Annotated in this window: 53 protein-coding genes (2 of these 53 only partly in view); 23 read left to right on the forward strand and 30 right to left on the reverse strand. The window is 52.9% G+C overall.

Annotation, left to right across the window (positions count from 1 at the left end; all coding sequences use genetic code 11):
* Positions 1 to 708: the 5' end (the start) of an acyltransferase family protein gene (locus LKH74_RS05930; protein WP_287788627.1), read on the reverse strand. It extends 1,236 nt beyond the left edge of the window; 708 of the gene's 1,944 nt are visible here — the first part of the coding sequence; its start codon is at positions 706 to 708; its stop codon lies off the left edge, out of view.
* 778 nt (positions 709 to 1,486) lie between these two features.
* Between LKH74_RS05930 and add the strand changes: the two genes are divergently transcribed.
* The 6 genes from add (at position 1,487) to LKH74_RS05960 (ending at position 10,678) form a co-directional block, all read left to right on the forward strand.
* Positions 1,487 to 2,524, forward strand: a complete 1,038-nt coding sequence (gene add, locus LKH74_RS05935; protein WP_135368812.1) for an adenosine deaminase — start codon at positions 1,487 to 1,489, stop codon at positions 2,522 to 2,524.
* A 632-nt stretch (positions 2,525 to 3,156) separates the two neighbouring features.
* Entirely contained in the window at positions 3,157 to 3,981 is an 825-nt protein-coding gene (locus tag LKH74_RS05940; RefSeq protein ID WP_287788629.1) for a site-specific integrase, read from the forward strand.
* Positions 3,982 to 4,045: 64 nt separating this feature from the next.
* The gene (locus LKH74_RS05945; RefSeq protein ID WP_287788630.1) at positions 4,046 to 4,891 is read left to right on the forward strand and encodes a polysaccharide deacetylase family protein; all 846 of its coding nucleotides are present in this window, start codon (positions 4,046 to 4,048) and stop codon (positions 4,889 to 4,891) included.
* A gap of 1,039 nt (positions 4,892 to 5,930) precedes the next feature.
* Complete coding sequence (locus tag LKH74_RS05950; protein WP_287788632.1) at positions 5,931 to 6,467, forward strand: L,D-transpeptidase; 537 nt, start codon at positions 5,931 to 5,933, stop codon at positions 6,465 to 6,467.
* 131 nt (positions 6,468 to 6,598) lie between these two features.
* Complete coding sequence (locus tag LKH74_RS05955) at positions 6,599 to 8,329, forward strand: hypothetical protein (protein ID WP_287788633.1); 1,731 nt, start codon at positions 6,599 to 6,601, stop codon at positions 8,327 to 8,329.
* Between the two features lie 765 nt (positions 8,330 to 9,094).
* On the forward strand, positions 9,095 to 10,678 hold the full coding sequence (locus LKH74_RS05960; protein ID WP_287788635.1) for a hypothetical protein: 1,584 nt from the start codon (positions 9,095 to 9,097) through the stop codon (positions 10,676 to 10,678).
* A gap of 611 nt (positions 10,679 to 11,289) precedes the next feature.
* On the opposite strand, the gene LKH74_RS05965 is transcribed toward LKH74_RS05960, so the two are convergent.
* The 6 genes from LKH74_RS05965 to LKH74_RS05990 all read right to left on the reverse strand — a co-directional run bounded on the left by LKH74_RS05965 (position 11,290) and on the right by LKH74_RS05990 (position 16,450).
* A complete protein-coding gene (locus LKH74_RS05965) occupies positions 11,290 to 12,225 on the reverse strand; it encodes an aldo/keto reductase (RefSeq protein ID WP_287788636.1) in 936 nt (311 codons plus the stop codon).
* 489 nt (positions 12,226 to 12,714) lie between these two features.
* A complete protein-coding gene (locus tag LKH74_RS05970) occupies positions 12,715 to 13,722 on the reverse strand; it encodes an aldo/keto reductase (protein ID WP_287788838.1) in 1,008 nt (335 codons plus the stop codon).
* Positions 13,723 to 13,724: 2 nt separating this feature from the next.
* Positions 13,725 to 14,645, reverse strand: coding sequence for an amidohydrolase family protein (locus tag LKH74_RS05975; protein WP_287788637.1), 921 nt, complete (start codon positions 14,643 to 14,645; stop codon positions 13,725 to 13,727).
* Positions 14,646 to 14,656: 11 nt separating this feature from the next.
* Positions 14,657 to 15,298, reverse strand: coding sequence for an NAD(P)H-binding protein (locus tag LKH74_RS05980; RefSeq protein WP_287788638.1), 642 nt, complete (start codon positions 15,296 to 15,298; stop codon positions 14,657 to 14,659).
* Positions 15,299 to 15,702: 404 nt separating this feature from the next.
* Positions 15,703 to 16,056 (reverse strand): MerR family transcriptional regulator, encoded by a 354-nt coding sequence (locus LKH74_RS05985; protein WP_287788639.1) that lies wholly within the window; start codon positions 16,054 to 16,056, stop codon positions 15,703 to 15,705.
* Between the two features lie 25 nt (positions 16,057 to 16,081).
* The gene (locus LKH74_RS05990; RefSeq protein ID WP_287788640.1) at positions 16,082 to 16,450 is read right to left on the reverse strand and encodes a DUF2255 family protein; all 369 of its coding nucleotides are present in this window, start codon (positions 16,448 to 16,450) and stop codon (positions 16,082 to 16,084) included.
* A 110-nt stretch (positions 16,451 to 16,560) separates the two neighbouring features.
* Between LKH74_RS05990 and LKH74_RS05995 the strand changes: the two genes are divergently transcribed.
* On the forward strand, positions 16,561 to 17,442 hold the full coding sequence (locus LKH74_RS05995) for a LysR family transcriptional regulator (RefSeq protein ID WP_287788641.1): 882 nt from the start codon (positions 16,561 to 16,563) through the stop codon (positions 17,440 to 17,442).
* 228 nt (positions 17,443 to 17,670) lie between these two features.
* On the opposite strand, the gene LKH74_RS06000 is transcribed toward LKH74_RS05995, so the two are convergent.
* Together LKH74_RS06000 and LKH74_RS06005 are read right to left on the reverse strand one after the other, a co-directional pair.
* Positions 17,671 to 18,252: a DapH/DapD/GlmU-related protein gene (locus LKH74_RS06000; protein WP_287788642.1), complete on the reverse strand. Its 582-nt coding sequence runs from the start codon at positions 18,250 to 18,252 to the stop codon at positions 17,671 to 17,673.
* 368 nt (positions 18,253 to 18,620) lie between these two features.
* Positions 18,621 to 19,466: an aldo/keto reductase gene (locus LKH74_RS06005; RefSeq protein ID WP_287788643.1), complete on the reverse strand. Its 846-nt coding sequence runs from the start codon at positions 19,464 to 19,466 to the stop codon at positions 18,621 to 18,623.
* Positions 19,467 to 19,844: 378 nt separating this feature from the next.
* Here LKH74_RS06005 and LKH74_RS06010 point away from each other — a divergent pair, with 378 nt between their 5' ends.
* The 3 genes from LKH74_RS06010 to LKH74_RS06020 all read left to right on the forward strand — a co-directional run bounded on the left by LKH74_RS06010 (position 19,845) and on the right by LKH74_RS06020 (position 23,813).
* Positions 19,845 to 20,234, forward strand: coding sequence for a DUF2255 family protein (locus LKH74_RS06010; RefSeq protein ID WP_287788644.1), 390 nt, complete (start codon positions 19,845 to 19,847; stop codon positions 20,232 to 20,234).
* Between the two features lie 294 nt (positions 20,235 to 20,528).
* Positions 20,529 to 21,230, forward strand: coding sequence for an ABC transporter ATP-binding protein (locus LKH74_RS06015; RefSeq protein WP_135368935.1), 702 nt, complete (start codon positions 20,529 to 20,531; stop codon positions 21,228 to 21,230).
* Positions 21,231 to 21,239: 9 nt separating this feature from the next.
* A complete protein-coding gene (locus LKH74_RS06020; protein ID WP_287788645.1) occupies positions 21,240 to 23,813 on the forward strand; it encodes an ABC transporter permease in 2,574 nt (857 codons plus the stop codon).
* 159 nt (positions 23,814 to 23,972) lie between these two features.
* On the opposite strand, the gene LKH74_RS06025 is transcribed toward LKH74_RS06020, so the two are convergent.
* The gene (locus tag LKH74_RS06025) at positions 23,973 to 25,238 is read right to left on the reverse strand and encodes a D-alanyl-D-alanine carboxypeptidase family protein (protein ID WP_287788646.1); all 1,266 of its coding nucleotides are present in this window, start codon (positions 25,236 to 25,238) and stop codon (positions 23,973 to 23,975) included.
* Between the two features lie 162 nt (positions 25,239 to 25,400).
* Positions 25,401 to 25,802 carry a hypothetical protein gene (locus LKH74_RS06030; protein WP_287788647.1) on the reverse strand — a complete coding sequence of 134 codons (402 nt, stop codon included), beginning with the start codon at positions 25,800 to 25,802 and terminating at the stop codon, positions 25,401 to 25,403.
* A gap of 313 nt (positions 25,803 to 26,115) precedes the next feature.
* On the opposite strand from LKH74_RS06030, the gene LKH74_RS06035 reads away from it, so the two are divergent.
* Together LKH74_RS06035 and LKH74_RS06040 are read left to right on the forward strand one after the other, a co-directional pair.
* The gene (locus LKH74_RS06035) at positions 26,116 to 26,559 is read left to right on the forward strand and encodes a CopY/TcrY family copper transport repressor (RefSeq protein WP_135368930.1); all 444 of its coding nucleotides are present in this window, start codon (positions 26,116 to 26,118) and stop codon (positions 26,557 to 26,559) included.
* Between the two features lie 56 nt (positions 26,560 to 26,615).
* Complete coding sequence (locus LKH74_RS06040) at positions 26,616 to 28,685, forward strand: heavy metal translocating P-type ATPase (protein ID WP_434737651.1); 2,070 nt, start codon at positions 26,616 to 26,618, stop codon at positions 28,683 to 28,685.
* Positions 28,686 to 29,289: 604 nt separating this feature from the next.
* On the opposite strand, the gene LKH74_RS06045 is transcribed toward LKH74_RS06040, so the two are convergent.
* Positions 29,290 to 30,225, reverse strand: coding sequence for a DMT family transporter (locus LKH74_RS06045; RefSeq protein WP_287788648.1), 936 nt, complete (start codon positions 30,223 to 30,225; stop codon positions 29,290 to 29,292).
* Positions 30,226 to 30,439: 214 nt separating this feature from the next.
* Complete coding sequence (locus LKH74_RS06050; protein WP_287788649.1) at positions 30,440 to 31,087, reverse strand: FusB/FusC family EF-G-binding protein; 648 nt, start codon at positions 31,085 to 31,087, stop codon at positions 30,440 to 30,442.
* Positions 31,088 to 31,627: 540 nt separating this feature from the next.
* On the opposite strand from LKH74_RS06050, the gene LKH74_RS06055 reads away from it, so the two are divergent.
* From LKH74_RS06055 to LKH74_RS06070, 4 genes are all read left to right on the forward strand, one after another.
* On the forward strand, positions 31,628 to 32,197 hold the full coding sequence (locus LKH74_RS06055; RefSeq protein ID WP_287788650.1) for a sugar O-acetyltransferase: 570 nt from the start codon (positions 31,628 to 31,630) through the stop codon (positions 32,195 to 32,197).
* A 707-nt stretch (positions 32,198 to 32,904) separates the two neighbouring features.
* Positions 32,905 to 33,606, forward strand: a complete 702-nt coding sequence (locus LKH74_RS06060; RefSeq protein ID WP_287788651.1) for an ABC transporter permease — start codon at positions 32,905 to 32,907, stop codon at positions 33,604 to 33,606.
* Positions 33,603 to 34,607, forward strand: a complete 1,005-nt coding sequence (locus LKH74_RS06065; RefSeq protein WP_287788653.1) for an ABC transporter substrate-binding protein — start codon at positions 33,603 to 33,605, stop codon at positions 34,605 to 34,607. Before LKH74_RS06060 ends, LKH74_RS06065 begins: the two co-directional genes overlap by 4 nt.
* 2 nt (positions 34,608 to 34,609) lie before the next feature.
* On the forward strand, positions 34,610 to 35,353 hold the full coding sequence (locus tag LKH74_RS06070) for an ABC transporter ATP-binding protein (RefSeq protein ID WP_287788655.1): 744 nt from the start codon (positions 34,610 to 34,612) through the stop codon (positions 35,351 to 35,353).
* 48 nt (positions 35,354 to 35,401) lie between these two features.
* On the opposite strand, the gene LKH74_RS06075 is transcribed toward LKH74_RS06070, so the two are convergent.
* The 5 genes from LKH74_RS06075 to LKH74_RS06095 all read right to left on the reverse strand — a co-directional run bounded on the left by LKH74_RS06075 (position 35,402) and on the right by LKH74_RS06095 (position 39,938).
* Positions 35,402 to 35,968 (reverse strand): sugar O-acetyltransferase, encoded by a 567-nt coding sequence (locus LKH74_RS06075; RefSeq protein WP_287788657.1) that lies wholly within the window; start codon positions 35,966 to 35,968, stop codon positions 35,402 to 35,404.
* A 119-nt stretch (positions 35,969 to 36,087) separates the two neighbouring features.
* Complete coding sequence (locus LKH74_RS06080) at positions 36,088 to 37,086, reverse strand: GW dipeptide domain-containing protein (protein WP_287788659.1); 999 nt, start codon at positions 37,084 to 37,086, stop codon at positions 36,088 to 36,090.
* Between the two features lie 43 nt (positions 37,087 to 37,129).
* The gene (locus LKH74_RS06085) at positions 37,130 to 38,548 is read right to left on the reverse strand and encodes a C69 family dipeptidase (protein WP_287788841.1); all 1,419 of its coding nucleotides are present in this window, start codon (positions 38,546 to 38,548) and stop codon (positions 37,130 to 37,132) included.
* A 380-nt stretch (positions 38,549 to 38,928) separates the two neighbouring features.
* Positions 38,929 to 39,273 carry a hypothetical protein gene (locus LKH74_RS06090; protein ID WP_287788661.1) on the reverse strand — a complete coding sequence of 115 codons (345 nt, stop codon included), beginning with the start codon at positions 39,271 to 39,273 and terminating at the stop codon, positions 38,929 to 38,931.
* A gap of 11 nt (positions 39,274 to 39,284) precedes the next feature.
* Complete coding sequence (locus tag LKH74_RS06095; protein WP_287788663.1) at positions 39,285 to 39,938, reverse strand: hypothetical protein; 654 nt, start codon at positions 39,936 to 39,938, stop codon at positions 39,285 to 39,287.
* A 283-nt stretch (positions 39,939 to 40,221) separates the two neighbouring features.
* On the opposite strand from LKH74_RS06095, the gene LKH74_RS11935 reads away from it, so the two are divergent.
* Complete coding sequence (locus LKH74_RS11935; protein ID WP_434737652.1) at positions 40,222 to 40,674, forward strand: helix-turn-helix domain-containing protein; 453 nt, start codon at positions 40,222 to 40,224, stop codon at positions 40,672 to 40,674.
* On the opposite strand, the gene LKH74_RS06100 is transcribed toward LKH74_RS11935, so the two are convergent.
* Positions 40,667 to 40,996: a DUF5626 family protein gene (locus tag LKH74_RS06100; RefSeq protein ID WP_287788664.1), complete on the reverse strand. Its 330-nt coding sequence runs from the start codon at positions 40,994 to 40,996 to the stop codon at positions 40,667 to 40,669. The genes LKH74_RS11935 and LKH74_RS06100 overlap by 8 nt on opposite strands.
* A 195-nt stretch (positions 40,997 to 41,191) precedes the next feature.
* Between LKH74_RS06100 and LKH74_RS11940 the strand changes: the two genes are divergently transcribed.
* Positions 41,192 to 41,383, forward strand: coding sequence for an IS66 family transposase (locus LKH74_RS11940; RefSeq protein WP_353845639.1), 192 nt, complete (start codon positions 41,192 to 41,194; stop codon positions 41,381 to 41,383).
* Positions 41,370 to 41,591, forward strand: coding sequence for an IS66 family transposase (locus tag LKH74_RS11945; RefSeq protein WP_135368919.1), 222 nt, complete (start codon positions 41,370 to 41,372; stop codon positions 41,589 to 41,591). The genes LKH74_RS11940 and LKH74_RS11945 overlap by 14 nt, the downstream gene beginning before the upstream one ends.
* 1 nt (position 41,592) lies before the next feature.
* Here LKH74_RS11945 and LKH74_RS06105 read toward each other — a convergent pair whose 3' ends face one another.
* Together LKH74_RS06105 and LKH74_RS06110 are read right to left on the reverse strand one after the other, a co-directional pair.
* Positions 41,593 to 41,763: a hypothetical protein gene (locus LKH74_RS06105; protein WP_287788666.1), complete on the reverse strand. Its 171-nt coding sequence runs from the start codon at positions 41,761 to 41,763 to the stop codon at positions 41,593 to 41,595.
* 71 nt (positions 41,764 to 41,834) lie between these two features.
* A complete protein-coding gene (locus LKH74_RS06110; protein WP_287788667.1) occupies positions 41,835 to 44,582 on the reverse strand; it encodes an HAD-IC family P-type ATPase in 2,748 nt (915 codons plus the stop codon).
* A gap of 308 nt (positions 44,583 to 44,890) precedes the next feature.
* Between LKH74_RS06110 and LKH74_RS06115 the strand changes: the two genes are divergently transcribed.
* Positions 44,891 to 45,868 carry an alcohol dehydrogenase catalytic domain-containing protein gene (locus LKH74_RS06115; RefSeq protein ID WP_287788668.1) on the forward strand — a complete coding sequence of 326 codons (978 nt, stop codon included), beginning with the start codon at positions 44,891 to 44,893 and terminating at the stop codon, positions 45,866 to 45,868.
* A gap of 459 nt (positions 45,869 to 46,327) precedes the next feature.
* Here LKH74_RS06115 and LKH74_RS06120 read toward each other — a convergent pair whose 3' ends face one another.
* From LKH74_RS06120 to LKH74_RS06155, 8 genes are all read right to left on the reverse strand, one after another.
* Positions 46,328 to 46,969: a methyltransferase family protein gene (locus LKH74_RS06120; protein ID WP_287788669.1), complete on the reverse strand. Its 642-nt coding sequence runs from the start codon at positions 46,967 to 46,969 to the stop codon at positions 46,328 to 46,330.
* Positions 46,970 to 47,007: 38 nt separating this feature from the next.
* Positions 47,008 to 48,561, reverse strand: coding sequence for a bifunctional metallophosphatase/5'-nucleotidase (locus tag LKH74_RS06125; protein WP_287788670.1), 1,554 nt, complete (start codon positions 48,559 to 48,561; stop codon positions 47,008 to 47,010).
* 1 nt (position 48,562) lies between these two features.
* Positions 48,563 to 49,375, reverse strand: a complete 813-nt coding sequence (phnE, locus tag LKH74_RS06130) for a phosphonate ABC transporter, permease protein PhnE (RefSeq protein ID WP_287788671.1) — start codon at positions 49,373 to 49,375, stop codon at positions 48,563 to 48,565.
* The gene (phnE, locus tag LKH74_RS06135) at positions 49,375 to 50,169 is read right to left on the reverse strand and encodes a phosphonate ABC transporter, permease protein PhnE (RefSeq protein WP_135368586.1); all 795 of its coding nucleotides are present in this window, start codon (positions 50,167 to 50,169) and stop codon (positions 49,375 to 49,377) included. Before phnE (LKH74_RS06135) ends, phnE (LKH74_RS06130) begins: the two co-directional genes overlap by 1 nt.
* Complete coding sequence (phnC, locus tag LKH74_RS06140; protein ID WP_135368587.1) at positions 50,166 to 50,927, reverse strand: phosphonate ABC transporter ATP-binding protein; 762 nt, start codon at positions 50,925 to 50,927, stop codon at positions 50,166 to 50,168. The genes phnE (LKH74_RS06135) and phnC overlap by 4 nt, the downstream gene beginning before the upstream one ends.
* A gap of 97 nt (positions 50,928 to 51,024) precedes the next feature.
* Positions 51,025 to 51,978, reverse strand: a complete 954-nt coding sequence (locus LKH74_RS06145) for a phosphate/phosphite/phosphonate ABC transporter substrate-binding protein (RefSeq protein ID WP_287788672.1) — start codon at positions 51,976 to 51,978, stop codon at positions 51,025 to 51,027.
* Positions 51,979 to 52,617: 639 nt separating this feature from the next.
* Positions 52,618 to 53,217, reverse strand: coding sequence for a PepSY domain-containing protein (locus tag LKH74_RS06150; protein ID WP_287788673.1), 600 nt, complete (start codon positions 53,215 to 53,217; stop codon positions 52,618 to 52,620).
* A gap of 80 nt (positions 53,218 to 53,297) precedes the next feature.
* Positions 53,298 to 53,741 carry a MarR family winged helix-turn-helix transcriptional regulator gene (locus LKH74_RS06155; protein WP_225428716.1) on the reverse strand — a complete coding sequence of 148 codons (444 nt, stop codon included), beginning with the start codon at positions 53,739 to 53,741 and terminating at the stop codon, positions 53,298 to 53,300.
* 68 nt (positions 53,742 to 53,809) lie between these two features.
* Here LKH74_RS06155 and LKH74_RS06160 point away from each other — a divergent pair, with 68 nt between their 5' ends.
* Entirely contained in the window at positions 53,810 to 54,361 is a 552-nt protein-coding gene (locus tag LKH74_RS06160; protein WP_287788674.1) for an NADPH-dependent FMN reductase, read from the forward strand.
* A gap of 163 nt (positions 54,362 to 54,524) precedes the next feature.
* Here the strand turns inward: LKH74_RS06160 and LKH74_RS06165 are convergent, their stop codons facing one another.
* Positions 54,525 to 56,867, reverse strand: a complete 2,343-nt coding sequence (locus LKH74_RS06165; protein ID WP_287788675.1) for a lanthionine synthetase LanC family protein — start codon at positions 56,865 to 56,867, stop codon at positions 54,525 to 54,527.
* Between the two features lie 265 nt (positions 56,868 to 57,132).
* On the opposite strand from LKH74_RS06165, the gene LKH74_RS06170 reads away from it, so the two are divergent.
* Positions 57,133 to 57,267: a hypothetical protein gene (locus tag LKH74_RS06170; protein WP_287788676.1), complete on the forward strand. Its 135-nt coding sequence runs from the start codon at positions 57,133 to 57,135 to the stop codon at positions 57,265 to 57,267.
* A 135-nt stretch (positions 57,268 to 57,402) separates the two neighbouring features.
* Positions 57,403 to 57,671 carry the start of an MFS transporter gene (locus LKH74_RS06175; RefSeq protein ID WP_287788678.1) on the forward strand. It continues 991 nt past the right edge of the window, so 269 of the gene's 1,260 nt are visible here — the first part of the coding sequence; it begins with the start codon at positions 57,403 to 57,405; the stop codon falls past the right edge of the window.

Here is a 57,671-nt window from a genome sequence, read left to right on the forward strand (position 1 = left end):
ATGTGCCGGCCAGAGAAAGGCCATGGCGGTCCCCACCAGAATCGCAAACATCCGCGTATCCGTCCCGTAGTAGACCCGGTTGGTATTGGCCGGGTCATACAGCACGGCCATCAGAATGGCGGAGAAAATGGCGACCCCCATGAGGATGGCCGCGGCCCGGGCGCGTTTACGCAAGAACCACAACAGCGCCAGCACCACTAGTGGCCAGACCAGGTAGAACTGCCCTTCGATGGACAGCGACCAGAGGTGGGTAAACGGCGACTCGCCGCTGAACCGGTCGAAGTACGACTGGCCGTGTTTGATTTCAAACCAATTGTAGCCGTAGATCATGTTGGTCAAAACGGTCCCGCGAATGTTGGCCAACAGATTTCGCTGAAAGAGCGTGATGTAGGCGGTCGTACCCAATAACATCGTGACCAGCGCCGGGTACAGTCGTTTCAAGCGGCGACCATAAAAGCCCAAAATATTGATACTGTGGGTGCTATCCCACTCCTGAATCAGCAGGTAGGTGATCAGATACCCCGAGACCACGAAGAAAATCGGGACCCCGAGATAGCCCCCCTGCAACGTCGAAGGCGCCAAATGGTAAATAATGACCCCCAAAACGGCCAAAGTCCGAATTCCATCGAATCCGGTTATGTATCGCCGTTTGCCCGCGCGCTGGGCGCGAATAAATTCTCGCGAGACCCGCGTGTAAGATTGATCCATGTTCATTGCTCCTTCTCTTAAAAAAACCAGTAACTGTCAGACTGGCTATACTCCCCCAACTGGTGGTACGCCAAGTGATTCGGTTGCCTTAATTATCTAGACTATTGATATGTGAAACGGTAATTCACTTGTGAATCGTCACATGTTGACGGCGAACACCGGTCCAATGCCCGGTCCGCCCGTTGTTTTGATTAAACTAATCATATAATGTTTACCCGGCCGAAACAATGATTTTAAGCGAATTTCACAAAATGTAAAATTTGACATCTGGGCCACTCCGCCGCGCGAGTCAGTTGCGGGCAACTTAGTCCGCAATCCCCCACTAAAAGCGGCAAACTTGAGGCGCGTTAACGACCGGCTAAGCCTACATGTTAGCACGATTTTGGCAAAAACGCACCCCCTAATTGTTCCACGGGGGCTCGTTTTTTTCGCTGAACCATTGAGCCTGGGACAAAACTTCCCAGCCCCGTCGCTTTCACCTTTACATAGCTGAAACGTGCGCCAAAAGGCAGCCGGTTCCGCTTAAGGCTGATCACCAAACAATCCAAGACCAGGATTATTTGGTGATCAGCCTTAATGCTCGCCGGCTAATCGCCTTTTGTCCCACTCTCGGTTTTTCCAGTGGGAACGGCCCACTTGGTTAGGTCAGCGACCCAACTCACCTTTTCCCGGCTCAAGACAGCAGAAAATTCTCCAGCCACGGTCAAATTTCTCCTGAGAATTAAGCGCTTACATGTTATACTGAAAGGAACTTAACCATTGAAGGAGGAGTTCCGTGATGTCCCACGTTAAACCTTTTACTCAAGAAAATGTGCAACACTATCCCAAGGTCGAGCTCCACTGCCACTTGGATGGCTCGCTGTCCCGCGATGCGCTGCGGCAAATGGCGGCGGTCACGGGGGCTGAGCTTCCCGCCAGTGACGCTGAGCTACACGACCTGACCAGCGCACCGCTGGAAACCGAAAGTCTGATCCAATACCTCAAACGGTTCCAAGTCGTGACCGACCTGATGCAAACGCCCGAACAGCTCCGCATCGCCGGCCGTGACATGGTGGCCACCGCGGCCAAAGACGGCCTGATCTATTTGGAAGCCCGCTTTGCGCCCCAGATCTCGACCGCGCAGGGGCTGTCGGTCAAGGAAGTCATTGCCGCGTTGCTCGACGGCTTGCACGCTGGGACTCGGGAATTCGGCGTCCCCGTCAACGCCATTGTCTGCGCCATGCGGGACCGCCCGTTAGACGAATGCATTAACGTCTTCCAAACGGCGGCCGAATTTGCCGACCAAGGCGTCGTGGGCCTGGACTTTGCTGGTGACGAATACAATCACCCGGCCATCGACCTGGCCCCCGCGGTCAAGGCCGGCCTGGCAACCGGTCTGCCCTTTACCCTGCACGCTGGCGAGGCCGGCCCCGTCGACAACGTGGCGGTCTCCTTGACGATGGGAGCTAAACGCATCGGCCACGGCGTACACATGAGCGGCTTCCCGGCCACCATCGCCCAGGCCAAACGCGCCGGCGCCACGATTGAAATGTGCCCGACCAGCAACGTCCAGACCAAGGCCGTGGACGGCTACGCGAACTTCCCACTGGCTGAATTTCTGAGCGCCGGGTTGAAGGTCACCTTGAACACCGACGACCGCACCGTGTCCGACGTGACGCTGACTAGCGAGATCATGAAGATGCATGATCAATTCGGACTGGATTGGTCGCTGTTGAAGAAGCTGACGCTCAACGCCATTGACGGCGCCTTTATTCCGGAGGCGCAAAAGGCCCAGCTCCGCGCCAAAGTCCAAGCGGCGGAAACCGTGACGGCTTAGGATTGACTAAACCCATTGCCTCCGCCAGTGTCCCGGACATTCCGCCTGCTATGGGGAACACCTCCAGCCTGAGAAACGGTCTTCCGGTTCGCTTGAGAGCCTGGCACAACCCGCCAGTCTCCCAAGTCGTCCCACGCAGTAACCTGGCCCAAAACGCCAGCTAACTGCGTCGACACAGCTGGCTCCATGCCCGGGCCACTGCCTCCGGCGCATGTGGCTTTCGTCAATCACAAAGCGTCGACCCGCTTCCCACCGTAGAATTGACTATCTCACACATTATTTTACCTTTAAAGTAATTGTGTCCGGAAGCACAACACCTCTAGATGCTCGCCTCTAGCGAACTCTCGGCTTCGATGGTGGAGGCCAGCGACTGTTGGGTTAGTCGTCAGTTTCCACTGGCTTCTGATTTTCAGCCCAATCACTGATACTAATATGTTATCAGGGAATAGGCACTAGACAGCCGAACCAAACAAAATTCCAAAACCAAGCGGATCTGGGAAGTTTATCCAGGTCCGTTTTTGTTGTCCGTTCATCCCATTTCATCCCCCACTTGACGAACGGCAGACCAACAACTACCGAATCCCCCGTGCTATACTATGGTTAAAGTAATTTTTAGAAAGCGAGGTGCTTCGATGTCGTTAGACTATCCCTACCAAGACGCGTTCAACCGACAGTTGGCCGAACGGGCCATGGCCGATGCTACGCGCGCTGAGTACACTGCGACGCTGAAGGATTTCTTCCATTATCTGGAGAACTTCAACCCGACCTACCAGCGCGAACACCGGGTCAATCAGCTGCAGACGCAAGACGTTGAGCAGTATCTGGCCATGTTGGTCGATTCCCGGCAGATTCAAAACCAGACCTACAACAAGGTCCTGTCGCATTTGAACGTCTATTTCAAATTCTTGTTCTCCCACAACTGGACGCCCTACCTGCCGACGCTGGACCTGAAAAGCAAACCCAAGGAAGCGGCACAATCGGTAAACTATCGCTGGGTGGACCGCCTCGATGACCTGCTGGCCGACCGGCGGCTACACGTTTACACGCGGCTGACCCTGTTGCTGGTGGCCCAGGGCTATCCAGTCCAAAGCTTTCTCAAACCGGGGGTCACGGCGCAACTCGACCCGTCCGCTTGGCCCGCCAGCGCGCAGACCTTTTTGCAGGAGTTCCACGCCTTCATTTTGCCGCTGCAGCAGCGGTTCCAATGTGACGACTGGTTTCTGAAGCAGCGAGCCGCCGCGGATCCCCATTTGACACTGCCGGGGCTGCACAAGTATTTGCGCCCCGATGAGGCCATCACCGGCTTTGCGCTCAGCCCGACCGTCCTCTACCAAGGTTACTTAGTTAACTATCTGCGGCGCCACCCCCAAGAAACCGATCGGGAAGTGGTTTCCGCGCTGCACCTGCCCCCGGATTCCATCGACTATTACCGCCGTTTAAGCCAGCGGGCTGACTAATTTATGGCTTTTTCGTTTAACCCCCTTATACTATAAGTAAGACTAGTCTTTTGGGGGAATCATCATGAAACGAAAATGGGGATTATTGGCGGGCTGCCTCGCCTTGGTCGCACTGATCATCGGGGCTGTCGTCTGGACACAATCGCGCCATACCAACGTGCGCACGGCACCGGCGACGCACAATCGCCTGACCAAACAGGACGTCACGGCCACCGAAGTCAAGGTCAAGCCATGGGTCAAACTCAAGCACCCACTCCAGCTGCCCATCTTGATGTACCACAGCATCTCGACCGGCAACCAGCTGCGCGTGCCCCAGCAACAGGCCGTCGCCGAACTGAATTATTTGAAACGCCACCACTACCAAACGTTGACCACCACCCAGGCCATCCGCGCGCTGACCACCAACACGGTCCCGCAAAAGAAGGTCGTCTGGGTCACCTTGGACGACGCCTACACCGACAACCAGAAGCTCTTGCCGACGCTCAAGCGCAACCACCAGCACGTCACCATCAATGTCATCACAGGCTTCACACACAAGTCTGACCACCTGTCATTGGCCCAAATGCAGGCCCTTAAGGCCACGGGCCGCGTCGACTTTGCCAGCCACACGGTCCAGCATTTGGACTTAAACGCCCTGACCGCCGCCCAGCAAAAACAGGAACTGGTCGCCTCCAAGCAATGGCTGGACCAGCACCTGCATCAGAACACGCTACTATTGTGCTACCCGGCCGGCCGCGCCAATCGCACGACACACCGGCTGGCCAAGCAGGCGGGCTACCGAGTCGCGCTGACCACCACAGAAGGCGTCGCCCAGCTGTCCCAGGGGCGCTACAACCTCTCGCGGCTGCGCATCACCCCGGGCATGAACCTGACGACCTTCGCTGACTTGATTCGGGTGACGAATTCGTGAATTGAGAGCGGAGTCCGGCTATCAGTTGAAGGTTGACCCTAAAATTAACGCGCTGATTGCTGCGATGACGGTATTCTGAAGATTGGTGAAACCAGGCGCCTGCGTCAGGCTAGGGTGGGGCCTGCTCTGGGGAACGACTCCAGCCTGAGGGGCGGTCTTCCGCCTCGCTTGAAAGCCTGGCAAAACCGGCCAGTCTCTCAAGTCGTCCCGCGCTGTAACCTGGCAAACAACGCCAGGTAACACCGCCGACACAGCTGGCTCCACCCTGGCTGCCTCCGGCAAGGTAACGATTATCAGTAACACTGCGTTAATGAAAGGCCTTGTCGTCAATGCAGCTATTATCTGAGGTTAAGACGACTGTTACTGACAAGCACACCGTAGCCGAGAGTTCGCCAAATATGGGGTCAGCCACTGAAAAGAGTGTGCCAACAGGCGGTTAACTGCCTAGCAGTGTTAAGTGGAACCAGTTGCCTGTTGGCGCACGTTTCGGCTACTTAACCGGGAACCCACCTCCATTATTAATGTAAGCGTACCCATTGCGATAAGACTGGCTTCGGCGTACAATGAAGGTAAAGTTAAAGCATTCACAAGGAGGTCAGCCTTATGGGGAGCGTCGCAACATTAATTACCTGGTCAGCGATGATTGTTTTGATTGGTGCGGAAATTGTACGGGGAATCTTTATGTTTAAAGGCTAATTTAGATCATTAACGATTGCGAGAGTGGGCCAAAAGGCGATTAGCCGGCGAGCATTAAGGCTGCTAACCGAATAATCCCGGACTTGGATTATTTGGTTAGCAGTTTTAAGCGGAACTGGCTGCCTTTTGGCGCACGTTTCAGCTATATAGAAGTGACGCGAACGAGCCTGGGAGGTTTTATCCCAGGCTCGCCTTTTTGCTGCAGCATTTTCCAGTGGCCGCGGTGCGCATCCCCGACGTGCCAAGTTGCCCGTGAATTTCATCACCACAATAGTTTCGCCTGTTGACAGGCTTATCGCCAACTTATAGAATAATGAGTGTATTCTACAAGGAGGAATTCACTGTGAAACGTCTAAAACTAATCTTAACCACGCTACTCGCCGTCGTCAGCCTGGTGGGTGGGGCCGTGGTTGCTACGACGACCGCCAATGCCAAGGCGAAAACGCCAACTTGGAAACAGCCATCGGAGACCAAGGCTTACCCGAATTTAAAGAAACATAAGCACGCTTACATCAAGGTGTCCATCGCCAAACAACGCGTCTACATCAGAACCAGCAAGCACAAGACGCTCTACACCATGGTCTGCTCGACCGGGAAGAAGTCATCCCCTACACCGACCGGGACTTACCACATCCAAAACCGGGGGACGCATTTTTACAACGCCGGCTCTAAGGAAGGCGCCAACTACTGGACGTCCTTCAAGTACTGGGGCACCTACCTGTTCCACTCCGTGCCCGTCAATGCCCACGGCAAGTACATCGTCAGCGAGGCCCACAAGTTGGGCAAACGCGCCAGTCACGGCTGCGTGCGCTTATCCGTCGCCGATGCTCACTGGATCTACAGCCACGTGCCGGCGGGAATGAAAGTTGTGATTCACTAAGATTAGCTATAGCGCGTTTCCATCGAGTGGTGGGGACGCGTTTTTTAGTCAGCCGGTTTCCCTCACCCGCCAACTACGGTAAACTAAGGATAGCGCTTCATTTCACAGTCCATTCAAGAAGGAGTTATTCTATGCTTTTAGTTGCACTATTCGGCACTCTGACCGCGCTGGGTATGACCACTTTGGCCTGCATTCAGCGGCCCGAGCGCTGGCGGTTATTGGTTGGTACCTACGTCCTCTTTTACTTGGTGGCGCTGGGCATCGTTTTCAGCTCACTGCCCAGCAAGACGCCCGCCAGCCTGATCGGGATGAACCTGGTCTACGGTATTTTCTACCTGCCACTGCTGGCCTTCAACAGTCCCCAGGCCAAAGTCGAGGTCGAACGGCGGGGAAATTCACCGTTTAATTTCCACTTGCCCCGTATTAACTTCGGCACGAAAATCGCCGCGGGCGTCCTGGCCGTGCTGGTGGTCTTGGGCCTATTTGGGTCGCTCCAAACGCGCTTTGGCGTCAAGGCCGTCTACAATTCCTTGCGTATCAAGACGGTCAAGACGGCGCCGCTGCTGGACAAGAACAGCACACCCATCGCCATTTCGCCCAAGACCGTGCGCAACAAGATGAACAAGGCCATGAGCACCGTGCCCAACACGTCGTACTACCGGTTAGGCGACCTACAGACGCAGGTGGTCAAGGGCAAGACCGTCTACATCGCTCCGGTCGAGTTCGACGGCTTTTGGCGCTGGCAACGCGCACGAGTGACGCCGGGGTATTTCATCATCGACGCCACCAACGTCAACGCCGAACCACATTTCGTCAAGCAAGCCATGAAATACACGCCGAGCGCCTACCTCTTTGACGACGCCCAGCGGGTCATTTACAACCGCTTCCCCAGCTGGGTTCAGGAAGGCCAGCCGCAACTGGAAGTCAACGACCAGGGCGAACCCTTCTTCATCCAAACCGTCTACAAGGCCCGCGGGGTGTCGAAACGCATCAACTACCGCAGCCTGCACGTGGTCGTGTTAAACGCCAAGACCGGCGCGACCAAGCTGTACACCGCCGCTGGTGCGCCCGCATTTATCAACGAATCCATCGCCTCGTCGACCGCCGCGGAAATGAATGAGATCTTCGGTCGTTACGGCAACGGCTTCTTCAACGCCTACTTCAACAAGACCGGCGTCAAGCTACCCAACAGCAATGGTACCGAGGATGGCGTCACCCCGGTTGCGGACAAGCACGGCAACATTTCGTACTTTAACGACTTCACCTCGCCCAAGACCAGCGCCGACTCGACCATGGGATACTCCATGATCAACGCGCGGACCGGGACACTGACGTATTACACCGGTAAAAATATCGGGGTCATGGACAGTGATGGCGCCAAGAAGATTGCCGAAAAGGAATATGTCGCGCAGAAATGGTCGGCGACGATGCCCATCATGTACAACATCGACGGCACGCCGACCTGGGTGGTTTCGCTGCTCGACTCCACCGGAGCCTTCCGGAGCTACGCCTACATCAAGGCTGCCGACCAGAGTGTCAAGGCGTACGCCACCACGGCCGCCCAGGCACTCGATCAGTACCGCGTCCAGTTAGCGGCCGCCGGCTCCACGGCCAGTTCGACGGCCACCAAATTGACCAAGGTCCACGGCACCGTGGCCCGGGTCGCCATCGTCCCGAATGGCAGTAGTCAAAGCGTGCTGTTCGCCATCAAGGGCAACGATTACCTCTGGTCGGTCGGCACCGGCGATTACCCCAAGGCCGCACTACTGCAGGCCGGCGACCAGGTCAAGCTGACCGCCAACGTCAATCGGCAGGCCAAGACCGGGACCGTCCAGTCGTTTACCAACGAGACGTTCAAATAGACCCTTACTGTTACTAACGAAATTGACCGCGGATTCGTCACCCCCGCGTGGCTATCACAGTCAGTTTTCGTTGGCTGGCGTTCGAGAGTTGATTTTTACCAAACGAAAAGACTCAGTGGCATCCTTAATTGGCTGTCGCTGAGTCTTTTTATCCCTGACTGAAGGTTGAAAGTGGAATTAACGCACTGATTGCCGTAATGACGGTGTTCTGACAATTAAAATTGGTAAAACCAGGCGCCTACGTCAGCCAGGGTTCCAACCCATATTTGGCGAATGGTAGGCGGTCAGTTCATATGTGAGGCTACAAACGATTATTTTTAACGTCAGAAGTCGCATGATAACAATAGTTCTAGCTGATTTCCGTCTTTCAACTTTCATCCCTTCACTTTCTTCAACTGAATTGGCGCAATAATACACCAGACTTTTTCATAAGTCTAAAGTTATTCTGGTAGCGATCGCAGATTATTAATTTGACTGATTTTACTCGTAAAACCATTGTCCTACTATGTTCTAATGGTCCGTCGCCTGTGGCTTCGTTTGGGAAACCAACCGTCTCCCCTTGCGCACCAATGGCCAAAATCGGTATGCCTGACAACCGCGAGAACCCGTATTTAGCTTGAGCACCACAACGATGTATCGTCAAAATGGTTCCCCCTTTCGTTAAATAACACGGTTGATTATTTCTGAAAAGAGAACTACTATAGAAGGTGGCAGGTAGGCATTTCACCAGCATCTCAAAGCTGTCAAAAAATGAGGAGAGCGACCATGATGAGACATCATTCAAAAGTAGTAACATTAATTCTTGCACTTGCATTGGGTGGCACGTTACCGGCAATGACTGCGCACGCCCAAGAGTTGACCCACACGTATGCCAATGGTGAAGCCTTGCAGATGACTTCACCAGGAGATTATAAGCTAGACGATTTTACGGGCAATAACGATCTCTCCAGTACCTCGGCGTGGGTCTTAAAACAACCGATCAGAATGTTTGTCAATGATACCCTGAGTGGCCTTGGCGTCTCTAACACGAAAGTAATCCACTCCATCCATCACCCCAGCGACGAGAAACTCCAAACGACTATCGATCCCTGGGGTCAGTCTTACGACAAGGATACCTTCACCTTAACAGGCAATCATTTGTCCGAACCCTATTCGGTGAAAATTTTCTACAATTTTGGGAGTTATGAACTCCTACAGGCCCAGTTGCCCATTTTGGTTTACCCGCAGCCGCAGATCAACGCGACCGGACCGTTTACCATTTACCAGGGCGGCAAATTCGTTGGCGATGACCGGACCATTATTCAGGACCCTTGGATCAATCAATCTTGGACAGGCAACAATTGGTTAAATCAAACGACCTTTGCCAATGACGGCGGCACAATCACGAATGACGCCACTCAGATTCTGGGTGACCAGGACCAGCACACTACCGCCGCACCGGGGGCATACCAAGTCACCTATCACGAAAACACGGCCAACAACCTGACCGATTCGTTGGCGCTGAAGTCTTCCGTTCAGGCCACCGAAAAATGGCAGGTGCTCGCCACCCCAACGCTCAACGCGGCCACTACGGCTAAGGCTAACACCAATACCGCCGTTGATTTAACCCAGGGCGTGACGGTAGCAGATGCCAACCACAGCGACGCCAAGCTGACTTTCGGCCAAGATGACGCTGTGACCAAGCCTAAAGATAGCGACATGACTGTCCAGGTCAAGGTTTTAGACAGTCACCAAAACCCGGTTTCCTTAACCAATCTGTCCGCCCAGAAATTCAAGGCGGCCGGACAATACACCATCCAATACAGTTACCACTACACCGACCAATTTGGCACAGACTATGCGCCGATCACAGCGGAAACGAAGCTGACCGTCAGCGGCAGTAGTGCAAGTACGGACCAGCCGCGCGTTCCCAGCAATGCCGGCAGCTCGAGCAGTTCGAGTGCCACGGCCAACAGTGACAGTACGTCGAGTAGCTCATCTTCAGCGGCCGCAAGCAACGCCCCGTCTGAACCCAGCTACCACCACGGTGCCGACGCCGATACCATTGCTCCCGCAAAATCCAGTCAAACCGCAACCTCTCAGGCCAATCGCACAACCAAGCAGTCAGCGACACCTAATCAGCAGACCGGCGCAGCGGCGGACCAAGTCACAACGACGCCTAGCCAAGCGACCCACGCCGCGACGCCTTCATCGGCTTCGCAACAAACTGCCGCACGGCAATCCCACAGTCAAAGTACCGCCAGAATTCCGCAATTGAACGAAACCAGTAGTCTATCGATTCTAGTTGGCGGACTGGTTTTGTTACTGGGGACCCTGTTGATTCGCAAATTAGGCAAACGTGAAAAGTAACCCTCTACTGATACTAACGAAATCAAGCAGACAGTTGTCACCCCCAGCCGCTGACCTCGGTCAGTTTGCGTTGGCTGGCGTTCGAGAGTTGATTTTTACCAAACGAAAAGACTCAGCAAGCAGCCCTCATTGGCTGTCGCTGAGTCTTTTTGAGTTCATCTAAAGGCTGAAGGACAAAAATCAGCTGAAACTATCGTTATCATGCGACTCATGGCATCAAAAATAGTCGTTTATAGCCTCACAGGGCGAGCTTGCCAGTAACAGTCGTTTTAACCCTAGATAGCAGCTGTATTGACGACCAGTCTTTTATTAACACAGTGTTACTGACAGCCGTCAAACTTGCCGGAGGCAGCCAGGGTGGAGCCAGCTGTGTCGGCGGTGTTGGCTGAGGTTCTTTCTCAGCCTACAGCGCGGGACGACTTGAGAGACTGGCGGGTTTTGCCAGGCTTTCAAGCGAGGCGAAAGACCGCCCCTCAGGCTGGAGCCGTTCCCCAGAGCAGGTCCCACCCTAGCCTGACACAGGCGCCTGGTTTCATCAATTTTAGGTGTCAGAACACCGTCACTTCGGCAATCAGCGCGCTATTTTTCCCTTTCAACTTTCAGGCGTTCATCTAAACCATTGGCGCTTCCCAAAATCCCTTGGTATCCACCTGCGTTTGGGCGGCCAAGTTCTCCAGCTGGCTGATTTCGGCGGGCGTCAAGCTGACCTTTTCCGCACGTAATTCACTGGCGATGTACTTTTCCTTGGTGACACCGATGATGGGCGTCGTTCCCTTGGCCAGGGCGTAAGCGGTCGCGACCTCGGCAATCGAGGCGTTTTGCCGCTCGCCGATGGCCTTCATGGCTGCGGTCAACTTGGTCAACTGGGGTAAAGCGGCGTTGTACACCTTGGCCCGCTCACTGCCGGCCGGCAACGGATGGTCCACGTCATAGTGCCCCGTCAGCGCGCCCTGCTCCAGCACCATGTACGCGTAAAACGTGATGTGGTGTTCTTGGCAATAATCGATGATCCCCGCCCGTTCTGAAGACCGGTATAGCAGGCTGAAATGATTTTGCACGGCAGAAATTTGGATCCCCGCCTTGCCTAAAATTTCGTTGGCCCGCTTGATTTGCGCCAGGTTGTGGTTGGACACACCCACGCGCTTGACCTTGCCGCTTTGAACGAGAGGAATCAATTCCGGCGTCCATTTCTCCACGTCATCCGGGTTGTGGATCCAGTAAAGGTCCACGTAGTCCGTGCGCAGCCGGCGCAGACTGCCCGCCAGCATGTCGGCCATCTCGTGGTCACCCGTGCCGGCCATCCGCGGCGTGAATTTCGTCGACAACTGATAGCTCTCCCGCGGATAAGGCGCCAGCAATTCGCCGACTAAATTCTCCGCGGTCCCTTGACCGTACGCATAAGCCGTGTCCCACAAGGTAAAGCCATGGGCCATCCCTGCCGTCACCACGGGCTTCAAGCTCGCTGCGGACAACGTGTCACCAAAATAGCGATTGGACGCGGTGTCGCCCCACGCCCAAGTGCCTAAAGCAATTTTCGGTTCTGTCATTCTGTGAAAACCCCTTTCTACCTTTCAGCCTAGCATACCGCTGTGGGAGGAGACAACTCAGGCGTCCAGGTTGTCTTAGTGAGCCATCATACCGGGCTAAAAAGAGTGTGCCAACAGGCGGTTAACTGGCGAGCATTAACGGTGCTAGGCGGATAATCCTGGTTCTGGATTATTTGCCTAGCAGTGTTAAGCGGAACCAGTTGCCTGTTGGCGCACGTTTCGGCTGTGAGGCCATTTTGAGACGCAACTTTCGGCTCAAAGAAAGGCGTCGAGACCGTTCTTTGGCTCGACCCGCCGCAGCGTTCCAACCCATATTTGGCGAACGGTAGGCGGCCAGTTCGTGTTGCGAGGCTGTAACCGACTACTTTTAACGCCATGAGTCGCATGCTAACAGTAGCTCCAGCTGACTTTCGTCTTTCAAACCTTCAGTTACCTCTACAGTGCTGAAATGTGTGTTAAAAGGCAGCCTGTTGGCCCACTCTTTTTTCGTTACCGCTGATAATTCATTTGATCACGCGTCAGTGGTCCCACCAGTTCATGTGGCAGATACGGTTCTTCCAGGTACTGGACGTCCGCCGAGGTCAGCTTGAGGTCTAAGGCCTTGACCGCGCCCGTCAGGTGACTGGCCTTGGTGGCACCGATGATGGGCGCCGTGACGGTTGGTTTTTGCAGCAACCAGGCCAAGGCGACCTGCACGCGGTCCACGCCGTATTTAGCGGCAATCTCGCCGACGCGCTGGATGATGGGCAGGTCTAGTTGCTTACTGTCGTCGTACTTGGAGCGGGCGACGGCATCGGTGGCGTAGCGCTTGGTCTCGCCGGCCCAGTCCCGGGTCAGTCGACCGGACGCCAACGGACTGTAAGGGGTCACGGCAATGTCTTGGTCCGCACACAGTGGCAACATTTCCCGTTCTTCTTCACGGTACAACAGGTTCAAGTGGTTTTGCATCGAGACGAATTTGGTCCAGCCGTGTTGTTCCGCGACGGCCTGAGCCTTTTCAAATTGCCAAGCAAACATCGCCGACGCCCCGATATAGCGGGCCTTACCAGACTTCACCACGTCGTGTAACGCTTCCATGGTTTCTTCGATTGGCGTGTGGTAATCCCACCGGTGGATGATGTACAAGTCCACGTAATCCGTTTGCAGGCGTTCCAAGCTCTGATCAATCTGTGACATGATGGCCTTGCGCGACAATCCGGCCACATTCGGCGCCTGTTCCGGCGTGAAGAAGACCTTGGTCGCTAGTACGATCTGGTCCCGGTGCGCCAAGCGTTTCAGCGCCTGTCCCACGAACCGTTCGCTGTCACCGTGCGAGTAAATGTTGGCGGTGTCAAAGAAGTTGATGCCCAGATCTAAGGCTTGCTTGATGACCGCCGTACTCTGCGTCTCGTCGACCGCCCACGGGAACATCCCCGTCGACGCGTTGCCAAAGCCCATCGTGCCCAGGCACAATCGCGAAACGTCTAAACCTGTGTGTCCTAATTTGGTATATTCCATCATTACGCTTCCTTCTGGCCACTGAGCCGCAGCCAATTACCACTAAAGATTTGTTGTTGAACAGCCGGCGAGACCGCCATGGCCTTGACCGCGGTTTCGATCACCGCAGTCGGGCCAACGGGGGGAATGCCAAATGGCGAATCCGTGCCAAACAAGACGTGGTCGGCGCCAAAGAACGCGGCGGCCAAATCCAGCGCCTGCGGATTGCCCAGGATGGCGGTGTCCACGTAGAATTTCTGAAAGTCTGCGTAGTTTGTTGCCGACTGAATGTACTTGATGCGCTGACTGAAGTACGGAATCATCGCCCCAGCGTGATGGACGATGATCTTGAGCTGAGGGTGTTGCTGGAAAATACCGGCCGCCACGATGTCGTTCATCGCCTGGGTCAACTCGTACTCCCAACTGAAGCTGAGATTGTTGTCGGGCTTGCGGTCATCAAAGACGGGATGCAGCCAAATGGGGGCACCGATCTCGGCTAATTTGGTAAAAATCGGCTGGTAGACCGGTGCGGCAATCGATTCTCCCAGCGCGCGGGTAAAGAGCTGCACGCCGACCAACGCCTCACTGCCGGCCACCTGCTCATCGATGATCTGCAGGGCGGCGGGCACGTTGTTCATCGGCAACATCGCCACGCCCGCGGGAAAGACGTCCCGATTAGCCCGCACGATGGCCGCCAATTCGGCGTTGGCCTGACGACACAGGTCCGCGGCCTGTTCTGGTGCAAAGAAATCTTCCGGATTCAGATTGACCGCCGATAAGACCTGTTGGTGGTCAGCTGGCAGACTGGCTTTGTGCTGAGTCAGGTCCGTCAGTAAGGGATTTTTCATATAAGGAAATTGATCCAAGATCTGGGGCTTCAACGCCTGCATTTGCACCAAAAACTTCGGTGGCAAAATATGAGCGAACACATCGATCACTGTCATGGCTGCGCTCCTTAATACCAGCTGGGCTGGTCGCCATCCGTGCCAGCCTTGTCCAAGCCAACGCTACTGTTTTGATACGTGCTGGGGTCGTTGAGGACCTTCAGGGCAAAGTCGGCCACGCTTTGGCGTGAGACCTCGGTGCCCTTGAAGCCGTCCGCCAACGTGGTGACCTCGTAGTCGACCTCATCGTTGTCCGTCAACCAGGCCGGCCGAATCTCCGTATAGGTCAATCCGGACTTCTCGACCAAGTCACTGGTCTTGCGGAAAGCCGGTAAATAAGCCCCAATCATCCGCTCGTTCCACTCGCCAAATTTGCCCGGGACCTCGTGGTGGGCGCCCAGGGAGCTGATGTAGATCAACCGGGTCTGGTGAGTTTGGTGCATGGCATCAACTACGCTTTGGGTCTGCGCATCGAGGTCGGCTCCGCCTAAATTAGAGTAAACCAGGTCCACGCCAGCCATGGCTCGAGCGACCGCCGCCGTGTCGTGGACATCGCCATCGACCAACGTGACCCGCGGATTATCCGCGTACTGGTTGAGCCGCGCCGCATTGCGCAGGAATAAGACCAGCGTATCCGTCGTTTCGTTCAATACCCGTTGCGTGAGTAATTGGGCCATGGCGCCGTGAGCACCGAGAATTAAAATTTTTGTCATGTTAGTTTCCTCCTAATTTGTACTTTGCATCGTTCCCCTGTGTGGGGGGCTCATCAGCTGAAGATTGAAAGACGAAGATCAACTAGAACCATTGTGATCATGAGACTCATGGCGTTAAAAATAGCCGTTTTCAGCCTCACAATGTGAACTGTCCGCCTACCGTTCGTCAAATATAGGTTGTGAGGGCGCGAGGATCGGTCCCAAAGTAGCCTCATGGCCGAAACGTGCACCGGTTCCGCTTAACTCCCAGACCCTTCGCGTCACCTTTACATAGCTGAAACGTGCGTCAAAAGGCAGCCGGTTCCGCTTAAAACTGCTAGCCAAACAATCCAAACTCGGGATTATTCGGCTAGCAGCCTTAATGCTCGCCGGCTAATCGCCTTTTGGCCCACTCTCACTCTTTTTTAGTCGGCCCCATTGGCGACCAACCGGCGTTCTGGCAACGTCGCGATTTTGGTTTCCAACCGGCCCAGCGTTGCCGTCAATTCGGTGATCTGGTCGCGTAAGTCAGCGGCTTGCGTGGCCAATAGTTGGCGCTGATCAGCAGATGAGTCTAGGCGTAAGAACCGTTTGATCTCATCCAAGGTCACGCCACACGCCCGTAAGTCTAGGATCTCGCGAATCCGGGCCAGGTCGGCGGGCTGATAGTCGCGCATGCCACTGACGCGAGCCACTGGCGCCAAGACGCCGATCTCTTCGTAATACCGCAGCGTCCAGGCGCTGGTGTGTAATTGTGTTGCTGCTGCATTGATTTTCACGGGACACCCTCCTTATTTCTGACCGTTATCGGGGCAAAATTTCAATCGTGGCGGCTTGCGGGCCGGCCTGAATCATCGGCAATAGGTAGGCACTCTGCCCATATTTTTGTCGATAAGCCGCGTCGACTAGCGCCGTCTGGTCCGTGACCGGGGCAAAATTGACCGGGTAATTTTGTCCGGCCAAGTAAATGCGCCCGGCACGCTGCTGCACCGCGGATTGGTACCACGATGAACGCTGACCGTGCCACGCCCGCACATACAGGTGCTGGTCCACGACCACCGACCAGATCCACGTCGGCGTGCCGTAAGTCCGACCATCACTGTAAAATGGTGAGATCCGCAGATCATCGGCGACCGCGAATCGTTGTAACTGTGCTGGCGTCCATCTCTTCATGCGTCGCCCTCCTCTTCGTTTACAAGCCCTATCTTACGGCTTGACTTTTCATCTGTCTAATGCTTATATTAAATTAAAACGTATACGTCAAAGCTATAGGAGGCAAGACGATGGAATTACGGGTATTACGGTACTTCTTAATGGTCGTGCAAGAGCAAAATATCAGTCAGGCGGCCACGCGGCTTCACGTGTCACAACCCACGATTTCGCGGCAACTCAAGGATCTGGAAGCAGAGTTGGACACGACCCTGTTCGTTCGTGGTAACCGCACGATTCAGTTGACCCCGGACGGCGAATATTTCGCGCACCAGGCTCAACAGATATTATCGTTGACGGACAAGACGCTGGCCAACATCCACCAGGAAGCCGACCTCAGCGGCGCCGTCTATATCGGCAGTGCCGAGGCCCGCAGCATGTTGACAGTCGCCCAAGCCATCGGTCACCTCAATGCGCAACACCCTCACGTCCGCGTCAACATTGTCAGCATGGATGCCGCCGAGATTCATCGCCAATTGGTGGCCGGCGTCTTTGATTTCGGCGTGGTCATGGAGCCCATCGACAAGTCCGATTACGACTTCTGCCGGCTCCCCGGAGAAAGTCGCTGGGGCCTGCTGGTCCAAAACAGTTCGCCACTGGCTCAGCAAGCCACGGTCAGTCTGGACGACGTGGCGCAGTCGCGCTTGATTATCCCGCAACAGGGCGGTGACCAACGCCTCCACGATCTCTTCGGCTTCACCAGCGATGACCTGACCGTCGTGGCCACCTACAACCTGCTCTACAACGCGTCACTGTTGGTGTCTGCCGGGGTCGGTAACGCGCTAGGCCTCGACGGTATCATCAACACCAACCAGTCCGACCTGGCTTTCGTACCATTAGAACCGCGGATCTCGTCCGGCTCCAGCCTGGTCTGGCTCAAGGGGCAACGGTTGTCTGCCGCGGCTCAGGCCCTGCTGGACCAAGTCCGCTTGGAACTGGCCCCAACTGCGGAGTGACGGCCTTACATGGGTGGTACTGGCCGCCTGCCGTTACGTGAAATTCTAGGCTACGGTAGTGGTTGTCAGCGGCCGTTCTCCGGTGTCGTGGCACGGTTTTCTGATCAATATCCCTTTTAATTTCTTAGGCAAAAAAGCAGGCAGTCGATTTCTCATGCGAGAATCTACTGCTTGTTTTAGTCTGATGAACCGTTCGCACCGTCACCCTGTCTGACACCGATGTCGGCCCTAATCCGTTGACATCCCTTTGATTCGCCGTAACACGCGGGCTGGCGAACCGACGACCACCGTGTTGGCCGGGACGTCCTTGGTGACGATGGCGCCGGCACCCACGATGGCATTTTCGCCCACGGTGACGCCGGGCAGGATTACCGACCCGGCCCCAATCCAGGCGTTGGCTTCAACGTGAATGGCCTTGGCCTGGACGTCGCGTCGATGGGTTGGGTCTTCCAAATGATTGACCGTTATCAGCATCGCCCGCGGCCCAATCAAAGCTCCGCGCTCCAGGTAAATGCCGCCCAGGTCCGTGAACATGACGTCTTGATTCACGTAGACGTCTTCGCCAATGAAAATGTGGGGCCCAAAGTCACTGTGAACGGGCGCGTTGACTTCCGCCGAGGCCGGGACCTCGTAGCCGACAACCTGACTAAGTGTAGCCCGCCGCTGTTCTGGCGTTTGGTCCTGATTGTTAAATCGTTTTAAGAGTGACTGTGTGCGTTGGACGGTACGCTGGATTTCCTGAAAGTCGGCACCATTAAAATCTAAAGGGAGCCCCGCCAAGGCCCGTTGAAAAATTGTTGGTTCTGTCATCGTTGGTGATTACCTCCGTTATGTGTTTACGCATTAGTATAGGAGCTGAATACTGCCATAGCAAATACTTAAATCAAATATTCAGCTATACATTTTAAACATGTTAGCGGAAGCTGGATATCAAAAAAACAGATTCGCGACGGGGGAGTGGCGAATCTGCTTTTTGATTAGTTAAGTTGTTTGTCTGTCTGTATGTTAGTGGTTTAACTGTTGCGATGATGCTGGGTTGGGCGCGGCATTCTGAAACGTGTTCCGCAGGGCAGCTGGTTCCGCTTAACACCATTAAGAAAACGACCCAAATTCGGGGTCATTTCCTTAATGCCGTTAATGCTCGCCAGCTAAGCGCCCTGCTCCACACTCTTTTTTTCTTAATCGCCAACCGGGTGCCAGCCGTTTTCGTCCGTTAACCGGTTCAAGAAGGCCATGTCCTTGTCGCTGATTTCGAAGTCTAATTGGGCGTTGGCTTCGACGTGGCTCATGGCGCGGGCCTTTGGTAGTGGCGCGACGCCATTTTGGATGACGAAGCGCAGGGCCAGTTGGGGAATCGAGACGCCGTAGTTGCCGGCGACGCGTTCCAGTTCTGGACTGTCGACCAAGCCACCGGTTGCCAGTGGTGAGTAAGCCTGAACCACGATTTGACTGTCTGTCGCCGTCTTGACGATGGAATCCTGCGTGTGGCCCACGTAGTACTGAATCTGGTCGACGGCTGGCTTGACCGTTAAGCCATCCCAAGTTAACAAGTTTTCCAGGTCGTGGGAATTAAAGTTGGAAACCCCAATCGCCTTGGCCCGGCCACTGTTGTAAATATCTTGCATGGCGCGCCAAACGTCGCGGTTTTCGGCATCATGGTTCGACCCCATTTGGGCCCATGGCCACGGCGCATGGATAATATAAGAATCAACATAATCCAGGTTCAAGGCTGCCAGACTACTGTCAAAGTCTGCCATGGCCGCATCGTAGGTCTTGGATTCAGCGGGCAGCTTGGTTTGAACGAAAATATCCTCGCGAGCCACGTCGCTAGCGGCAATGGCCTCGCCAACACTCTGTTCATTTTGGTAAGCCTTGGCCGTATCGATGAACCGGTACCCGGCCTTTAAGGCATTGCTGACGGCGTCGAAAGTTTCCTTACCGGGACGCGTCTGCCAGGTCCCAAAGCCGACCTTAGGCATCTTGAGGCCGTTGTTTAACGTAAACGTATCTGTAATTGTAGGCATGTGATTTCCTCCTTCATTGCTTATGGAATTGAGTATAGACCCTTCGTGTAGGACTAAGGCAAGGGAAAATTTAAACTTTTTTAGCGACTTATCACCCAATCAGCTAATTAATTTTAAAAATTTTTCTGCTTATTCACTAATCACCTGTTCAATCATCGTAAGTGCTGTGCTTAAAGGGATTCTCGCCGGTAGCCATTCGCAATCAGCCATTAAATTCCGTTAGAATTTGACCAAATAATCCCAAATGGCATTTGCATTTATATCAAAACGGCATATACTTACTAATCGTAAGTGACAAACCAAAACATTTCCCGCGTTCTCGCAGGCGCGGATGATGACCGATGACATGAATACAGCATTTAACGGAGGTATTTCACAATGGATACGACAACGACACAATGGACTAAAGACCAATTAGATTTATTCTTAAACAACAAGACGCTGACGATGAAGCCTTACAACCCCGACATGACCACCTTTGAAGAGGAATCTCCCGTCTGGGAAGTCGTCGTGGACGGCAACGTTTACTCTCGCGGCTGGAACGGCGACCAAACCAAGTGGTACATGGCCGCAACCGCCCAAAGCGCCGGTGCCATCAGCGTGGGCGACCAGGACTTTGCGGCGCGCTTTGAAGCCGTGACCCATTCAGCCGAACTCGACGCCAAGATCACCGCCGCCTACAAGGCCAAGTACGACGGACAACGCTCACTGCCCAAGATGATCTCTGACGGACCAACCTACGCTACCCTTCACGTGCTGCCTCGCTAGGCGAGACGGCACGGCACGCAATGACTAAGCACGTCCCCACGCCGCTTAGTGGTTGCGTGTTTTTTTGCGCTCATCTTGGAAAAACAGCCGTTCACCACAACAGCCATATGCGCCGGCCGCCCCGTTCGTCTCGCCTTTAATAGCCTCAATGTAACCGGTTCCCATTGTGCTAGCGCAAATTTCCATCTACAATTAGAGTATGTCTATTGGCAGACACGGACCGCCGGCGTCATGCGGTCGGTTCCACACGCCTGTCAACTTCAGTCACAATCTATCAGAACAGGAGTCCCCAACATGGCCTACATCGAAGTCAAACACGAAACCCGTAAATTCACGCAAGGCGACCAGGAAACCATCGCTAACCACGACATTTCATTTAACGTGGACCGCGGTCAGATCATCACGATCCTGGGTCCCAGCGGCGCCGGCAAATCCACGCTGCTCAACATCTTAGGCGGCATGGACAATCCCACCAGCGGCCAGGTCCTGATCGACGGCACCGACATTGCGCAATTTGATGCCAAACAACTCACGACCTACCGGCGCCAAGACGTCGGCTTTATCTTTCAATTTTATAACCTGGTCCCAAATCTGACGGCCAGAGAAAACGTCGAACTGGCCTCGCAAATCACCCACGATGCCCGCGACGTGGACGAAACGCTGCGGCTGGTCGGGCTGGCGGACCGCGCCAAAAACTTCCCCGCACAACTCTCCGGCGGCGAACAACAACGCGTGGCCATTGCCCGCGCCATCGCCAAGAACCCGAAGCTGTTGCTATGCGACGAACCGACCGGCGCGCTGGATTACCAGACCGGTAAACAGGTCCTGCAGGTCATCCAAGACGGCGCCCGGCAAACGGACATGACCGTCATCATCGTCACCCACAACGGCGCGATCGCCAAGATGGGCGACCAAATCATCCACATCAATGACGCGCAGGTCCAGTCCATCCAGCAAAATCCCGAGCCGACGCCCATCGCCGACATTGAATGGTAGGTGATGACCATGACAAAAGCATTTTGGAAAGTTCTTTGGCGTGAAATTGGCCACTCGAAGGCCCGTTTCATCTCCATCATTTTAATTATTTTTCTCGGCGTGGCCTTCTATACCGGGATTCGAGCCACGGGGCCAGACATGTTACAGGCCGCCACGGACTATTACGCCGACCAAAATCTGGCGACCAACAGCGTCCAATCCACGGCCGGCCTGACTCACCATGACCTGACCGTCTTGCAACACCACCGCGACCAGATCACCTATCAAGCCGTTAAATACTTAGACATTAATCAGTTAAACAATAATCAAACCGTCCGGGTCGCGGAACTGCCGACGGGGTCGTTGAACCGTCTGACCGTGGTCAGTGGCCACCTGCCCCGGCGCGCCAACGAAATCGTGTTGGACCAACAGGCGCGGACCCTGCAGCCGAAGTTGACCTTGGACAGCACCTACCGCATCGCCACCACGAGTAAGCTAAACCGCCAATTTCACCGGCGGACCTTTAAAATCGTCGGCTTTGTTAATTCGCCGCGCTACATCGAAAAGACGACCCGCGGTGTCACCAACGTTGGCAAGGGCACGCTCGACTACTTTGCATTGGTCAAGCCGCACACGCTCAAGACCAGTGTCATCAGTCGCATCGATGTCAGTTTCAAGAACCTGCGCGGCGTAACGCCCTACACGGCCCGCTACAACCGCTTGAACCGGGCTAACACGAAGCGCCTCAAGACCTGGCTCAAACCTCAGGCGAAAAAACGGCAGGCCGCGCTCCAACGCCAGGCTCAAGCCCAACTCGCACCGACCGTCGCCAAGGTCCACGCGCTCGCCCAACAGGTGCCGGCCAACACACCCGCGTTGGTGCGCGCCCAAGCCCAGGTCAAGCGAGCCCAGGCGCAAATCGCCGGTATCGCCACGCCGACCTACCTCTTTAGTGGGCGGGCCGCCAACCCCGGCTACAGCGAATACCACGAGAACACGCAACGGGTCGTGGCCCTCTCCACGGTCTTCCCGCTCTTCTTTATTGCGATTGCGGCGCTGATTTGTTTGACCACGATGACGCGAATGGTCGCCGAACTCCGGGTCCAAATGGGCACGCTCAAGGCGTTGGGTTACAGCAATGCCGCCATCGGCAGTGAATTTATTCTCTACGGGGGGCTGGCCAGTCTGCTGGGCACGCTGCTCGGGGTCGGCTTCGGCGTTAATTTCTTCCCCCGCTTCATCGCTCAGGCTTACGGCAGTATGTACAACCTACCCGCCATCAACGTCAAATACATTTGGCTCGACATCGTGGTCGCCCTCGTGATTGCGCTGATCTGCACGATTGGTAGCGCTGTGGCCGTGTCGCGGGTAGACCTGCACAGCTTGCCGGCCACCTTGATGCAACCTAAGGCCCCAAAAGCCGGTAAAACGCTGTGGCTGGAGCACTGGCACTGGTTCTGGCGCCGGCTGAACTTCAATCACAAGGTCACACTACGCAACCTCTTTCGTTACAAACAGCGTCTGTTGATGACGGTCCTGGGCATTGCCGGCTGTATGGCGATGATGATCACCGGCTTTGGCCTGAAGGATTCCATCGGCGACATCAGTGTGAAACAATTTAACCAACTCTGGCACTACGACGCCATCGTGGTCCGCAACGGTTCACAGACCGCTAAGCAGCGCCGGGCCTTACACCGGCAGTCGCTCTACCAAGATGACCTGGTCGTGAAACAATCCCAAGCCACCGTCGAACGGTCCGACGTCGCCAACCAGACGGCCACCTTGAGCGTGCCGCAGCATCCCCGGCAACTCAACCGGTTCGTGGTCTTGCGCAACCGCCAAAGTCACGCCGCCTATCACCTGAACAATCGCGGCGCCATCATCGACGAAAAGCTGGCCAAGCTCTACGACGTTCACGTCGGCGACACCCTACCGGTCAAGCTTGGTAACCGCACCACCCGCAAGGTTCGCATCGCGGCCATCGCGGAAAATTACGTCAATCATTTCATCTACTTGTCACCCAGCTACTACCACCAGGTCTTTGGCGAAAAACCCGTTTACAACGGCAATCTGGTCCAGTTTACCCACCACGGTCAGCGCCAGCAAAACGCCTTTGCCAACGACCTTTTGAAGACGCCAGGCATGCTGAACGTGACGCTGCTGAGTACGGAAAAGAAGAACAATTTCCAAATGCTAGACACCATGGACCTGGTCGTCGTCATCTTCGTGGTCGCCGCCGGGGCGCTGGCGCTGGTCGTGCTCTACAACCTGACCAACATCAACGTGTCCGAACGGATTCGCGAGCTGTCGACCATCAAGGTGCTGGGCTTTTACGATGGCGAGGTCACCATGTACATCTTCCGGGAAAACCTGATTCTCACGGCGTTGGGCATCTTCTTCGGCTGTTTCTTAGGCAACTGGCTGCACGCCTACATCTTGAACACGGCCGAAACGGACAGCCTGATGTTCTCGCCGGGCATCCATTGGATCAGCTACGTGTACGCGGCCCTGTTGACGCTGGCCTTTAGCCTGCTGGTCATGGTCATCATGCACCGCAAGCTCAAGCGCATCAATATGTTGGACGCGCTGTCTTCGGTGGATTGATGAAAATCAGCTAAGATTTATAGCACTACGATTGGTTGTTGACCGCGTTGTAACGGCCAATATCCGTAGCTGAATCGGCTTACCGAAAAGTCAAAAGTAAAAAACAGGCTTCAACTCACGCACAATTGAGTTGAAGCCTGTTTACTTATCGTTAAAAGCCTATTGAAATGCCGTCGCCATCGGTTGAACCAAGGTCTGTAACAGTGGATCCGGCTGCGTCTGCTCGTTGAAGATCACGCGGTCCGCAAATAACGTGACGGACTGTTGTGACCGGTACGTGATGGCTTGTTGCTTCCCGGTCTTGGTGTCGGTGACCGTCGCCTGAGCCACGGGGTCACCAGCATTGACGGTGCCCGAACTCATTTGTGCCGGGGACAGCTTGGTTTCCACCGTGGTCGTCAACCCGGCCGCTTGGTCTTGGTACCAAACACCGGCCTGGCTGCTGGTCGGCTGGGCCCAAACGGTCGTGGATAGCCCGTTGGCCAGTGTGATGCGGCGGTCGTTAAGCGTGGTTGTGGCCAATTGATACTGTTTCTTCAATTGTTTGATCAACTTATTCATCGCGGAGAACGTGGTGTCGCCCCCCAGGATGGTCGCAATCATCCGTTGGCCGTTGACCGTGTACGTCGCGGTAAAGCACAGCTTGGCGTTCTCCGTGAACCCGGTCTTGAGCCCGTCGATGTTGGTGGCCTTGTCGTAGTGGGACTGGCCTTTCAGGCACATGTTTTCATTGTAAATTTGGGTGCCGTTGATCTTGTCTTCTTTCTTCCCGGAAATCTGGACGATGCTGGGGTCGGCTTGGATCAGGTGTTGGGCCACCGTGGTGATGGCCTTGGCCGAGACCAGATTTTCTTCCTTCTTACCGGTGCCCGGCAAGACCAGGTTGTAGTCCTTCAGGTCGGTGTTGTCCAGGCCAGAGGAACTGATAAAATGGGCCTCGAGCCCCCAGTCTTTACTCTGCTGGTTCATGAGCGCGATGAACTTGGCATTGCTGCCGGCCACGTACTCACCCAACGCCGTCGCCGCACTGTTGGACGAAGCAATCATGGCCGCCGCCACCATTTGCTTGACGGTGAACGTCTCCCCCTTCTTCATCCGCAATGAGGAGTAGGCGTAACTGTGACTCAACTTTAACAGGTCACGACTGATGGGGACTTGATCCGTCCACTTGATTTTGCCGTCATTGATGGCCTTGACCGTCAAATACACGGTCAGTAGCTTCGACAATGACGCGATGGGATAACGTTTGTCGGCATTTTGCTGGTACAGCACCTGGCCGCTTTGCGCATCCATGACATAGGCAGCCCGGGCAGGCACCTTCGTGACGGTCTTGCTGGCCGCTTGAGCCACCGGACCGCCACCGAGTATGATGGCCACTAACCCGAGTAACACCCCGCGCCGTAACCAACGTTTCAATAAAACCACGAGCGTCAACGCTCCTTTCGATTTAACAGGTGCCTTCTATTATACAAAATCTACGGCGGAATCGGCCCTTGTTAGCCAAACTTGCTAAAATTTTAACTTCTTATAAATGTATTTGTCATATTATGACGAAATTTTTAATAGACTGCAACAATTGCCTACCCGTCAGCGTTTGTTCAGCAACTTAATCCCACGAACAAATTCTTGTTGAATTGGTGTCAACTGCTTATTGGGTAGTTGGATAATGCCGTATTTAAAATCAGTTATCTGTGGCGTCCCCAAATCCCCCAAGGAATGGGCCACTAGGTTCTGCTGCTCAAAATCATATAGCCGATTTTGAATTTGCGTGTCCCGGATGATGGAGACCGCCTGAAATTTTTTCATTGTCTCCAAGACCACCCGAAAAGACGTTGACTGCAGCAACACGTTCAGCGGCCCGACTTGCTTGGTCACGTCGGCCACAAAACTTTCAATATAATCGTCAATGAACAACGCGTATTCCTGCTCCTTTAGTAATTCCAGCGGAATGGGATCCGGATAATTAGCCAGATAATGGTTCGCCGTCATATAGAGCTTGAAGGTACCTTGACCAATTTCATGAAATGTCGAACAATTTTAAGACGCTGACTAGCCAAATGGCCATCAGAATTCCGTAGTCCCCACGCTGTGTAAATTTTCGACAGCTGCCTTAGACTAGCCAAAAACGAGACCGCACCTCGTCCACCCCAGAACGTCTTATCAATTCCTCACGAGAATCAGATTTCGACTCTCCCCAATCAGGTCTTCCCCCAAGACCTTCCTCTTGACACCGACCGATTACAATTGTAAACTGTAACTAATCAATCGAACAGAGACCTGTTCATCAAAGGAGTTGTTTGCTATGGCAACAGCAGTCGCCGTGACCATTTCCGATGCGGAATGGCGCGTCATGCGGATCGTTTGGACCTTAAAACAAACGGATAGCCGCACCATTATTAACTTACTCGCGCAACAGCACGATTGGAAACCCGCCACGATCAAGACCTTGATTGGCCGCCTGGTCAAGAAAGGCGCGCTGGCCACTACCAAGCAGGGCCGGCAGTTCATTTACACGCCCCTGATTCCGGAACAAAATGCCATGGACACGGCGTTAACCAATGAGCTCGACCAGATGTGTGCGATGCACCGTGGCACCGCGATTGCTCACGTGCTGGAACAGACCGAGATGAGCAAGGCCGACGTGCAACAGTTGATCGACGTGTTAGCGAAAAAATTACCAACCGCCCCGGACACGGTCCACTGTGACTGCCTGCCCGGCGATTGCGAAGGGAGTTGTGAATCATGAAAGATGACCGCCACTTAGGAATGAGTCACATGAATATGCAACACGATATGAAGGGCATGGACCACGCCAAAATGGCGATGGACCAGCCCGCAGAACACCAAGACATGAGTAATATGGACATGACCCACATGGATATGGACATGGGCGATGGCCACATGATGCACATGGGCAATCTGAAACGCAAGTTCTGGGTCTCCTTGATCTTAATGATTCCCGTAATTTTGATGTCACCTATGATGGGCATGACGCTACCCTTCCAGCTGATTTTTCCCGGCAGCGACTGGGTCGTCGCCATCTTAGGCTCCGTCCTCTTCTTCTACGGCGGTGCCCCCTTCTTCAGCGGCGCCAAGGCCGAGCTACAAATGAAGCGTCCGGCCATGATGACACTGATTGCCATGGGCATTGGCGTGGCCTACGTTTACAGTATTTACGCCGTGATTGCTAACGACCTGTTCCACGTGACCCCCGTCGTCAACAACTTCTTCTGGGAGCTGTCGACGCTGATCGTCATCATGTTACTGGGTCACTGGATCGAAATGAACACCGTGATGAACGCGGGGTCCGCCGTGGATGCACTTGGCAAATTGTTACCGCAGACCGCCCACGTGGTCGATGACCAAGGAAACGTGACTGACGTTAATTTGTCTGACTTACAAGTCGGCCAAACGGTGGTCATCCGTGCCGGCGAACAAATTCCCGCTGATGCGACCATCGTGACCGGGACCTCCGCCGTCAACGAATCCCTGGTCACCGGGGAATCCAAGGCCGTCAAGAAAGCCAGCGGCGATTCCCTGATTGGTGGGGCTGTCAACGGGACCGGGACGTTGACCGCTACCGTGACGGGGACCGGGGATTCCGGTTACCTGGCACAGGTCATGAAGCTGATCAGCGACGCCAAGAATGCCAAGTCCAAGTCCGAAAACCTGGCTGACAAGGTGGCCGGCTGGCTGTTCTACGCCGCGCTATTTGCCGGGATCCTCGCCTTCATCGTTTGGCTGACGGTCGCCGATTTGACCGTGGCCTTACCAGTGGCCGTGGCGGTCTTCGTCATCGCCTGCCCCCACGCTTTGGGCTTGGCCGTACCGCTGGTCGTTTCGCGGAGCACCGCTTTAGCTGCCCAAAACGGCCTGTTGATTCGGAACCGTAACGCCATGGAACAAGTTAACAAATTAAAGTTTGCCTTAATGGATAAAACCGGGACGTTAACCATGGGTGAGTTCAAGGTCAACCACCTGGTTAGTTTAACCCCTGATTTAGACGAGACCGCCGTCCTGCAGCATTTAGCCGCATTGGAAAGTGGCTCTAGTCACCCACTGGCGACCGGGATTTTGACCGCCGCACAAGCTCGCAACCTCACCATCACCCCAGCCACTGATACGCATCAAGAGACCGGCTTGGGGCAGTTCGGGACGATTGGGGACACCACGTACGGCGTCGTTTCCGTCAACTATTTGGACCAACACCACCTGGACTACGACCACGACCAGTTCACCAAGTTCGCCGCTGAAGGCAACTCCATCAGCTACCTGGTCGCCGGCGAACAAGTCTTGGGGTTAGTTGCCCAAGGGGATCAAATTAAGCCCGCGGCCAAAACGCTGGTCGCTTCTCTGAAACGCCAGGGAATCACGCCCGTCATGTTGACCGGGGATAACCAAGAAACGGCCAACAAGGTGGCGGCGAGTGTGGGCATCACCGAGGTCAAGGCGCGCCTGTTGCCGGAAGACAAAGAACGTTTGGTCAAGGCCTACCAGCAAAAGGGGAAGGTCCTCTTCATCGGCGACGGCGTGAACGATGCGCCGAGCCTGGCCCGTGCTGACGTCGGCATGGCCATTGGGTCTGGGACCGATGTGGCGATTGAATCTGCCGACATCATCCTGGTCTCCAGTGACCCCGCGGACGTCATCCAGTTCTTGGATCTGGCTCGCGCCACGCAACGCAAGATGACTGAAAACCTCTGGTGGGGTGCTGGGTACAACCTGATTGCCATCCCCTTGGCCGCCGGGGTCTTGGCCCCCATCGGCTTCATGCTCGATCCCATGGTCGGCGCAGTCATCATGTCACTGAGCACCATCATCGTGGCCATCAACGCCATGACGCTGAAAGTCAAGGATGTGGCGGTAGACTAAAGCTTTCCGCCTACCGTTGTACAAACCAGTGCCTGCGGCTGTCAGGGGTTCCGCCTGCTATGGGGGACGCCTCCAGCCAAAGAGCGGGCTTCCGGCTCGCTTGAAAGCCTGGCACAAAACCGCCAGTCTCTCAAGTCGCCCCACGCTGTAGGCCGAGAAAGAACCTCGGCCAACACCGTCGACACAGCTGGCTCCACCCCTGACCTCCTCCGGCAAGATTTGCGTACTACCGACAACAGCGACGTGACGCCATGACTCATGTTCCACATCGTCCATCCGTAGAGTAACCATTACGTCAGTGCTGACGTTTAACCGTCCACACCGACCGAGTGAAATCTAAGCTCATCCGCTTAGAACGACAAGCGGAAACAGTTAACTGTTGATGCACGTTTTGGCTATAAGGCCACTTTGAGACGTGGTCTTCGACTCAAAGCAAGCGCCGCGACCGGGCTTTGGCTTGGGGCATCCTCCCCACGTACTAGCCCCCTTAGAGTTTCACGTAATGGAGGGCGCCACCTTCCCGATTACATCTATGTACGCTAAGAAGGCGTCGCCAATTAACCACTTAACTGGTTAGTTGGCGACGCCTTTCATTTATACTGAATTAATCGGTTTTCACGCGGAAACGGCGAATCAGTCGTAACATTTGATGACCATTTAACGACAGCGCCATGACGGCCAAGATGACCAGCGCACCGCCGACCAGGTCGTACTTGGTCAGTTGCACGCTCAGAAACATCACGGAAAAGACCGTTGCCGACAACGGCTCGAAGGCGTCCAGTAGACTGGCCGTCGTGGGGAGGATGTAGCCCAGCGCGTGGGCGAACATCAGAAACGGAATCACGGTCCCGAAGACGATGATGATGCCAATCATGGACCAGCCGGCCCAACTCAGCGTCACGTGGTCTTGCCAGACTGGGCCGAAGATGTTTAAGCAGATTCCAGCGACCAGCAGCCCCCAACCGGTAACGGACACGGCGCCAAATTTCGGCAACAACGGCCGCGGAATCAGTGTGTTCGTGGCAACCCCAATCGCCGACAATCCTCCCCAGAAGAGGACGACCGGCGAAATGGCCAGGCTGTTCAAATGGCCGTGGGTCACGATCAACAACGTGCCGACAAAGGCTAGCAGCATGCCGCCCATTTCCGGTCGCGTGGGAATCACGTGTTTAAATAACAAGAAGTAAATACTAATGATGAACGGCCCCAAGAACTGAATGATGGTCGCAATCGGGGCATTGCCGAACTTAACGGCCTCAAAGTAGCAAAGTTGAACGGGCACTAATCCCAATAGCCCGTAGCTGATGACCCGCAGACCCGTGGCCTTTTGTCGCCAGATTTCAAACGGTTTGACCCCAATGAGTTGGCCCAGCACCAACAAAATGATGCCGGCCGTGATCATCCGCACCTGCGTGAGCCACAGGGCCGTCACGTGGGGGTTCAACTTAAATAACGTGCTCGCGGCGACCCCCGAAATGCCCCACAAAATGCAGGCGATGCTGGCCAATAAGACCCCGCGTAAATGATGTTGTGGCGTCATGACCGCGCCACCTTGCTTGCTGCTAATGCACTCGACATAGTCATTTCCCTCTCACTCTTAAATTTCACAAAGCAAGATTCATTATAACAAATCTCGTGTGAAAACCCGGAAGATTCAGGGAAATTTCACCAAGTTTTTAGGGTGAAGCGCTTTCCCACAGCCGCCAAAAAGGCCTCCGCCACGACAATCGTCGCTTAGGAGGCCTCATTAAAGGTTATTTTTTGGGCCGCACGACCGTGATAAAGTCGGCGAGGCCTTGTGGATCGGTCAACTGGCGGTTACACTGATCGCTGTCTCGGCAAATGTAATTGCCGTTACGCGTGTAGCTGCCCAGCCCCGAGCGTTTGGTCGTCGAGACAAACAGCGAGACGTTGCCAATCGTGTGGCAAATGCTGCAGACGCCCTTGACCACTTGGGGCGCGAGATCGCCTTGAATGCCGATCAAGCGATCCTGATACGGGGCCACCAGGTATTTCTTCTGGTTACCGCCGTCGTTCCAACCCAGATACGTGAGTTGGTGCAAGTTCAGCGTGGCCCATTCAGGCTGCTTGAGCTTCTTCACCTTACGAAATAGCTTGCTTAATTGCTTGGTCGTTAGCTCCGGAAACGGAATCACGAGGGGTTCCAGCAACGGCACGATTTCAGCGGCAGCTTTGCGGGTCAACCGGTCGGGCTGCAGACGCGTCAAGAAGTCTTGCACGAGCGGTTCGTCCAGTGGCAACAGTGGCTTGATGCGTTCCAGCGTCGTATCCCGCACGACGCGGCGCATGTGCTTGTCATTGACCGAGAGATAGGCGCTCACTAAGGCGTCGAGCTGCTGGCTGATATAACTATATTCGTAGGCGGTGATTGTTGGTTTCATGTTTATTTTTTCCTTTCAGATACAAACCTGACACTTCTCTGAAAGGTCTTGCAGAAAAGTGTCGCTAACTAGCAGCACTTTTCCGTACAAATAACGATGCCATCATCGTCGATCATCTCCTTGCATTCAGCCGTTTTAGCTGAAGTGTTAGTAGTATACCGCATCCCCCTAGTTGGGTGCAAGTCAAAAAGAGACCCCGTTTGCACGAAGTCCCCCCACTCTCAGCTTCCGAGCCTCCTATCGTCCGAATTTGATGGTAGTCGTCCGACATGGTCCGTTAATTTTTCTCAAAGCTGAGATGCCCAAGCCACGTTTACCCCGTGACTTTGTGTCTATTCTACGATAACTCCCGCCGACCACGCCGCTCGAGGGGTCGGTTTGCTTGGCGAGTAAATTAAGTGGCACGACCGGTATTGCCATGAACTGTCTGCTGGGGTTCTTATTTCATTATCGAATGAATGTAAATTTTCAAAATTAGTCCGGATAAATAACCGTGATCTGTGCTAAACTGGGATCAATCAAATCTAGGAGACGATACCCATGAAGACTGAAAAAGAAAAATTCTTAGCCGGTGAACCCTACAATATCATGGACCCGGAGCTGGCCGCGGACGAGACCCACGCCCGACGCTTGTGTAAGCAACTCAACGAACTCGATGACACGGCCACCGCCGAAAAGGACCACGTGATTCGCCAACTCTTCGGCTCGGTAGGCCAACACCCGTGGATTCAGCCGAATTTTCGCTGCGACTTTGGCTACAACATTCACGTGGGTGACGCCTTCATGTGCAACTATGATAACGTCATTTTGGACATCGCCCCGGTCACGATTGGCGACCACTGCATGCTGGCGCCCCACGTCCAAATCTACGCCGCCTACCATCCCCTGGACCCGGCCGGCCGCGACGCCTTCGTGGGTCTGGGTAAGCCGGTCACGCTGGGCGATCACGTCTGGGTCGGTGGCGGTTCGGTGATCTTACCGGGCGTCACGCTGGGCAATAATGTGGTCGTGGGCGCCAATTCCACGGTCACCAAGTCCTTCGGCGACAACGTGGTCATTGCTGGCAGTCCAGCGCGGGTGATCCGCGAAAACGTGCCCGTTGCTGATTAACTGAAGGTTGAAAGACGGAAATCAACTGGAACTATTGTTACCATGCGACTCGTGACGTCAAAAGTAGTCGTTTTCAGCCTCACAATCCGAACTGGCCGCCTGGTTTCGCCAGCTTTAGGTGCCAGAACACCGTCATTACGGTAATCCGTGTGTTAACTTTAGGCTCAGCCTTCAGCTGATTAAACAATTGCACCCAATTTACCAGGCCATGAGCGATACTCACGGCCTTTTTTGATGGGCATCTTTTTTGAAATAATATAATAGCATATTAACTAGTTTAGATAAGCTGTAATTTTTATAAAAATATTGATATTGAGGCGTTTATAACAATTTTAATAAAAGGCCCACCAGGCAACATCTCTAAAAGTCTAGGCTCGAAATCCCTTTAGCATCAGCGTCTATCGTCATTTACCGAAGAATTCCCATCCATTTTCGAAAATTAAGTTGTACCCCATCTTTTACCATGCTATACTAAATCCAACTTAAAAGTTTCTGGGGATACCGTTAGACGGCACGAGAGGAAGTTGTAAACTTTGACCCATCGAACCTGTCAGCTCACACTGGCGTAGGGAGGAACGCACGGATGCTTCATCTGGCGGTAGATTCCCCGATGAAGCTTTTTTTGACCTAGAAAGGGGGAACTCACCGTCGCTACCCGTAAACTTTACCCACTCGGCAGCCTGGTCATTTTACTGGCGACCTGGCAGGTGGCCGTCACGCTGCTCCAGACGCCCAGCTTCATCCTCCCCAGTCCCGTCAGTGTCGCCCAAGCGCTGGCGGCCGAGGCCGGGGGGTTACTCGTCAACTCCTGGGTCACCCTGTACGAATCGTTGATTGGCCTGGGCATCGCCTGTATGCTGGCCTTTGGCACCGCGCTGGTCATGGATCGCTGGCAGCTGTTGTACCAGTCATTTTACCCACTGCTCGTCATTTCGCAGACCCTGCCCGTCATGGTGCTAGGTCCGCTGCTTAGCCTCTGGTTTGGCTTTGGCATGGCGCCCAAGATTATTCTGGTCATCTTGATGAGTTACTTCCCCATTATCGTGGCGTTTTCGGAGGCGCTGGGGAAGGTCTCGACCGACCAGATTCGCTTTTTGCAAACGATGGGGGCCAAGAACTGGCAGGTGTATCGCATCTTGAAGATTCCGCAAGGCATGCAGGGATTTTTTGCCGGCCTGCGTATCGCCGCTACCTATTGCGTGAGCGGCGCCATCATCGGGGAATGGCTCAGCGCCGAAGCCGGCCTGGGGTACTACATGATCCGGGTGAAAAATGGCTACCAGATCGACAAGGTCTTCGCTGCCATTTTCTGCGTCATCATTTTAAGCCTGGCCCTGAACCTGGGGACCTGGGCACTACAAAAGGGCTACTATCGCCTATTAATCCAAGGGAGAAAACCAACATCATGAAATTAACCAAACTCTGGCTACTCGTCCCACTCGTCGTGACGCTCACCGCTTGTGGCAACAGTAAAAACCAGGCGGCCAATTCAACTTCAACCAAAAAATTGACCGACGTGTCCATCGTCCTCGATTACGTCCCCAATACCAATCACACCGGGCTGTACGTCGCCAAGGACAAGGGCTATTTCAAGGACGCCGGCTTAAACGTCAAGATCATCGAACCCGGCGACAACGCTACCAGCATCGGCATGGTCGGCGCCAACAAGGCCCAATTCGGCGTGAGCTATCAAGAAGACGTGACGTACGCCCATGCGGATGGCAAAAACATCCCCGTGAAGGCCATCGCCACCGTCTTAAAGCACAACACATCCGGCTTCGTTTCTAAGGCCAACAGCGGCATCACCTCGCCTAAGGACTTTGCGGGCAAGACCTACGCCGGCTGGCAAACGCCGAGTGAAGAAGCCGTGCTCAAGGCCGTCATGCGTAACGCGGGCGTCAATCCCAAATCACTGAAGATCGTGGGAGCGACCGGCGACGGGCCCAAGAGCCTGGGCAAGAAAAACGACATTCAGTGGTGGTTCCAGGGCTGGGATGTGATCCGCGCCAAGAACGCTGACATCAAGGTCAACTACATGCCGTTGCGTAAGCTAGACAAACGTTTGGACTACTACACCCCGGTTATCATCACCAACAACACCCAGCTCCAAAAGGACCCCAAGGTGGTCAAGGCCTTCATGGCGGCCACGAAGAAGGGCTACCAAGACGCCATCGCTCACCCCAAGGCCGACGCCAAGATTTTACACAAGTACGCCAAGGACGACGACCTCAGCTTCCTAGAGGATTCGCAAGCCTTCTTGTCGGCCAACTACACCGATAATGCGGCCAAATGGGGCCAAATGGACGCCAAAGTGTGGAACAACTACACCGGCTTCATGAAGGAATACGGCCTGATCAAAAAGGCCATCCCCGCTAAGACGCTGTACACCAACCAATACGTTGGCGATTGATTATGACCATCACCCTGACCCACGTTGGCCTCACGCTCGATGACCTGGAAATCTTGCGCGACGTGACCGCCACGATTACCGATGGCAGCTTCGTGTCCTTGATTGCCCCCAGTGGCGCGGGCAAGTCGACCTTGTTGAAACTCTTGACAGGTCTCCTAACTCCCACGACGGGGACGCTTCAGGTAGCGGGCCAGCCCATCACCGGGCTCAATACCACGTTTAGTTACCTGCCCCAAACGGACATGTTACTGCCATGGTACGACGTCGACCAAAACATCACACTGTATCAGCGCATCAATCATCAACCGATCGACCACGACTACGTGACGGCCCTGTTGACGCTCTTTGGCCTGGTGGATTACCGCCACTTCTTGCCTCACCAACTGTCCGGTGGGATGCGCCAACGTGTCGCTTTACTGCGGACGATGTTGAACCCCGCGGATTACCGCCTACTGGACGAACCCTTCGGCGCTTTGGACGCCATGACTCGCGGGTTGATGCAAGACTGGCTGTTAAGTCTACCGGCCGATTTGCAAAAGACCACGCTGCTGGTCACCCATGACATCGAGGAGGCCATTTACCTGTCGGACCGCATCTTGGTCCTGTCCGCGCGACCGGCACACGTCATCCGCGATATCGCCCTGACGCCAACGCACCGGGACCGCCAGTGGCTGGCCACCCAGGCCCCACTCAAGGCCGAGATCTATGAGTTGTTACGCAGCGCTGAATCGACAAGCATGTCATAAAAAAGAAGCACCTGGGACTGAACCTCCCGGGTGCTTCGTATTTACATATTAGTCATCACTTAACGAATGAATCGGTTTGGCCGGCACGCCACCGACCAGGGTATTGGCGGGCACGTCCCTAGTGACCACGGCGCCGGAGGCAATCACGACGTTGTCGCCAATCGTGACGCCGGGCATGATGGCGACCTTACCGCCAATCCACACGTCGTTGCCAATGGTAACTGGCGCGGCCTGAGCCAAATACCCCCGCCGACCCGAGGGTGTCAGAGGATGATTGACCGTGTAAATGTCCACGTTGGGGCCAATCATCACGTGGCTACCGATCGTTACCGGGGCAATGTCCAAGATTGTGAGATTGTAATTGCTCAAGAAGTCCTCGCCCACGTGGATGTTCTGACCGTTATCACAGTTAAACGTGGCCTGCACGGAGACGCGTTCACCGTGACTGCCCAAGATTTCCTTGATTTTAGCGGTCTGGGCTGCCGGATCCGTGGCCGGAATCGCATTGAACTCCTGGCACAATTTCGCCGCCCGCGCCTTGCGCGCCGCCACCGCCTCATCCAAGAAGTAGTACGGTTCTCCGTCGTCGAGCTTCTGTAATTCTGTTTTTGTCATCGTGTTCACCTCAAGGTCTAGCTTAGCACTTCAAGGTTGGTTTAAGTCAACGATTACCGTAAAAAAATCAGGCTATTTGCACCTTCACGCAAACAACCCGATCCTTAAAATCTTGTTCTCTAAGCCATCCAGCCCCCAACGCTCATCACGCTGACTTGGCCGGCTGGGGTGACCTTCACCTGATACTTGTATCCTTGAATATCAAAATCAGCCTGGGCTTTGAACGTCAAGCTCTTGGTGGGTGTCACCGCCGCGGCGTGCTTGACCTTGCCCGCTGAGGTGCGGATGGTCTGCTTGACGACTTGGCCATCTTGATAGTCATACACGGTCGTTTCGCTGTTTTGTTGCAGGAGCGCGACTCGCTTGACCTGGCCATCCTTCAGGGCCACGCCGACCTTGACGTGGCCGGCCTTGTCCACGGTCGTCACCGCCGTACTGTCTGCCGCTAAGTTGCGGGACAGCTCGCGTTTCAGCAAGTCGGGGTATTGACCCTTGGTAACGGCAGTCTTCGGCAACCAGCCAATGGCCTTACCGGCGGCCGTTTCAAAATACAGGTATTGCCGGTGTTGCTTGGTAGTCAGCGACTGGATCGCATAAATCGTGCGGTAGCCGTAAGTGTGGCCGTAGTGGCTCGCCGCGGTCTTCCCCAACGTGTGCTTGGGCATATCCCAGAAATCCTGCGTCGTCGTGGGTGTCCAGTAAGCGGTCTTTTTGACGGTGGTCATGCTGGCGATTTGCTGATGAAATTTCAGCTTGCTCAGCGCCACGTAGCCGCCCACCAACGTCTTCTTGGTCTTCGAAGCGTTGGGCACGATGGTCCCGTGCGGCAGATTCTTGGCGCTCACCAGCGCTAACCGAACGTACCGGTGACCCTTGACCGTCACAACCTTGTCGACGGTCCACTTTTTGGTCGTGCTTTGATCAGTCCCCAACACCGTACTGTGGCGGTAAGCCGCCCGCGGATAGCTGTAGACCTTGGTGCCCTTGGCCTTAAACGTAAAGACGCGTTGTTGCGGATAGGCTGGCAAGGTCACACGTTTGGCCGCATCCGCCGTGACGGCACCACCCCACAGGCTCAAGACAACACCACTAGCTAAAACAATTTTCATAATCTTCATGATGAACTCCCCCTAGTTGGTTCACCTGACTAACGCCACTGTGCTACAGGTTTTGGCCCTTTTCCCAAGCCGTCTTGGATAACAACAGCCCGTGCTTGACCAAATCGTCGAACAACTGATGGGTCCGCTTAGAAACTTCTCCGGCCGTTTCCGCATTACTTTGGGTCAGGAAAGTCGTGGCGTCCCCCGTGATGGCCGCGTCAGTCGCCGCCACACGTTGCCGCGCGTAGGACTGACACCCCTCACGAAAGGCGTTGACAGCTTCTACATAGTCATGGAAATGTGGTTCAATAATAACAGATAACGTCTTATTTAACCAGTAAACGTTCTCCACATCGACCGCCGTCGTCGTGTTTTGGTAATCTACCGGCGTGTCATTGATGTTGGTAAAGAACGGTACGTACGGTGCGTAGGCAAAGAAGCCCATGGCGATCCACTGAATAGCCGCATGGTCCGCGGGCACGTCGTTTCTGATCTGCAAGATCGAGGAACATTGGTTACGATCCATGGCGATGGGCCGGTACTTCTTTTGGTCATCGGCGGAACCTGAGGCGAAGGTCCCAAATGGGTCGTACTTGGTGCCATTGTAGTGTGATGACAGGAAGAACTCCACGTCTTCGATGGCGATCTTCTTGGCAGGCTTCCGGGCAAACGGCATATCTTGATCCGTCGGTTGTTGGTCGGTGACTTCTGGGTTGAACAACTTCTGGCCGTACCAGGTCCGCGGCGTGTTGTAGTACGCGTCGTCTTCCCCATGGGTGCCAAAGATTTCCCGGAAATTGAAGTGACCGGGGTTCGGGTTCAAATGGTGCTTTTCCACGAAGTCGACCAGATCAGTGGCCACTAAGAAATTATCACTGTCATTTAAGTCGACCTCTTGCATCAACGTTTGGTTCGGCGCGATGGCGTAGCAGTCTTCTGGCAAACGCATGGCTGCCCAGTGATGGCCGCCGGCGGTTTCTAAGTACCAAATTTCTTCGTTATCGTTAAAGGCGATACTGTTGCTTTCACCAGTTCCGTACTTTTCGAGTAAGGCGCCTAAGCGTTGGGCCCCTTCCTTAGCACTCTTGATGTAGGGCAACACCAGGGTGACCATGGCTTCTTCGTTGATGCCATCGTCTACTAAGGGGTCGTAGCCCAAGACGCGGGCGTTGGTCGCCGTCGTTTCCGTGGCACTCATGCCGACGTTCAGTTCATTGATGCCGGCTTCCTCGTATTGGCCGTCGCTTTGATCGGCCTGCGGCGTGCCCGTATAGCGGTAAGCGTGATCGGGCAGCGGGACAGTTACCCCGGTCACGGCTGACGTGAATGACGCCCCCGTTTGGTCGGTTGCGGGATGCAACACAAATTTGATGGGGTTGATGGGACCGTAACCATCCTCGTTACGCGCCACAATCGTCGAGCCGTCCATGCTGGCAGCCTTCCCCACTAAAATCTCAGTACAATCGGAACTCTTCTTCAACATTGATGTTCCGCCTCCTTTGCTACCAGTATAGGATTATCAGGTGCTAAGGGCTAGGGGTTTGGGCGAAATATTAAAAAATTATGTGAGTTTTACTGTTCACGAACCTAGGCCACCTGCGAATCGTTTCCTCAAGCCATGACCGATTCATGACAACCGTTGCTAGTTACGACTGGGTTTGCAACTTGGTTAGTAACCTCATCTGGTGTCTTTTAGCTTCCTGAACATTTCCGTACGTAAGCACACTATCTTGCTTTGCACTTATCCTTAGGTTTCACCCAATAACTACCATCCAAACTTTCGACCAGTACGGCCAAGTTAACGCTACATTCTAAAAAGACCACCACCGTAATCACAGTGATGATCTTATCTAATCTTGTTTAACGTTTTCTCCAAAATCTTTCGAATGAAATTGCAATAATCACTAAAACACTGAAGAAGCATAAGTTAATAGCACCCAGCCAAAGCCACAGCATTGGGCCAGTAAGGCTACTAGGAACCAGTGCCGTAAACACCCATAACGCCGCTTCCATTACTACAAGCATTAAAAAATATTGAAGCTGACTATAGCGATCTTCACGTAGCTCTTTCCAATACGATAACGTATACAAAGAAGAAAATACGTTTGCAACTGAAAAAACAACAGCCAAAATAATCTTCGTCTTCAATGTGTACTCAAAGTTCATTGCTGAAAATACCCCAACCAAAATGCTAAATAAAGTCAAGAATATTCTCTTTACTGATACGACCATGATTTATACTTACCACCTTTAAAGTGGAATACACGTCCCTTTGCGAAGCCCTTACCAGATGCTTTATTGAACACTGTACCAAGAGCACCTTTTAACCCAACGCGAAGTGCCATACCAATAGCACCACCCACAGCACCTAATGGTAACAGACAAATCTGTGCTAACACATTAAATCCTTGCTTTTTTGCCATATTTAACATGCCAGCGCTAATATAGACATCCACGTTTCCCTTCTTTGCAGCACCATGCCAAACAATCTTCGTAGTTCCCTTGCCACTACGAGTTTGGAATACACCAGTATTAGGTGCAATTACACTCATCATAGCAGTCTGCATAACATCATCACTAATGCTTACAGTTGTCTTGTTCCCTTGAACCGTTGTTTGGACAAACGATTTAACCCTTTGTTGAATCGCCTCTAATTGTTGATCATTGGCAGTTGATAAATAATCACTAATAATCTGATCTGCCTGTGTTCCAGACACAAACTTAGGATAAACTTTCTTCGAGGTTGTCTGCATAGCTGTTTCGACAGTATCAGCATATGCTACCTTTGTTGCAACACCCGATTCAACAAACATTGTTCCTAATAAAGCTGTGGAAAGAATAAGCGATGTCCCTGTAATAATTTTTTTCATTTTCTAGCTCACTCCGATAATTTTAGTGGGCTAATACGTATTAGCAATACCTCGTTAACAAATTTAGCATATTATAAAACACCTCCTTTGCAAAGACACTCATCGTTTCCTCTAGTTACATTACCTAATTTATCGGGCTGTATGTCCAACACACTTTTTGGTATTATTAATTGAAGTACCCATTTAATATGCCAAATAAGGAGAACCACTTATCGCAAACTTTAGTTTAACACTTAAAAATGCTCGTATTGCCCAAGGACTCTCACAAAACGAAGTCGCCACAATTCTGCACGTCACCCGACAATCCATCTCCAAGTGGGAAAACGGACGAGGATATCCCGATTTAGACAACCTGATTCAATTAAGTAAGGTTTATAAAATGTCTATCGACAACCTACTATCAGAGAATCCGAACCTAAAGAAGCAATTCAACCTCAGTGATGAACAAATTATTCAAAAGCAGTCACAATCAAAGAAGATCAATACAGATCTTTACCAAAATACCGATGAAGGTATCATATTAATCATCCTATCCATCGTATCCGGCCTGATTCCACCTATAGGTATCTTTATGCCTCTATATGTTGCATGGCGTAACAATAAGTATAACAGTCTCTATAAGACCATTAACTTAATTTGCATCATTGTCCTTCTCATCAGTATCCTAGGCACATACGTTATCATTGTCGATAATTGGTTAATTCCAGCAAGGACAACAATATATCAGATTAAATAACCGTAACTATCAGTTTCCCCTTGCTAACCTTCGCAACCAGCCCGCTTTTATAATTAACTATCCCAAGCTTCCTCGAAATATGCAATGTAACCTTATTGACCGCATCATGGGTCACATATGCTTTCGTTATTTTATCCATTCTTGCTCTTGTTTTTACATCCTTCACATTTTTAATATGATCACCAGACGTAACAATTGTGCAGCTAGCAGACCAGGAAAGCGGTACATCATGTGATACACGAAAACTTGCGGCGCTAGCACTCACCACACCACCAAATAAAATTACTCCGTAAGTAAACATCGTAACAAGTATTTTTTTCATAGATTTAACCTCCTGAATCGAGATTAAATCTTGACGTACCATGGCATAAGGAACGCCTAATTTACCAACGGGAAACTTCTAGTTTACATTCGAAAAAGAGCGACCTTAAGCCACACTCAGCCTAAAGATTGCTCTTTTTAAACATTTATAAACTGTATTACCTTACACAATGACTTACTACCAAACAGCCGTGTAATCCATAGTTTAGGTTCCGCTTCAGTCATCGCGGAAATACTTCATCAAAAGTTTGAGCAAGGTGTTCCGCTATCTCGGCAGTTAAAAGACTGGCAAAGAATGGGAGCAGCGTTGTCCGAGACAACTTTAGCAAACTGGATCATAAAGTCTAGTGATTTGATGAGTCCACTTATACGAGTTGATTCGGGATAAGTTAGTGACTCAGCCTTACCTACAAGGCGATGAGACACCAATGCAAGTACTCAGAGAACCGGGTAAGCTAGCCACATCGAAATCCTATATGTGGGTCATAAGATCTGTTAGGAAGGCTTCTGAGCGTGCGATTCTATACGCATATGGTCCGACCAGATATGGAAGAAATGGCCCGCCCTCAAAAAACGAGGACGGGCCATTTCTTTAATTTATAATTCAATACGGTCAGTTATTGGGTGCATACAATCTATCTTCGTTTGCGATTTGTGCTCACACTTTTTGCCTATTGTTTGCGTTTTTGAGTTGCGCTGTACAACATCAGCATTTACATTGTCTAGCCGTTGAATTAGTTCTGCCACTCCGGCTTCACTAATCATCAACTTACATTCCTCCAAAGAAGATTCATGCTTTTAAGTTAGCCGACCAGTACCCCCACAGGAAGTAGCACGGCTTAGAAGCTCCGCTGTTCGCGGGCAACCGTACTGTTGTCGATGCGCCGGCGAACGGCCTTCACGATTTCCGTGACGACTAAGACGACGACCCCGGCCATGATTGGGATCCCCCAACCATAGAAGAAATTGACCGACGTGGTGTGGAAGACGCCCTGCATGGCTGGCCAGTAAATGATCATGGCTTGCAGCAGAAGCAAGATGCCGACAATCAGGAAACTCATTTTATTTCTAAAGAAGTATTTCGACAAGACGGGGTGGTCATTTTGCAGGTTGAACAGGTAAAAGATCTTCCCGAAGATGATCACGTTTAACGTCATGGTGCTGCCGATGACAGCGGAGAGGCCTTGGCCCGTTAAGAGGTCGTAGGCGAACATCCCCAGCCCAGAAATCAGCAACGACACGTAGGTGACTTCCGCCACGTCCCATTTGGACAGGATCCCGCGGGTCACATCCCGGGGTCCCCGGCGCATGATGCCACTTTCGGCGGGCTCGAAGATGAAGGCAAATTGAATCGTCAGGGCCGACACCATGTTGATCCACAACAATTGGGTCGGGAACAACGGCAATTCTTGGTCCATCAGGATACTCAAGACCACGATCAGCCCTTCGGCAAAACTGGTGGGTAACAGGAAACGAATCGTCTTCCGAATATTATCGAAGACGTGGCGGCCTTCCCGCACGGCACCTAGAATCGAGGTAAAGTCGTCGTCGGCCAGCACCATATCGGCGGAGTCCTTGGCAACGTCGGTCCCCCGAATCCCCATGGCAACCCCGATATCGGCCTGCTTCAAGGCGGGGGCATCGTTGACCCCGTCCCCGGTCATGGAAACCACGTGACCGCGCGACTGTTGGGCCTTCACGATCCGCAGCTTATCGGCCGGCGTGGTCCGGGCAAAGACAGTGTACTTGTCGATTTGCGAAGCCAGCTCGGCGTCGCTCATTTGGGCCAATTCCGGTCCAGTGATGGCGCGCGCCTGTTCGGACAGATTCAGCTGTTGGGCGATGGCCGCAGCCGTTTCCGGGTCATCCCCGGTGATCATCTTGACCTTGATACCGGCGTAACGCAATTGCCGCACGGCATCGGCGACCCCTGGCCGTGGCGGGTCAATGATTCCCGCCATCCCGGCCAAGTGAAAGTTTTCGCCGACGGGTAGGTCATCGACTTCATCCGCATCGGCTGCCACAGGTTGATACCCCAGCGCCACGACCCGTTTACCTTGTTGGGTCAGCTGGGACAACCGGGCTTGCCAAGCATCTTCGTCAACGGCCGTGCCGTGTTCACGCATCAAGCGCGTCAACGTTTGCGGCGCCCCCTTGACCAACAGATAGCGTTGGCCGTTATGGTCGACCAGCCGGGCCGAGTAGCGAATCGCCGAGTCAAATGGCAGCGAATCAATTTCTTGTGGATCCGGGTCGGCGCCCACCAGCTTGTGATACAGAGCCGTTAACGCCCCGTCGGTCGGTTCCCCGGTCAGGACCCATTGGCCATCTTCCTCATGGAATTCGGCGTCGGAGGTCTGCCCGGCAATCTGGACCAGCCATTCGAGGTCCGCGTCTTTTTGCCAGTCAACGGCTTGACCCGCATCATTTTGGACCTGACCGTCGGCATCGTAACCCACGCCCGACACGGTGTAGGTGTCTTGCGGCGTTAAAATGTCAGTCACGGTCATTTCGTTTTTCGTCAAGGTCCCGGTCTTATCGGTGTTGACGATATCCACGGCCCCCAGCGTTTCCACCGCGGGCAAGGTCTTGACGATGACGTTTTGCTTGGTCATCGCCTGAGTCCCCATGGCCAAGACCACCGACGTGCTGGCCGGCAACCCTTCTGGCATCGAACCCACGACCATGGTAATAACGGCGATCAGCAGCGTTGGCAAACTGTAAACGTGGGTCCACATCCCCAGAGCAAACAGCAAGACCGCAGCAATCAAGATGGCCACGGACAGGCCCAGCCCTAAGCTGTTCAAGTTCTTCATCAGCGGCGTCGTCTGTTGTTTGACCGCCGCGACGTTCTGTTGGATGTGCCCAATTTCTGTTTGCGCCCCGGTCACCGTCACGATCCCACGGCCGGAACCGTTAGTGACCGCCGTTGAAGCAAAGGCTTGGTTGGACCGTTCGGCTAGCGGCAATTCGGCCACCGCCAGTGGGTCCTCACCCTTATCAACCGAATCGGTCTCCCCGGTCAGGGCTGACTCTTGGATTTTTAAGTTATCCGCGTCGATCAACCGCAGGTCAGCGGGGACGGTATCCCCGGCTTCCAACTGCACGATGTCGCCGGTCACCAGTTCGCGGGCAGGCAGGGTCACCTTCTGGCCATCGCGATACACGACGGCTTCGGATACCAACAGCGCCTTGATGCGGTCCAGCGCGTTATCCGCCGACCGTTCCTGGAAATAACCAATGAAGGCGTTGGCGACGATCACCAGCCCGATAACAATGGAATCGGAATAGTGGTGCATGAAGAAGGTCATCAGCGCCGCGGCCGCCAAAATGTAGATGATGGAGTTGTTGAACTGCTTCAAGAAACGCAACAGGTTTGACTGTTTCTTGGCGGTCAACTCGTTGGGGCCATTGGCCTGTAGGCGTTTTTTCGCCTCGGCCGTGGTCAAACCCTCGTCTGCATTGGTGGCAAAATCGACAAGTAAGGACTCAGTCGAGCGCTGCCATAACGGCGTCTGCTGGCTGGGTCCAGGGTCAGTGGTCTCTGCTTCAGTTGGGGTAACGGTTGTCTTAGGGTCTTGTGCCATGTAAATAAAACTTCCTTTCTATCTGTGAAAATGGCTATTAGCGGTCAGGTATGGGAAATGCAGCATACGGTTGGTGCAAGACGTCCACCTCCAAATCTCATTTTTCGTTAATTTATTTTACCAAGTTTTCACCGGGATTGCATCTCATTAGAGTCGATTGCAACACAATTTTAATAATAGGGTAAATGGCTAACGGTTACAATCAAACGAAATGTTTTCCTTTACGGCCCCCATCGTTTACTATAATCAATGACAACTCTTGTTTTTAATTTCTGTATTTAATCCACCAACAAAGAAGGATGATCAACATGAAAGCTTGGACCATTACGGGACCTGCGCCCCACACCCTGGCTGACCTGAAACTGACCGACGTCGCGGAACCCACTCCGGGTGACACCGAGGTCAAGGTCTACGTACGCGCCGTGGGCCTGAACCCCGCCGATTATAAAGTCATCGCCGGCAGTAACACCACCACTCCCCGCGTCGTCGGCATGGATTGTGCTGGCGAAATCGTCGCGGTCGGCGCCAATGTCACCAATTGGTCAGTCGGTGACCGCGTTATGTATCACGGTGACCTGCGCCGCGCAGGCAGTTTGGCCGAATTTACCGTTACCACGGCATTGAGTCTGGCGCCAATTCCCAGCAACGTCAGCTTCGAACAAGCGGCCGCCAGCCTCTGTGGCACTTTGACCGCCTACCAGGCGTTGTACCGCAAGGCCAATTTGTCCGAGGTACCGACCGTCTTGATCCACGCGGGCGGCGGGGCTGTGGGCTTGGCTGCACTACAATTTGCTCACGACCTGAACCTGCCGACGATTGCCACGACCTCGGCGCGCAAACGGCCCCTGGTCGAGCGCGTCGGCGCGGACACCATCATCGACTACCACCAAGAAGACGTGACCGCCGCCGTCATGGCCGCCACGGATGGCTTGGGCGTCGGCCTGAGTCTGAACACGATTGGCGGCGAAGAGCTAGCGGCCGACGTTGACCGCATGGCCTACAACGGCCAGATCATCGCCATTGGCGATGGTATGCCGGCGCATCTGGACCTCGACAGTAAGGCCCTGGGTCTGGTGCGCTCCGCTCTCGGTGGCGTTTACGGCTCCAACAATCCCACGGAAATCGCCGACCTGGGCTTCATGGCCGGCGTCGTGGGTCAAAAGCTGGCCACCGGTGAGTTCGACCCCGTCATCGACCGGATTCTGCCGTTCGACGACGCGGCCGAGGGGTTAAACATCCTCCAGCGTGGCGACAACCTGGGCAAGCTCGTGGTTAAGGTGGACTAACGGTTAGCCGGATTGCCACTACTATGGTGTTTGCTGGCCGCCTTACCGTTCGCTAGAGATGCGTTGGAACGCTGAGGGCGGACGGGCCGAGCCCAAGGACGGTCTCGGTGCCTCGCTTTGAGCCGAAAACCGCGTCTCAAAGACGCCAGTTGCCTAAGTGGCATGGCCCACGCCACTAAGACAACTCCCACGGCTGAACCCATATTTGGCGAACTCTCGGCTACGGTAGTGCTGATACGCAACGCTGACTTAGTTCCACGTTTCAGCTCTCGTTTTACGGTATGCACCAGCCAATACCACGTTAATCTCGTAGGTATCCTTAGTTAATACTAGTGGCCAGCCCATCTATATTCAACCACTGTCGTTATTAAGCCAATACTCCACAATCACCTCAAACAAAACCAGATACACCAAAGGCCGAGACCCCATCGTCTCGACCTTTTTCTTGTCGTTAAAAAGCTACCACACGAACGGAATCAGTTCCTTGGTCTCGCGTTGATAGGCCGCAAAGTCTGCGCCGTACTTGCTGGCGAGATACTTATCCGCCGTGGGAATGTAGGAGAAAACAAATAGTGCCAGTAACATCAGCGGGATGAGCAGGGCGTACAGATTTCCGGTCAATAATGCACACCCTAGGACCCAGAGCACGTCGCCGAAGTAATTGATGTGGATGGCGTATTTGAACAGGCCGCCGCGATACAGCTTGCCGGCGTTTTGTGGATCGGCCTTGAACGGCTTGCGTAAGAGCTCAGCCGTGGTATTGATCACGCTACCGGCCACGAAGCAGAACAGGCCCAAGACGTAGGCCCAGAGGCTAAAGTGGCCCCCGTGCAACAACAATAGTGGAAACCCCAAGTAGTAGAGCGCAAAGGCCAGGCTGTTGCCCAAGGCTTCGGGCCAGCCGATGCCCCGCGGCAACCAAATAAACATCATCGCGTTGAGGCGCACGAAAATAATCGCGAGGCACCCGGCTAGCGTCCAGGTGAGTACCGCCGATTGCCCACCGGTGGCGAGCCAATAGCCACTCACCATCAGGTACACACACTGGGCCACTAGAATCGTCACCTTGGCCCCGTTGGCGGAGTGTTTCAAGCCATACATCAATCATCATCCCTTGTTTTTCACCCAGCATACACCCGTTAGGTGGTCACCGTAAAGTTGGTCTGCGGCTGGCCCGTCACCACCGGATGCGCGGCGAAATACTGGCGAATGACCTCGGCCATATCCGTGTTGACCTCACGAATGACCTTGGCCGGCGTAAACATCGGGTAATCGCCGCCACCGTTGCCGCGATACTGGTTCATGGCCACGTCTAAGCGTTGATCCGGTTGAATCGGTTGGCCGTGATACTCGAGTTGGGTCACACGCTGGCCGACCGGTTGGGTCAGGTCAAACTGATAATCGATGCCGCTATAAATATCGTAATTGTAGAGCGCTAATTTCGGTGTAGTGAAGGCCGGCGCCACCTGCACCGTCCCCTCGACTAGGGTGAAGAAACTGGCACACCGCTCCAAAGCCGCACGCAGATCCGCACCACTGAGCCGCTCGACTACCAAGGTGTTGGGATACGGGTAGCTATTCAGTAATTGGCGCAACGAGACTTGGCGGGCAAACCCGCGAACGTCGTCATTGAACAAAGCCGTAGCCGCAATGTCAGTCTGCCCCGCCGCCATTTCGATCTGATTGATCAACTGAAGATACGGGTGACCGTGCAGTCGTGCCGCCATGGGGTCGGTCACTTCTAGTGAGGTGCCCGTCAACTGGCCCACCGGTTGGTCCAGCCAGCTTTCGACGTGTTGCTGCACGGCGGCCGTTTGTTGCGCCAAGTCAGCCGCTGGCGCCGCCTCCGCCGTGGGTAACAAACGCGCAGACCGGTCGACGACATGATGGTTGGCATCGAGTTCCAGGGTGATGGCGCCCACGGCCACGCCCTTTTCGCCCGGCTGCGTCGTGGCGACGCCCTGATACACCCCCGCAATTTGCCGGTGTTGGTGGCCGGTCACCAAGGCGTCAATGCCCGGCACCTGCGTCAACAGCTGATAGCCCTCGTTTTCGCCGGTCACTCGTTCGGTCGGCGCTCCCGTGGTCAGGTCGGCCTCAAAGCCGCCGTGATAGGCTACGATAACCACTTCGGCCTGTTGTCGCAGTTGCGGGACCCAGTGTTGCGCCGTCTTTAACGCCGACGCAAACTGTAGTCCGGCAAGGTGGTCGGCGCGTTCCCACACCGGCACGTAGGCGGTGGTCAGTCCCAGAACGGCGATCTTCACCCCTTGCCGATGCAAAATGACAAACGGTGCGTCCACGATGTCCTGCGCCTGACCGCCAGCGATATTGGCGCCTAACAAGGGGTAGTTGCGTTGGGCCTCGCAGTGGCGAATGTAGTCCAAGCCATAATTAAATTCATGATTGCCCAGCACGCCCGCATCCACGCCCAATTCTCGCGTGAGCCGCGTGAACAACGCCTGGTCTGCGGCCGGTCGTTGGGCCAAATAACTGGCAAACGGCGACCCTTGAATCCAGTCGCCATTTTCAATCGTGACCACACTCTCGTCGGGACCCGCCGCGGCTTTGACCGCGCGAATCACATTGGCCGCCTTCAACCAGCCGTACGCCTGCTGGTCGGTCGCCGTTCGGTAACTGGTCGGGTACACGTAACCGTGCACGTCACTGGTCGATAAAATGGTTAATTTCATCTTAGATCAACCTCTTCCGTAACTGTTCGGACAATGAATCGATCAATAACACCATGATCACGATGCCGAGCAAGATGATGCCGACTTTCGGCCAGTTTCGCGTCTGAATCGCAAAGATCATCGGCGTCCCGATCCCCCCGGCACCAACCATCCCCAGAATGGAGGCGGAACGCACGGCAATTTCAAACCGATACAAGGTGTACGAGAAGAATTCGGGCATGATCGTCGGCACCGTGGCCAAGGCAAAGACCTGGCCGGATTTGCCCCCGGCACTGGTGATAGCCTCCTCGGAACCCCGGTCCATATTTTCAATCGCTTCACTAAAGAGCTTGCCCAACATCCCAATGGAGTGGATGCTGACGGCAAGTACCCCGGCGTAAGAACCCGGTCCCACGGCCTTGATGAACATGATGGCCAACACGATTTCCGGAAAGGTCCGAATCAGCGTCAAGACCACCTTGCCACTACCGGAGCGCAAGAAGAACCGTTCGCGCGTCCCCCGCGCGGCCCAAAAGGCGAAGGGCACGCTGATGACGGCCGACACGATGGTTCCCAAAAAGGCGATGGCCAACGTTTGTAAGATCAACGAGACCAGGTCTTCACCACTGCCGTCATACACGTAGGACCACTGGGGGTGGACCAAGCCATCCACAATGGACCGCGACACGGCACCGGCCGATTCCTGTAGTCCGGTGAATTTGAGGCCGTTGATCGTCCAATAGTACAGCGCACCAATCACCACGACCCACAAGAGCCAATTCCAGCGCTGCCAAATGGTGCGATGGGGCTTGGTCATTACTGTCGTTGTTGTCATCAGAGCAGGACCCTCCTTAAGTGATTGCTGATGCCGTCAATCACCAGCACCACGACGAGGGTGGCCAAGATGATCACGGCCGTTTGGCTGTAATTGAATTCGTTGAGTGACCGTTGTAAGAATACCCCGATCCCGCCGGCACCCAGGTACCCCAGGACGGTCGAGGCCCGCACGTTGATTTCCAGCGTGTAGAGAAAGTAGCTGATAAATTGATTCAAGATCTGTGGCAACACGGCGTACCAAATGATCGTCACCTTGGAAGCCCCGACCGATTCCAGGGCTTCCAACGGCCCCATGTCGATGGTCTCAATCACTTCGTAGAAAAGCTTGGACACCATCCCAAAGGAGAAAATGGCCAACGTGACGACCCCGGCAGTGGACCCAATCCCGAAGATGGCCACGAAAATCGCTGCCAATAACAAATCGGGCAAGGTCCGCACCAAGTCGAGGAACAGCCGCGTGACATTGCGCAAGAGCCGACTGTGGATCAGATTGCTGGCGCTGAGCACCGCAAAGGGAATGGCAAACGCCGCCCCAATCGTAGTCCCCAGAATCGCCATCTGAATGGTTTCTAGGAGCGGCTGAATGATGACTGTCGTGTAATCCCAGGCTGGATGAGACATGCGGACCAGTAGATTCATGAACTGTCCAAAATTACTGAAGAACATCCCCACATCAACGCCGGTCATTTGCGATGAGGCCACTAGTAAAACCAGCAACACCACCGTGCCGCCAATCCCCTTGACGTGCCAGCGCTGAACCCAGGAACGCCGGGGAATCTCTGGATAGGTCATGCTTCTGCCCCCTCCGCGTAAATTTTGTTCAAGTCAGCTTCAGTGACCGCGGCAATCGGTTGGTCGTACACCAATTGGCCGGCCCGCAACCCGATGATGCGATCGGCGTACTTGCGCGCCAGAGCGACCGAGTGTAAATTGACGATGACCGTGATGCCGTCCTCGCGGTTCAAGCGTTGAAGCGTGTCCATCACGGTCGCCGTGGTCAAGGGGTCTAGCGACGCCACCGGCTCATCTGCCAAAATGATCTTGGGGTCTTGCATTAGCGTTCGGGCGATGGCGACTCGCTGTTGTTGGCCCCCGGACAATTCGTCGGCGCGGGTATACAACTTGTCCGCTAGGTTGACCCGTTGTAAAGACCGCACCGCCATTTCCCGGTCGGCCTTGCTGAAGAGGCCACAGAGGGTCTTCCAGGTCGGGTAGTAACTGACCCGGCCAGACAACACGTTGCGCTCGACGCTGGAACGGTTGATCAGGTTGAAACCTTGAAAGATCATACCGATTTTGCGCCGCAATAACCGCAGCGACTGGCCCTTGTAATCGTTGATGGGTTCTTCTTCAATCGTGATCTCACCAGAAGTGATCTCGTGCATCCGATTGATGGTGCGTAGTAACGTACTCTTGCCAGCGCCGGATAGCCCAACGACGACCAGAAATTGGCCGCGCGGAATGTCAAAACTAATATCCTTGAGGCCGACCGTCCCGTTACTATAAATCTTATTGACGCCTTTAAACGAAATAATTGGTGCTTGTGTCATGGTTGGTTCCCCCGTAAAAAAGTAGCAAGGTGCTCAAACGCGCTTCCCCACTACTTCTTGATTTTGACGTGTATTCAACTAAATGGTGGCTTGGGCATTACTTGTCCAATTGCTTGGCCTGCTTATCGTATTGCCGAATGATGTCGAAGTTGCTGTCCTTAGAGTCCACGTAACCTTCGTGCGAGTAAACGCTGGAAATGATGGCGTGGCCCTTCTTGGTCTTGGCGATGTTCTTAAAGGCCGTGGCAATCTTCTTTTGCCATTTGCCGCTCATATCGCCGCGCACCGTGATGGTATCGTTCGGAATCTTAGCCGTGGTGTAGATCGGTACGACCTTGCTCATCACGTCTTTTTCGTCATTCATGACCAGCTTCCGGGCGCCTTGGAAGACGAAGGCGGCGTCGGTGTTTTTGTTGTAGACCGACAGCACCCCTTGGTCGTGACCCTTGACCGTGACGGTTTGAATGCCAGACTTGTTGATGTTAACGCCGTGCTTCAACATTTCTACGGCCGGGTAGATCCAGCCGGCGGTCGATGTGGTATCTTGAACGGCAATCTTCTTGCCCTTCAGATCCTTGATGGACTTGATGCCACTATCTTTGCGAACCAGAATTTGTGACCGGTAGTAGTTGACTAATTTCTTGGTCGTCTTATCATCTGGTTCCGACACGCCGTAACGTTGGGCTTGGAGTAAGACCTTGTCCCCGTATTGCTTGTGCGCCAAGACATAGGCGTCAGGTGGCAGAAAACCCACGTCGACTTTCTTGGAGCCCATGGCTTCCACGATAGTGTTGTAGTCGGTGGAAACGCTGACCGTCACCGGAATCCCCAGTTCCTTTTTCAACAGGCCTTCCAGTGGCTTGGCCTTGGCTTCGATGGTCCCCGCATTAGACGACGGCACGAATTCGACCGTCAACTTCTTCGGGGTATACGCCTTGTCGCCGGCCCCCGCACTGCTGCTCGACGACTTGCCACAAGCGGCCAATCCGGCCGGTAACAGTAATAATGCGGCAGCAATCAAGAGTAACTTGCCCTTGCTCTTCAAACGCATCAGATTCACTCCTCAAGTATGTAATTGAATTCCCTTTAGCAATTTCAAGTTTACCAGAAAATGCGAACTTATCAAGAATAAATTATTCATTAGTTCGTTATTAGTATTTTTATATTTAGGAAAACGCGCTTATTTCAATCGGTAAAACGAGAAACCTGAACATTAAATTTTCTTTTTCTGATCACCGTTATCAAAATATTTATAACGACTCCCAGTTTTCAGGAAAAATCGACCACAAAAAAAGCGCCCGAAATTTTTTCGCGCACTTCCAATCACCATTTATTTTTAGTGAATAAGTATTCGTTTCTCTGCTGAATCTTCAAGGATAGCCACTAAAACGTTTACTAGCTGTCACACCATTAAAACGTTGCGGTAAAATTGTAATATTACAAATCGCCAAATTCGCCCGCAAGCCTTGATTTCTCTGTTATAGTAAATATGTCGTAAACAATTGCTTAACAAACTAACGACAAACTAAAGCTTTTTTGGTAACAGCGGTTAAGGTACCCGGAAAATGCCTTAACACTGTCTGTCCCCAATTGAATAATTAACCTTATTGAATCAGACTAAATCCCAGTTCGATTCAATGAGGTTAATTTTTTTTGCACTAAAATTCTACTGGTCTAACGCATGCTGGGCCTAATCATCGTCGTCATCGGTCTCTTGGCCCAAGACCTTGCCTGTCAGCGCATTGATTCGTACCTCATGGTAAGTCTGGTCTTTGCGGACCTTGACCTCCCACTCGGTCGTGCCGTGATCGCGGTCCAACGACCAGGCAATGGCCGTACCGCCACCGACCTGCTTTTGGGCAATCTGCGAAACGCTGGCCCGGGACTTGACCTTGGTCAACGGCAACGCGTCTCGTTGGGCAACCCCATTGGCCTCATCGGCATCTAGCTTTTCTTGTTGGGCGCGGCTGGTCTTGCCAGTGCGCGCATCAACCGTCAGCTCGTATTCCTTGTGCTGGTCCACACCGCTGATTTCATACTGGTAGCGCTGATTTTCGGTCTCCAACGCCAACTCGGTCACGGCCACCTTGCCGCCAAAGCGCTGGTGGAACTGCTTGACCGCCGCATTCGTGCTCACCTTGATCTGCCGCGGCGACGGGGTCGTTGACTGCGACGCTGATTGCGACGTGGTCTGACTGGCACTGCTACTTGACTTCGATTGCGTCTGTTGATTGGCACAGCCCACCAGCAACAGTGAACTGGCCACCAATACCCAACTGAATTTGCGCATACACTCGTCCTCCAGTTTGTCTGGCTTTCTCTCTTATCCTTAGTGTACCAAACACCCACGACCCGCAGCAATCAGGTCGCTCATTCGTGGTAGTCGCTGGGACCAGTCAACGTAGCCGCCAGCTGCTGTAAGACCTGCAACAGTTCTGTGCGATCCGCGTTGGAATAGTTCGCCAATTTCTGCCGAATCGCGGCCTCGCGGGCCACCTTGATCTGTAACAACGCCCGCTGGCCCTGGGGACTCAAAGCCACTTGCCGAATCCGCTGGTCACGCCGCTCGACCTCCACGAGCCATCCTGCTGCGACTAGCTTATCGACCTGCCGACTGATGGACGAATGGTTGCGGCCAATCTGGTCAGCCAGCTCGCCAATACTGATTTCCGGTTGGCGGCCGACGCGCACGATAATCGGTAGTGCGGCCGGTTCCAAGGGAATACTGGCTTGCTGAAGCAATTTACGGTCCTGTTGGGGCTGATTGAAAAACGTCACGATCTCAAAGAGTGCTTCAAAAATTTCATTATCCATATTGCCATTATACCAGAACGGTGCTAAGATGTGTGCATAATGCACGGATAAATTAAAGGAGCGATTTTATGTCGAAAAAAATTGGGTTAATCATCGGGTCCACCCGCCCCAGTCGTATCAGTCCCAGTATCGCCAAATGGCTACAGGTCCGCGTGACCCAGCCAGATTTACCGGTCGACTTACTCGATCTCGCCACCATCGACCTGCCGTTTTTAAAGGACCCCGCCATGCCCGCCGACCACCAGTACACCCTGGACTCGACCAAGCGCTGGAGTGAACAGGTCCAGGGCTACGACGCCTTCATTTTGCTGTTCCCACAATACAACTGGGGCTACCCGGCACCGCTGAAAAATGCCCTCGACACCCTCTATCAAGAGTGGCGGGGCAAGCCGGTCAGCCTGGTCTCTTACGGCAATCACGGCGGCTTTCAGGCTGCATTAGGCATGCAACTGGTCGTGCGCGGCTTGAAGATGCCACTGTTGACCAACAACCTTCAGATCAGCCTGGAAAAATCCTGGTTCGACGATCAGAGCCAATTCACCGACGTTGATTTGGCTCTGACTCCTTACGCCGCCGAAGCACGTCAGCTGGGGGCGGAATTGCGGCGACGATTAGTCTAGCTAGCGGTCGTGTTCCGAACACCAACAATCGCGACCAACAATTCGGCAGTCAGTAACCCAACCAAATAAGACGCATCAGGAGAATTTGCCGCTTTAGCCTTGATTTGAGATGATATAGCGTGTTCGTCGACAGCTAGTACGATTAATCCTTAAAGCGGATGTGCTAAATTTTCCCAAAACAGTCTTGAGCTACTTTCAAGGCAAAAATAACGCCTCTATTCCCATGTTGAAAGCTAAAGCTAAGCTGATTAAATGCCTCGTTAACAACGTATAACCCGTCATCAAGCCTAATTAAGTAGGCGGCAACATCCTTGCACGCCTGCTGTATGTCTTGGTCATAAATGTCAGTTTTCATAGTCCGCTTTGTTAAAAGTAAGGCCCAAATTATTCCTGAAAGTCCGTGACTAAATGTCACATTTTGAGGATAGCGCATCTTAGCCAACTGAGCTGACAATTTTCCAATGAGCCAATCATTTTCATTTATGCCAAAAACTTCTCGTATATTAAGTGCCACAACAAGCATGCCTGCAACACCATTTAATAAGTAAGGTGAGCAGTAACGTGAATGAGGTGACATTCTAAAAATCAACTTTCCATCTTTTTTGACTGCATACTTTTCTACTATACTCCGGAAAGATTCCACAACCAGTGATTGAACCTCTACGTGTTTTTTCTGATCAATAAACAACGAACAATATAATACCGGTATAATTGTATGCAATGGTAATAAGTCTTCATCCAGGGTTCCTTTTCCCAGCCGTTCAAGATGCCAGTGAACCAAATTAAGATTACCAATCAGAGATGATTGAACGCCTGCATCTCTGATAATCTCAACTGCATTTGAGTCTCCTCGAATCAAACGGAACATCAAGCTAGAGTAGCTTGGTGAATTAATAATGTGGTGAATAGTATTATCATTAACCAAAAAATCCGATTTCGTCAATCTGGAACGCGTACTCTTATAGCTATGGTTTACGCTATCTATCCTTATAGAACGACGTAATCCGTTAATCAGTTCAGTCAGAGATGACGTTTGATGATTTTCTGCGTTGTCATAAATCTCTGTTATCGCTGCATCTCTAAGCTCCTTCTGTATTGACTTTAGGTTTACATTTGGTGATATAACCAACTGTTCAATAATTTTTACGAAAATCGCAGGTATTTTTTCTGCAGCGGCAAATTTCCTAAAAAATTCAATTGTTTTTTTTCCAGTTCTGTCAATAGCAAGAAATGAGTTGGCTCTGCTGAAAAGAGCCATGATTAAATAACCTGCTTGCTGCTTATCCTGTTCAAATTGGTTAAGAAAATAAATTCCTGAATTGAAAAAGCCAACCGTCTTGTTTAAAGATCTTGTATGACCATTAAAATTTCTTATAACAATTTCAGAATCATTGAAGTCTACAAAAGATACCTGATCCGTTACTTTATCGACTAAAACATTTGTGCTCGAAATATCCCCTATTTGTATATCTAAATCGTGTATCCTTGATAAGTTCGACAGGAAATTCTGAATAACTTTTCGAACCTTTTCATACACATTCGTCTTAGTGTCTCCGAAAGCACTCTCTACGACTGATGCACGGTACGTATTAATATCTATTCCCGGCAATTTACTTTCAACTAAAAAGTAATCTGAAGCTTCATAAAACTCATCTAACACTCGTGGAACAAATGATAATGACTTTAGATATTCTAAATTGTATTTCTCGTTCTTTAATTTTTCAATAGTTTGTGCCGATCGATCGCCAAATCCAAATTTTGCAGATTTTAGAATAAGTTCTTTTTTATCACCACTTTTTGCAATGAAAACGCCCCCTGAGCACTTTTTATTCAATGACACTTGAGGATAATACTGCTTAAATAGCTTTTTAGATGTCTCTGAGTCATCTGAATTCATCGGAAACGGTTCTTCAACGAAGGATGGTAAATGATACCTGTCAAGCTGGTAGTCTTGGTATAACTTTTCTCCATTGTGATCATATACATAATTGTCGTCATTGTGATTACTTAGAATACCGTATCTATAAAAAACGACACTCGAACTACCATAACGTCTATCAGTGTAGATTTGAACGCCTTCACAATTACCTAGAACAGTACTTAATGGCCCAATAATTTTTTTAAACTCTCGAGTTGAAGTCGGATACAGAGTAATGAATTTTCCGGTCGACCATAGTTTTTCGTATCCCGAAAGGTTTGAAATAAGAAACTCAAGATTAGAGATGTATTTGAAAGTTATCGTATGCGTTCGACAAAACTGAAATACAGCATTTAAAATATGCTGATAATTCTTGGATGTACAAGCTACATGTATCTTGAATCCTTGATGTGGAATGGCTTTAAAGCCAAAGTTTAATTGTCTAAAAATCTGATATTTATCACACGTTGACTGCTCCATTTCTTGCTCTGTAATCGTATTAGGGATGATATTAAGATTCAGTTTTACGTTATTATTAAAGAATTCTTCCTTTGCCAATATATTCAGTGTTTCAATACTAGTGTTCACTAATATTCCTCCTCGTTGAAGCAATTAATTCAAGCTAAACATCTCTACTGAGAATATATATTATATTGTCGTATAACATTTGTTACAGGTCTCTCCAACCGTTTATTTATAATTTATCCTAACTATCTTTCATACGGATAACTACTTTGACATGAATTATTAGATAATATATAGTTACTCGTGTAGATAGCCAAAAACTGGTACATCACTGTTATGTATTAATTTGGCTAACTACAAGCAGCCCAATAAATCGAGATGAACGCTTATGACTGAATTGTTAGACTTACAAGAACTTGCCGTTAAGTCAAATGGTGGGGCCGTTGACGTGCCAAGCAACAACGATGATATTTCTGACACAGGAGTTTGTTTTACTCACGATTGTGAAGAAAAATCAAATTAAGGCATTAGTTTCTCTACCACGTTGAGCGCATGATTCTCACGGTGGCTGAACACAGTGATTACTGGTTATGAGTAAAATCCCATATCGAGTAATCACTTTTTGGTTTAACAAAGTATCATGGGGAGGCACATAGTCATGGAAGTCTTCTTTCATAACTCTTACTATCGTATTTTTATGACTGCTAATATTGTTAGCTCTATTGGTTCTTCGTTGTTTAGCATTGTATTTGTAATTTACGCACGTCACATGGCTCATCCTTCACTGGCTATTAGTGTTGCTTCCGTTGCAGGGAGTCTACCGCTAGTCTTCGACATATTCATGGGGTACCTTGCTGATCAAACTAGCAATCATGTTCATCAGCAACTACGTAATCGTTTAATTCAAGGTGTTTTATATGTAGCAAT

Origin of the sequence: Levilactobacillus sp. (assembly GCF_022646225.1) — a bacterium.
Lineage (GTDB): Bacteria > Bacillota > Bacilli > Lactobacillales > Lactobacillaceae > Levilactobacillus > Levilactobacillus suantsaiihabitans.

Bases quoted from the DNA above. Each gene is read 5' to 3' on its own strand.
- add (WP_135368812.1), top strand. From the start codon at position 1,487: ATGTCCCACGTTAAACCTTTTACTCAAGAAAATGTGCAACACTATCCC.
- LKH74_RS05940 (WP_287788629.1), top strand. From the start codon at position 3,157: ATGTCGTTAGACTATCCCTACCAAGACGCGTTCAACCGACAGTTGGCC.
- LKH74_RS05945 (WP_287788630.1), top strand. From the start codon at position 4,046: ATGAAACGAAAATGGGGATTATTGGCGGGCTGCCTCGCCTTGGTCGCA.
- LKH74_RS05955 (WP_287788633.1), top strand. From the start codon at position 6,599: ATGCTTTTAGTTGCACTATTCGGCACTCTGACCGCGCTGGGTATGACC.
- LKH74_RS05960 (WP_287788635.1), top strand. From the start codon at position 9,095: ATGATGAGACATCATTCAAAAGTAGTAACATTAATTCTTGCACTTGCA.
- LKH74_RS05965 (WP_287788636.1), bottom strand. From the start codon at position 12,225: ATGACAGAACCGAAAATTGCTTTAGGCACTTGGGCGTGGGGCGACACC.
- LKH74_RS05970 (WP_287788838.1), bottom strand. From the start codon at position 13,722: ATGGAATATACCAAATTAGGACACACAGGTTTAGACGTTTCGCGATTG.
- LKH74_RS05975 (WP_287788637.1), bottom strand. From the start codon at position 14,645: ATGACAGTGATCGATGTGTTCGCTCATATTTTGCCACCGAAGTTTTTG.
- LKH74_RS05980 (WP_287788638.1), bottom strand. From the start codon at position 15,298: ATGACAAAAATTTTAATTCTCGGTGCTCACGGCGCCATGGCCCAATTA.
- LKH74_RS05990 (WP_287788640.1), bottom strand. From the start codon at position 16,450: ATGAAGAGATGGACGCCAGCACAGTTACAACGATTCGCGGTCGCCGAT.
- LKH74_RS05995 (WP_287788641.1), top strand. From the start codon at position 16,561: ATGGAATTACGGGTATTACGGTACTTCTTAATGGTCGTGCAAGAGCAA.
- LKH74_RS06000 (WP_287788642.1), bottom strand. From the start codon at position 18,252: ATGACAGAACCAACAATTTTTCAACGGGCCTTGGCGGGGCTCCCTTTA.
- LKH74_RS06005 (WP_287788643.1), bottom strand. From the start codon at position 19,466: ATGCCTACAATTACAGATACGTTTACGTTAAACAACGGCCTCAAGATG.
- LKH74_RS06010 (WP_287788644.1), top strand. From the start codon at position 19,845: ATGGATACGACAACGACACAATGGACTAAAGACCAATTAGATTTATTC.
- LKH74_RS06015 (WP_135368935.1), top strand. From the start codon at position 20,529: ATGGCCTACATCGAAGTCAAACACGAAACCCGTAAATTCACGCAAGGC.
- LKH74_RS06020 (WP_287788645.1), top strand. From the start codon at position 21,240: ATGACAAAAGCATTTTGGAAAGTTCTTTGGCGTGAAATTGGCCACTCG.
- LKH74_RS06030 (WP_287788647.1), bottom strand. From the start codon at position 25,802: ATGACGGCGAACCATTATCTGGCTAATTATCCGGATCCCATTCCGCTG.
- LKH74_RS06035 (WP_135368930.1), top strand. From the start codon at position 26,116: ATGGCAACAGCAGTCGCCGTGACCATTTCCGATGCGGAATGGCGCGTC.
- LKH74_RS06040 (WP_434737651.1), top strand. From the start codon at position 26,616: ATGGACCACGCCAAAATGGCGATGGACCAGCCCGCAGAACACCAAGAC.
- LKH74_RS06045 (WP_287788648.1), bottom strand. From the start codon at position 30,225: ATGACGCCACAACATCATTTACGCGGGGTCTTATTGGCCAGCATCGCC.
- LKH74_RS06050 (WP_287788649.1), bottom strand. From the start codon at position 31,087: ATGAAACCAACAATCACCGCCTACGAATATAGTTATATCAGCCAGCAG.
- LKH74_RS06055 (WP_287788650.1), top strand. From the start codon at position 31,628: ATGAAGACTGAAAAAGAAAAATTCTTAGCCGGTGAACCCTACAATATC.
- LKH74_RS06065 (WP_287788653.1), top strand. From the start codon at position 33,603: ATGAAATTAACCAAACTCTGGCTACTCGTCCCACTCGTCGTGACGCTC.
- LKH74_RS06070 (WP_287788655.1), top strand. From the start codon at position 34,610: ATGACCATCACCCTGACCCACGTTGGCCTCACGCTCGATGACCTGGAA.
- LKH74_RS06075 (WP_287788657.1), bottom strand. From the start codon at position 35,968: ATGACAAAAACAGAATTACAGAAGCTCGACGACGGAGAACCGTACTAC.
- LKH74_RS06080 (WP_287788659.1), bottom strand. From the start codon at position 37,086: ATGAAGATTATGAAAATTGTTTTAGCTAGTGGTGTTGTCTTGAGCCTG.
- LKH74_RS06095 (WP_287788663.1), bottom strand. From the start codon at position 39,938: ATGAAAAAAATTATTACAGGGACATCGCTTATTCTTTCCACAGCTTTA.
- LKH74_RS06100 (WP_287788664.1), bottom strand. From the start codon at position 40,996: ATGAAAAAAATACTTGTTACGATGTTTACTTACGGAGTAATTTTATTT.
- LKH74_RS06110 (WP_287788667.1), bottom strand. From the start codon at position 44,582: ATGGCACAAGACCCTAAGACAACCGTTACCCCAACTGAAGCAGAGACC.
- LKH74_RS06115 (WP_287788668.1), top strand. From the start codon at position 44,891: ATGAAAGCTTGGACCATTACGGGACCTGCGCCCCACACCCTGGCTGAC.
- LKH74_RS06120 (WP_287788669.1), bottom strand. From the start codon at position 46,969: ATGTATGGCTTGAAACACTCCGCCAACGGGGCCAAGGTGACGATTCTA.
- LKH74_RS06125 (WP_287788670.1), bottom strand. From the start codon at position 48,561: ATGAAATTAACCATTTTATCGACCAGTGACGTGCACGGTTACGTGTAC.
- phnE (WP_287788671.1), bottom strand. From the start codon at position 49,375: ATGACAACAACGACAGTAATGACCAAGCCCCATCGCACCATTTGGCAG.
- phnE (WP_135368586.1), bottom strand. From the start codon at position 50,169: ATGACCTATCCAGAGATTCCCCGGCGTTCCTGGGTTCAGCGCTGGCAC.
- phnC (WP_135368587.1), bottom strand. From the start codon at position 50,927: ATGACACAAGCACCAATTATTTCGTTTAAAGGCGTCAATAAGATTTAT.
- LKH74_RS06145 (WP_287788672.1), bottom strand. From the start codon at position 51,978: ATGCGTTTGAAGAGCAAGGGCAAGTTACTCTTGATTGCTGCCGCATTA.
- LKH74_RS06150 (WP_287788673.1), bottom strand. From the start codon at position 53,217: ATGCGCAAATTCAGTTGGGTATTGGTGGCCAGTTCACTGTTGCTGGTG.
- LKH74_RS06155 (WP_225428716.1), bottom strand. From the start codon at position 53,741: ATGGATAATGAAATTTTTGAAGCACTCTTTGAGATCGTGACGTTTTTC.
- LKH74_RS06160 (WP_287788674.1), top strand. From the start codon at position 53,810: ATGTCGAAAAAAATTGGGTTAATCATCGGGTCCACCCGCCCCAGTCGT.
- LKH74_RS06170 (WP_287788676.1), top strand. From the start codon at position 57,133: ATGACTGAATTGTTAGACTTACAAGAACTTGCCGTTAAGTCAAATGGT.